This is a genomic window from Streptomyces sp. AV19 (assembly GCF_015999245.1).
Classification (GTDB): Bacteria; Actinomycetota; Actinomycetes; order Streptomycetales; family Streptomycetaceae; genus Streptomyces.
Genome location: NZ_JAEAMR010000010.1, coordinates 257,269 through 311,682 on the forward strand (window position 1 = coordinate 257,269; position 54,414 = coordinate 311,682).

Here is a 54,414-nt window from a genome sequence, read left to right on the forward strand (position 1 = left end):
GGCTCCGCCCCGGACCCCGTATCGCGGCTTCGCCGCTCGTCCTCAAGCGCCGGACAGGCTGAAGTGCGCGCCCGGGCACGAATCCAGCCCGTCTGGGGGCACCCCCTCTGGGGGAGTTTGAGGACAGCGCCCGAAGGGCGCTTCGGGGGTGCAGGGGGCGAAGCCCCCGCCTACCGCGCGGGGCGGTTTCGGGGGTCCAGGGGGCGCAGCCCCCGGTCAACGCGGCGAAGCCGCGTTACGGCCCCGGGGCCCGCCCCGGAAGAAACGGTGAAAGGGCGGGACCGGGGCACCCTCCCCGTCAGGCGACGACCGTCACGCGACGATCACCGTCACGCGACGATCAAATAGATCCCGTACCCAACGGCCGCCGCACACGCCGCGTAACACGCATACGCACCCGTCCGCACCAGAGCCGTGGCCCCGCCCTGGCCCCCGCCCCCGCCCCTGTTCCCGTTCCCGTTCCGGGACGACGTCCCCACGATCCCCAGCGTGAAGAGCCCCACCAGCGCCACCGTCATCACGACACTGACACCGAAGACCTGGCCGAGCGCGGCCCAATTGATGTTCATCGCGGAAGAGATCCTCAGCTGGTCGCGGCCACGGCGGGCTCAGGGGTTACGGAGGGGGCGGCCGGGGCGGCCGGGGCCGAGGACGGACCCGCCGGCGGCGGGGCGACGGCCTGCAGGGCCTGCGTGACGACACCGGCCGGCTCCTCCGCCACGGCCGCGGACGGTGCCGCGTCGTCGGGAACGACCGGCTTCCGCCGCGACGCCAGCCAGATCGCGCCACTCACGGCGAGACCGAGCACGGCGACGGCCGCGACGCCCCAGTCGCCCTGCTCGGCGAGCAGCGCCGCGCCACCGGCGACCAGACCCGCCGCGGGCAGCGTCAGGCACCAGGCGATGACCATGCGGCCGGCCGTGGACCAGCGCACCACGCCGCCCTTGCGGCCGAGCCCGGCGCCCATGATCGAGCCGGAGCAGACCTGCGTGGTGGAGAGCGCGAAGCCGATGTGCGAGGAGGCGAGGATCACCGTCGCGGCACCGGTCTGGGCGGCGAAGCCCTGCGCGGGGCGGATGTCGGTGAGTCCCTTGCCGAGGGTCTGGATGATGCGCCAGCCGCCCAGGTACGTACCGAGGGCGATCGCGAGACCGGCCGAGACGACGACCCACAGCGGCGGGTCGGAGTGCGGGGCGACGACGCCGCCGGTGACCAGGGCGAGTGTGATCACGCCCATGGTCTTCTGCGCGTCGTTGGTGCCGTGGGCCAGCGAGACGAGCGCGGCCGAGGCGATCTGGCCGGCGCGGTAGCCGCCCGCCGTCTCGGACTCGTCGCGGCCGCGGGCCAGCCGGTAGGTGAGCCGGGTCGCGAGGGTCGCGGCGATGCCGGCCACGACCGGCGCCGCCACCGCCGGGATCAGGACCTTCATGACGACGGCGTCACCGTGGACGCCGCCCGTGCCGACCGAGACCAGCGTCGCGCCGATCAGGCCGCCGAAGAGGGCGTGCGAGGAACTGGAGGGCAGACCGGCCAGCCAGGTCAGCAGGTTCCAGACGATCGCGCCGACCAGACCGGCGAAAATCACCTCTGGTCTGATCCCGGCGGCCTCGTCGATGATGCCCCCGGAGATCGTCTTGGCGACCTCCACCGAGAGGAACGCGCCGACGAGGTTGAGCACCGCCGACATCGCCACCGCGACCTTGGGTCTGAGAGCCCCGGTGGAAATGGTGGTGGCCATCGCGTTGGCCGTGTCGTGGAAGCCGTTCGTAAAGTCGAACACCAAGGCCGTGACGATCACGATCCCGATGAGAAGCGTGATGTGTTCCATTCACCCAGGCAATCAGTCCGGTGGTCAGTTTCAAGTACGTCAGCAAGTACGTCAGTACGTGAGTACGCGGCGACCGTAGGGACTCAGGGTGAACGGAAGGTGAACGGGCGCGGGAGTCACGGTGACGCGAACCGGAGGCGGTGAAGCATGAACGGACCCGCGGATTCCGCGGCCGAGGCCCGGATCCGGGCGGAAGTGCTGGCCACGGCCCGGCGGACGGTCGCCGAGGGGCTGGTGGTGGGCACCTCGGGGAACGTCTCGGCCCGGCTCGGCGACATGATCCTTGTCACGCCCAGCGGCGTCCCGTACGACCGGCTCGGCCCGGAGGACCTGGTGGCCGTGGACCCGGACGGCACCCCGCTCCACCCCGCCGGGCCCGTGCCCACCAGCGAGCTGCCCCTGCACCCCGCCGTCTACCGGGCCACCGACGCCACGGCGATCGTGCACACCCACGCCGTCCACGCCACCGCCGTCTCCCTCCTCGTCGACGAGGTGCCGCCGGTCCACTACGTGGCCGCGACCCTGGGCGGCCCGGTCCGCGTCGCGCCGTACGCCCTCTACGGCAGCGACGCACTCGCCCGCCACGCCCTGGCCGCCCTCGACGGCCGCACCGGCTGCCTGCTGCGCAACCACGGCACGCTCACCCACGGGGCGAGCCTCGACGCGGCCTACGACCGCACCGCCCAGCTGGAGTGGATGTGCCGCGTCTGGCTCGCCGCCTCCGGCGTCCCGGGCCGCGCGCCCACCCTGCTGACCCCGGACCAGCTCGCAGAAGCGGCCGAAAAGCTCACCGGATACGGCCGGAAACCGTAAACAACCGGGCAGAAATACCCGCTCGCCCGTTCACGCCGACTGGCCCCGCCCCGCGCGGCCGCCGACACTTGAGGGATGCATCTGGTCAGGACGACGGCCTGGACAGCGGCGACCGCGATCGGAGCCGGGACGGCCGCGCTGGCGGCCGGGCGGTACGCGGGCACCGCCGCCCTGCGGACCGGGCCCGGCACACCGCTGCCCGGCGAACACCCCCTCACCGTGCACGCCACCGACGCCGGCACCGTCACCCTCGCCCGCACCCCCTCCTCCGTACGCCCCGGCACCCACGGGATCGCCGCGCCCGGCCTGCACGCGATCGTCGGGCCGCCCGTCGCCGACGTCTCGCACCCCCACGACCGCGTCGTCCGCCACCTCGTCCGGGTCGTCCACGGCGACCTGCGCGCGGGTGCCCGTGTCCACTTCACCCCGCAGGTCCACGCCGGGGACCCGCACGGGGCGCTGGGCATCGTCCACCGCGACGTGGACCTGCCCGGCGAGGACGGCACGCTGCCCGCCTGGTTCGTGCCGGGCGCCCGCGACACCTGCGTCGTCGCCGTGCACGGGCTGGGCACCACCCGCGAACACCCCATGGTCGTCCTGCCGTTCCTGCACCGCTCGCGGCTGCCCGTGCTCGTCCCCGCCCTGCGGGGCGACCCCGGCGCGCCCCGGCCCGCCGACGGCATCGGCCGGCTCGGCGCCGCCGAGCGGTACGACGTCGCCGCCGCCGTCGCGGAGGCCGTGCGGCGCGGGGCCCGGCGTGTGGTGCTGCTCGGCTGGTCCACCGGGGCCACCGCGGCGCTGCTCGCCGCCGCCGACCCGCACGTGGCCCCGCGCGTCGGCGGGCTCGTCCTCGACTCCCCGGTGCTCGACTGGGACGCCGCGCTGCACGCGCTCGCCGGGCGCCGGACGCCCGCCGCGCTGCGCCCGCTCGCGGTGCACTCGGCCCGCGCCCGCGCCGGCCTCGACCAGGGCGAACTCCGGGCGGCCGCCGACCCGGCACGGCTGACCGTGCCCACCCTCCTCGTCCACGCCCCGGACGACCCCGTGGCCCCCTGGCACCACTCCCGTGACCTCGCCGCGCGCCGCCCCGACCTCGTCACCCTGCGGACGGTCCGCGACGCCGGGCACTCCGCCCTGTGGAACGTCGACCCGGCGGGCTACGAGGAGGCCCTGCGGCGTTTCCTGACCCCTTTCATGTAGGGGCGCACGCGGGCCCGCACAGGTCGCCACCAGGGGTCATGGGTGGCTGCATGGTTGATTCCGATTGGGTTTTCGGAGCGTGAACGGCAAGACTGCTCCTGTGACGTCCCGTACTCCGCGCGACTCCCGGCTCAGACTCGTCCCCCGGCAGCCGATCGCCGCCGCCCGCAAGGCGGTCGCCGACCGAGGCTCCCGTCCGGCCCCCCGCCCGCCCGCAGGCATCCCGGGCCGGCCGGAACTCGCCCGGCAGGCGAGAGCCGGTCTCACCGGCGCCGTCCGCCTCGCCCGCTGGGCGGCCGAGGCGGAGACCCGCCCCGAGGAGCTCGGCCGGGCCGCCGACCGGGCCGCGGCCGCCCTGGGGGTGACGCCCGACCGGGTGCGCGCCGACTGGGACCGGGCGCGGCTGGCCGGCCTCCTCGAACTGCACGGCGGCACCGCCCGTCCCGGCTGGCGGCTGACCGCCTGGGACCGGGACGACAGCGCCGTGCTGCGCGGCTGGGTGGCCCTCTTCGACGCCTGGTCGATCGCCCGCCCCGAACCGGCCGGCACCGACGCGACCGTCGCCGCCGAGGTCGTCGAGGCCGCCCCCCAACTGCTGTCCGTCATGCACCTGTCCGCCGGCCCGGTGCCCGTCGCCGAGCTGCTCGACCTCCTCCGGCAGCGCGTGGCCGAGATCCGCGCCGAGCGCTGCGAGGTCCGCTACGAGGGCCGTGACGAGGGGCGCCCGGTGCCGGACCGCCCCACCCGCTGCCCCGAGGCGGTCGAACCGCTCGCCGGCCTGCTCGACTGGGCCCTGGACGGGCTCGCCTCGGTCGGCGCCCTCGTCGTGCGCGGCACCGGCCCGACGGCCGAGGCGGTGCTGACGCCGCTGGGGAACTGGGCGGTATGGGTCAAGCTCGAACAGATCTGCGTGGCCGCCCAGAGCCCCGCGGGCAACATCGAGCTCGCCGCCGAGGCCATGCTGCGCGGCTGCGCCGACCTCAGCCCCGGCCCGGCCCGCGCCGAGTACCGCGCCTGGCTCGCCGCCCGGCCGGTGCGCAGCGCGGTCGCCGAGCTCCTGGACGCGGCCCGGGGCGACGACGCGCTGGTGCGCGGCCTGGCCTTCGAGGCGCTGCGCGCCGTGGGCGCCCCCGCGGAACCCGCGGTGCGCGCCGCCGTCGACGAGCCGGCCGTCCGCCCGTACGCCCTGCTGTGGCTCGCCGAGCAGGAGGGGCACGACCCCGAGGAGGCGGCGGAGGTCCTCACCCGCGAGGAGGCGACCTGGCTGTGGGTGGACACCGCCGCGGCCGTCGCCGACCACGGGGAGAGCCGGCTGTTGGTGCGCCACCTCGACTCGGCGGTGCAGGGCACGGTGCCCGGGCTGCTGGAGGAGGTACGTGCGGTGGGGCACCCCCGCACCGTCCAGGTGCTGGTGGCCCTGGCCGCCGCGCACCCCGACCCGGCGCTCGCCAAGGCGGTCCGCCGCGCGGCCTTCCAGGTCCACCGCGGGGGCACCTGAGCCGGTGCGGGGCCCTGGGGGAGGTTGCCCCTGCCCCGTCCTTTCACCGTTTCTTCCGGGGAGACCCCGGACCCCATCCGCCCTTCGGGCGGAGTCCTCAAACGCCGGACGAGGACTCCGCCCGAAGGGCGGACGGGGTCCGGGGTCTCCCCGGGAAACGGTGAAAGGGCGGGGCGGGGGCGACTCAACCGCGGCCCACGGCCGCGACGATGACCGCCCCGCCCACCACCTCCCGCACCGCCCGCGCCACATCCAGCACCCGAAACCCCTCCGCGACCCCGATCCACACCCCCACCCCGTCCGCGTACGACGCGACGACGCCCGGCACGGGCAGGGAGCCGGGCAGCACCGGCACCTCCGGAGCCGACACCACCCGCACCGCCGAAACCACCCGCACGTCAACCCCCTCCACCACCAACCCCACCCGCCCCTCCGCAGCCCCGATCAGCGCCTCCCGCACCCGTCCCGCCACGACCGGCAGCGGCTCCCCGGACTCCGCCGCCAACTCCACGGAGATCCGCAACGGCCCGGCCGGCAGGGCGCCAGGGGGGACCGGGACCGGTCCGGAAACCGGCGCGGCGGGGCTCCGGTCGATGCGGAGGGCACCGAGGCGTACCCCCGGCGGCACCGGAGCCGCCCGCAGCACGCGCACCGCCGCGGCCTCCGCGATCCACGCCCCGTCCTCCGCGCCCCCCAGCGGCAGCAGCCTGCCGAGGGCGAGTTGCCGGCGGACCGCCCGTTCCAACGACGCGTCGTCCATAGCCGTCCTCCTGCCGCACACGCCGCGAAGTTCGCACCGACAGGGCCTATCGTGTCAACAGATCGGTGGCGCCATGTCCCTCCCGCGGAACATTCCCCTGGAAGCGAGGCGAACGACCCATGACCGACACGACGGGCGGCGGCCCGGACGGACCCGGCCCCGGGGCGGCGAAGGAGAAGGAGTACGTGCCTCCGGCCGAGCGCGGACGCACCACCATCGCCGACGGCGTCGTGGAGAAGATCGCCGGCCTGGCGGCCCGTGACGTGGTCGGCGTCCACGCGATGGGCAGCGGTTTCGCGCGCACGTTCGGCGCGGTGCGCGACCGGGTGCCGGGCGGCGGCGGTGGCAAGTCCTCGACGCGCGGGGTGAAGGCGGAGGTCGGCGAGGTCCAGACGGCGCTCGACCTGGAGATCGTCGTCGACTACGGCGTGGCGATCGCCGAGGTGGCCCGCGCCGTGCGGGAGAACGTCATCGCCGCGGTGGAGCGCATGACCGGCCTGGAGGTCGTCGAGGTGAACATCGCCGTCAGCGATGTGAAGCTGCCCGACGAGGAGGAGGAAGAGACGCCGCCGAGGATCCAGTGACCGGCCCGGGGACAGGGACGAGGAGCGCACGATGAGCATGGCCGTGATCGGCTTGATCGTCGGCATGGCGCTCGGATTCGCCGGGTACTTCGGCGGGTTCGGCGCCTTCCTGCTGGTGGCGGCGCTGGGTGCCGTCGGGTTCGTCGCGGGCCGGTTCCTCGACGGCGACCTGGAGCCGGGCGACTTCTTCCGCCCGCGCGACCGTGATCGTGACCGCGACGACCGGAGGCGGTAGGCGATGACCGTCGCGCGGGGAGGGCGGGCCGTGGAACCGGCCGGGCGCGGAGCCACCCGGATCGCCGACCGCGTCGTCGCGAAGATCGCCTCGCAGGCCGCCCGCGAGGCGCTGGCCGACGACGGGGGAGGGGGGCCGGACCGTACGGCCCCGCACGCGTCCGTGACCGTCCACGAGGAGACGGCGCGGGTCGACGTCTCCGTCGAGCTCGGCTACCCGGCGGACATCGCCGGGCGCTGCCGCGCCGTGCGGCGGCGGATCACCGAGCGCGTACGGGCCCTGGCGGGCATGGAGGTGCCGGAGGTCGTGGTCACCGTGGAGCGGCTGCACTCGCCGCACCTGCGCGGCGGCGGGGCGGAGCGGGTGCGGTGACCGGGCCCGGGGAGGACGGGGACGGCGGCCGCGCGGGCCGCTTCTGGTCGGCCCGCCGGGTGCCCGCCGCGCTGGCGGCGGTCGTCGTCCTGGCCGCGGCGGCGCTCCTCCTCTACGACGTGGCGGCGGTACGGGCCGGCCGCCGGGCCCTGGGCTGGCGGCGCCGGCTCGCCCGGGAACTCGCCGACCGGCCGCTGGACAACGGCTGGATCATCGCCGGCGCGGCGGTCGTGGTGCTGCTGGGGCTCTGGCTGATCGTCCTGGCCCTGTCGCCGGGCCGGCGGGGCGTGCTGCCGATGCGGCGCGACAGTCCCGACGTCCGGGCCGGCCTCGACCGGCGCGCGGCGGCGCTGGTGGTGCGGGACCGGGTGCTGAAGGTCTCCGGCGTGCAGTCCGTACGCGTCGACGTCGGCCGGCTGACGGTCCGGGCGCGTGCGCGGGCGCACTTCCGGGACCTGGACGAGGTGCGCGCGGACGTGGACGGCGCGCTGGCCGACGCCGTACGGGAGTTGGGGCTCGCCCGGCGGCCCGTCCTGTCGGTGCGCGTCCACCGGCCGCCGAGGCGGTGAGGGCGGTGCTGCGGCTTTTCAACCGTGTACTGCTGGGGCTGGCGGGGCTGTTGCTGGCGGGGCTCGGCGCGGCGGTGCTCGTCGGGGCGCTGGACCTGCCCCGGCACTGGGACTTCTCCCTGCCGTCCGCCTGGCCGTTCCAGGGGCCGGACGACGTCCTGCTCACGGCCGCGGACCGGCGGCGGTGGCGGGGCCGGGGCTGGTGGTGGCCGGTCGTGCTCGGCGCGCTGGCGGTGGTGCTGCTGCTCGCGGTGTGGTGGCTGGTGGCGCAGTTGCGCCGGCGGCGGGTGCGGGACATGGTGCTCGGCGGGGGCGAGCCCGACGATCCCGTCGTGATCGTGCGTGGGCACGCGCTGGAGGAGGCGCTGGCGGCGGAGGCGGGGGCCCTGGACGGGGTCGAGCGGGCGGGGGTGGTGCTGGTGGGACGGCGGAACGCGCCGCGGGCGCGGGTGGTTCTGGTGCTGGGTGCGGGGGCGGTGCCGGATGTGGTGCTGCGGCGTTTCCGGGCGGAGGTCCTGGGGGCGGCCCGGACCTCGGCCGGGCTGGCGCGGCTTCCGGCGGAGGTGCGGTTGCGGGCGGTGCGGCATCGCGCGGAGCGCGTGGGGTGAGTTTTTCTCCCCGCCCCGCCCTTTCACCGTTTCTTCCGGGGCTGCGCCCCCGGACCCCGCATCGCCCTTCGGGCGATGTCCTCAAACGCCGGACGGGCTGGCTTCGCGCCCGGGCGCGAAATTTCAGCCCGTCCGGCGTTTGAGGACGAACGCGGCGCAGCCGCGTTGCCCCGCGCGGAGCGCGCGAGAAGCTGGGGGCACCCCCTCTGGGGGAGAAAGGGCGGGGCGGGGCCGGGGCAAAACCCCTCAGACCCCGGCGGGGACCGCTTCCTCTTCCGCCGCCGCGGCCGCCGCCGCCGCGATCTGATCACGCCGCTCGCGCCGAACCAGAATCACCCAGCCGACCGGCACGAACGCCGAGAACAGCCACCACTGCACCGTGTACGCCATGTGATTGCCGATGCTGCTGTGATCCGGCTCGTCGATCGTCTGCGGCTGTCCCTCCGGCGCGGGCGAGACCAGCTCCAGGAAGCCGCCGAGCACCGGCCGGTGCAACTCCTTCGCCTGCCGCTCGCTGTTGATGATCATGATCATGCGGGGCGGCAGCCCCTTCGTGTCCCGGATGCCGCTGCCGGGATCCTCGTCGGCGCGCAGCCGCCCGGTGAGGTCGATCCGGCCCGAGGGCGGGGCGGGAACCTTCGGGTACTCGCGCTGGCCGGCGTCGGCCGGGATCCAGCCGCGGTTGACCAGGACCGCCCTGCCGTCGTCCAGGACGAACGGCGTGACGACCATAAAGCCGGACTTGCCGGAATTGTCGGTCCGCAGGCGGACCACGACCTCGCCCTTGGTGTCGTACGTCCCCTTGGCCGTGACCCGGCGCCAGACGTTCTCGTGGGCCACCTCGCGGCCGGGCGCCGTCAGGTCGGTGACGGGCACGGGGGCGTGTTCGAGGCTGCGGGCGATCTGGTCGTTGCGCGCCACCCGTTGCTCATGGCGATGCAGCTGCCAGAAGCCCAGTTTGATCATCACCGGGATGAGGACGATCCCCACGAGCGTGAGGATCACCCACTGCCGGGTCAGCAGGAAGCGGTACACGCCAGTGACGGTACCTGGTGCGGTTCGTCCCCCGGCGTCCGGGTCTGCCGGACCGGGCCGGACCGATCCGGCAGACCCGGCAGGCCCAGTAGACCCGTCAGGCCCCCTCCGCCGGCATCACATGCGAGAGCAACTGCACGAAGGCGGCCTCGTCGACGACCGGCGTCCCGTACTGCCGGGCCTTGACGGTCTTGGACGTGTGGGACCCCGGGTCGTTGGTGACCAGCAGGCTGGTCAGCCGCGAGATGCTCGTCGCCACGTGCAGTCCGGCCTCGGTCGCCCGGTCCTCCAGCAGCTCCCGGTCGATCGAGGTGTCGCCGGAGAACGCCACCCGCATGCCCTGGACGAGCTGTCCGCCCACCCGGTAGCGGCCGGGGTTGGGATACGGGCAGGCGGGCCGCTTGCGGCTCGGCCGCCACGTCGCGCCGCCGCGGTGCTGCCAGGACGGCTGGTAGCCCACGGTCGCCGACCGGACGGCCGCCGGGCCGTCGGACCACTCCGTCAGCGGCTGGCAGGCCAGCAGCGGCAGCCGCAGGTTCGCCTCCGCCGCCAGCGCCAGGCTCGGCCGGAACGCCTCCGCCAGCACCCGGGCGTCGTCCAGCGCGTGGTGCGCCTGCCGCTGCTCGACCCCGTAATGCGCGGCCAGGGACTCCAGCTTGTGGTTGGGCAGCGGCAGCCCGAGCTCCTTGGAGAGCGCGATCGTGCACAGCCGCCGGCGCACCGGCGCCTCGGAGCCGGCCCGCGCGTACTCCCGGGCGATCATCGACCAGTCGAACGCCGCGTTGTGCGCGACCAGCACCCGGCCGTCCAGCCGCTTCGCGAACTCCTCCGCGACGTCCTCGAACACCGGGGCGTCCGCGAGGACTTCGGAGGTCAGCCCGTGGATCCACACCGGGCCGGGATCGCGGCGGGGGTTGACCAGCGTGTACCACGAGTCCTCCACCCGGCCGCGGGCGTCCAGCTGGTACACGGCAGCCGACACTATCCGGTCGTCCCGGGCGAGCCCGGTGGTCTCCACGTCGACGACCGCGTATCCCTCGGGATACGCGGCCGGCCACGGGGTGGGCGATGCGGCTGCGATGCGGTCTTCGAGCATGGTCCAAGAGCTTACGGGCCCCCACTGACAGCGCTTCCCCGCCTCCCCCGCCGGACCCGGCCGGACCGGCGCCCGCCACGATCGGTACCCCAGGGTAACAACCCCTAGCCGTACGGCCGTCGGCGTGTTTATGGTGCCGTCATGCCGCACCTTCCGGATGTCGTGTTGTGGTCGGTCCCCGCCTTCACCGTGCTCACCGTGATCGAGGCGGTGAGCTACCGCCTCCATCCCGACGACGAGGCCGAGGGCTACGAGACCAAGGACGCGGCGACCAGCATCGGCATGGGCGTCGGCAGCGTGCTCTTCGACGCCCTGTGGAAGATCCCCATCGTCGCGGTCTACACCGCGATCCACGAACTCACACCGCTGCGCGTCCCGCTGCTGTGGTGGACGCTGCCCCTGATGCTGCTCGCCCAGGACTTCTTCTACTACTGGTCGCACCGCGGCCACCACGTGATCAGGATCCTGTGGGCCTGCCACGTCGTGCACCACTCCAGCCGGAAGTTCAACTTCACCACCGCGCTGCGCCAGCCGTGGACCACCTGGACCGTCTGGCCGTTCTACGTGCCGATGGTGGCGCTGGGGGTGCACCCGGCGGCCGTCGCCTTCTGCTCGGGCGCCAACCTCGTCTACCAGTTCTGGGTCCACACCGAACGGATCGGGAAGCTGCCCCGGCCCTTCGAGTACGTCCTCAACACCCCCTCGCACCACCGGGTGCACCACGCCTCCCAAGGCGGTTACCTGGACCGCAACTTCGGCGGGATCCTCATCGTCTGGGACCGGCTCTTCGGCTCGTTCGTCGCGGAGGGGGAACGGCCCGTCTACGGGTTGACGAAGAACATCCACACGTTCAACCCGCTGCGCGTCGCGACCCACGAGTACGCCGCGATCGCGCGCGACGTCCGGGCCGCCCGCACGTGGGGCGAGCGCGCCGGGCGGATCTTCCGCGGCCCGGGCTGGCAGCCGAAGGGGTCCGGGCCGGCGGGCTCCGGACGGGTCCGGGCCTCCGGGCCGGGGACGGCCGGGGCTCCCGGGCCCGGGCGGGCCGTGCCCGGTGCGCCGCCGGCACCCGGCCGTGCCGGAACCTCCGCCTCCGGCCGGGCCCAAGTCGCCTCGCCGGAGCGGGCGATGGGCCCCGAGCCCCGGCGGGCCGGGCGCTCGGGCTCCCGGCGGGCGGGGGCCTTCGGCCCGGAACCGGCCGAGGCCCGCAGGCCCCGGCGGGCCGGCCGGTGAAGGCGCTGCGCCGGCCCCGGCTCGCCCTGGCCGCCGGGGGCGTCCACCTCGGCGCCCTGCTCACCGGCGCCACACCCGTCGCGCGGGCCACCAAGCCGGTGCTGATGCCGCTGCTCGCCGAGTACGTCCTGGTCCGGGGCGGACCCCCGCTGCTGGCGGTCGCGCTGCTGCTCGGCTGCGCGGGGGACGTCCTGCTGCAGGCCGGCGGGGAAACGGCGTTCTTGCTGGGGATGGGCGCCTTCGCGGCCGGGCACCTGTGCTACCTCGGGCTGTTCGCCCGGTACGGCGGCGCGTCCGCGGACCGGCCGGACCGGCCCGGCGCGGCGGGTACTCCGGGCCGGTGGCGCCTGCCCGGCGTGCCGGATGCCGCCGGTCCGGCCGGCAAGCCGCACCTGCGCCCCGCCCTCGGCTACGCCGCCGCCTGGGCCGCGACGACCGCCCTGCTGTGGCCGGGCCTGCCCGGGCGGCTGCGGCCGCCCGTCGCGCTGTACGGCCTGCTGCTGACGGCGACGGCGTACGGCGCGCTGCGCACCGGTCGCCGGGGCGCGGCGGGCGGTGCGCTCTTCCTGCTCTCCGACACCCTCATCGCGTCCGGCCTCGCGAAGTGGCCGCAGGCCCCCGCACCCCAGTTCTGGATCATGCTGACCTATCTGGGGGCGCAGGCCCTGCTGGCGGACGCGGTGGTGCGGGCGGCGGCGGAGACGGAGGGCGCCGGGCGCCGGCCCGGTCCCCTCCGCCGATGGGCCGGACGTCAGCCGCGGGCCGCGGCCAGGGCGTCCACGATGCCGTAGCCGTAGTGGCTGTTGATGTTCTTGGTGCCGACGCAGGGGGCGTCGGCGGGAGCCTGCGCCGGGCAGCCCGGGTTCTTGGCCTGGGCCTTGAGGATCCACTGGATCTCCGCCGGGGTGGACTTCGGGTGGGTGCTCTTCAGCAGCGCCGCCACGCCCGCGACGTGCGGACCGGCCATCGAAGTGCCCTGCAGGAAGCCGTAGTCGCCGCCCGGGAGGGTGGAGAGGATGCGGCCGTCCTTGGCGGGGGCGTCCGGGATCTGGCGGGCGTCACCGCCGGGGGCCGCCACGTCGATGGCGCCGATGCCGTAGTTGGAGTAGTACGACTTCAGCGAGTTGACGCCGGTGGCGGAGACGGTGATGACACCGGGCAGCTGGGCCGGGACGTCCAGGCACTTGGCCGGGTCGATGTCGCGCGGGCCGGGCTTGGTGTCGTTGGGGCTCGACGCGTCGGTGATCTTCTTGGCCGCCAGGTCGAAGTTGGAGTTGCCGGCCGAGGCGACGTTGACGACGCCCTTGCGGTCGGCGTACCGCACCGCGCGGTTGACCGCGTCGGCGATGGCCTTCTGGTCGGCGTCGTCCGTGCAGTTGAACATCCACGGGTCGACGTAGTAGCTGTTGTTCGTCACCGATATGCCGTGGTCGGCGGCGAAGACGAAGGCGCAGACCACGCTCTCCGCGTAGAAGAAGCTGCCCTTGTCGGTGCTCACCTTGAGCGCGGCTATCTTCGCGCCCGGCGCCACACCGGCCACGCCCACGCCGTTGCGGGCCGCGGCTATGGTGCCGGCCACGTGCGTGCCGTGGTAGTCCGTCGCGGGGTTGAACGGCCGCCAGGCACCGGCGCTGGTGTCCGCCTTGCCGGTGACGCAGCTGGCCGACTGGGAGCGGGAGAAGTTCGGCGCGAGGTCGGGGTGGGTGTCGTCGACACCCGTGTCTATGACGCCGACGGTGACCTTGCGGCTGCCCGGGTTGACCTTCGCGGCCTTGTCGGCCTTGATGGCCGGCAGGTCCCACTGGAGGCTCTCCAGCGGCTCCTGGGCGTTCTTGCCGCCCTTGCCGGACTTGGCCGCCTTCGCCGCGGCCGCCGCGTACGACTTCGGCAGCTTGAGCTTCTGGGGCTTGCCCACGTCCGTGGTGGCCGCCGGGGTGAGGGGAGCGGTGCGGGTGGCGCCCGCGGACTGGACGCCCGGGACCGCGCGCAGCGTCCTGGCGAAGTCCGGGTTGGCCGAGTGCGCGACGATGACGCCGATCTTGTCGTACGACTCGACGATGCTGCCGCCGTTCTGCCGGACGGACTTCTTCACCGCGTCGAGCGTGCCGCGCTCGGTGGCCGTGTTGACCACGTACGACAGCAGCGGGCCGTCGGTCTTCACCGTGGGCTTCGCGGCCGGGGCGGCGGCCGAGGCGACGCCGGGCAGGAAGCCGAGGGAGGCGGTGAGCGCCAGGGCGGCGGGCACGGCCAGGAGGGCGTGCCGGCGTCTGGTGCGCAGATGAGCCATGGGAACTCCACATCATCCGGGCCGTCCGGAGCACCAGGCGCGCCCGGACGGGTACATGACGAGTGAAGCTAGCGCCGATCATGGCTGCGGAGCAATGAATTCCCCGAGCAACGGCGGAAACGGGGCGCTTTGTCCCTGCCCGGCACCGGAGTTCAGCCCCGGCCGGGGGTCCGCAGGGCCTCGATGCTCAGCGGCGGAAGCGGTACCCTCGGCCCGAACCAGCGGCCGGTGACCGGGATCGCCGCGGGCCGGTCCGTGTGCACGGCCGGCAGGGGCGCCGTCAACCTGATGATTCCGAACGGCCGTCGATCAGGGGACTGGCCGGGGGACTGCCGCTGAGGCGGCGGCTCGGTGCTCACGCCAGGTCAACGAGGCCGTCCCCGGCCGGTTTTGCCCCGCCCGGTCCACGCTCCGCCATTCAACGACCGCCCCCCTGTCGCATACTGCGGTGTCGCTCTACGATGCGTGATCCGGATCACAGCCTTCGGCTCGCGCCCGCACCCATCACCGTCAGGAGAGGCCGTGGACTCAGAAGAGGTCGCGGAGACCCCCACCACCGCAACAGACCAACGGCAGCCGGACGGGACGTCCCGGCCCGGCATCCCCGTGCAGCCCGACCGCTTCCTCGCGGTCCAGGCCAGCGCGGAGTTCGGCGAACTGCGCAGGGCCCACCGCTCCTTCGCCTTCCCCCTCACCGTCGCCTTCGTCGCCTGGTACCTGCTCTACGTGCTGCTGTCCAACTACGCGGGCGGCTTCATGGACACCGTCCTCGTCGGAAACGTCAACGTCGCCCTCGTGTTCGGCCTCGGCCAGTTCCTCACCACCTTCCTGATCGCCTGGTGGTACTCCCGGCACGCCGCGGCCCGCATCGACCCCCGGGCCGAGGCCGTCAAGGCCCGTATGGAGGCGGGCGAATGAGCACCCCCCTGACCGTCCTCGCCGCCGGAGGCGCCGGCGAGCACCGCACCCTGATCATCACGCTGTTCTCGGTCTTCGTCGCCATCACCCTGGGCATCACCGTCTGGGCCGGCCGGCAGACCAAGGGCGCCGACGACTTCTACGCCGGCGGCCGCTCCTTCTCCGGCTTCCAGAACGGCCTGGCCATCTCCGGCGACTACATGTCCGCCGCGTCCTTCCTCGGCATCGCCGGCGCCATCGCCCTCTTCGGCTACGACGGCTTCCTCTACTCCATCGGCTTCCTCGTCGCCTGGCTGGTCGCCCTGCTGCTGGTCGCCGAACCGCTGCGCAACTCCGGCCGGTTCACCATGGCCGACGTCCTCGCCCACCGCCTGGCGCAGCGCCCGGTGCGCACCGCCGCCGGCACCTCCACCATCGTCGTCTCGATCTTCTACCTGCTGGCCCAGATGGTCGGCGCGGGCGCGCTCGTCGCCCTGCTGCTGGGCGCCAGCGGCGAGGGGGCCCGGCGCTGGATCATCGTCCTGGTGGGCCTGGTGATGGTGCTGTACGTGACGATCGGCGGGATGAAGGGCACCACTTGGGTGCAGATCGTCAAGGCGGTCCTGCTCATCGCGGGCACCCTGCTGATCACGGTCCTGGTGCTCAACAAGTTCGACTGGAACCTCTCCCACCTGCTCGGCGCCGCCGCCGAGCGGAGCGGCAAGGGCCGGGCCTTCCTCGAACCCGGGCTCCAGTACGGCAAGGACGGCACCTCGAAGCTCAACTTCGTCTCGCTCGGCCTCGCGCTCGTCCTCGGCACGGCCGGACTGCCGCACATCCTCATCCGCTTCTACACCGTGCCCACCGCCAAGGCCGCCCGCACGTCGGTGAACTGGGCCATCGGCATCATCGGCGCCTTCTATCTGATGACCATCGCGCTGGGCTTCGGCGCCGCGGCCCTCGTCGGCTCCAAGGCCATCGTCGCCTCGAACGAGTCCGGCAACACCGCGGCGCCGCTGCTCGCCGAGGAGGTCGGCGGGGGCGCGGGCTCCACCGGCGGCGCCGTGCTGCTCGCGGTGATCTCCGCCGTCGCCTTCGCCACCATCCTCGCCGTGGTCGCCGGCCTCACCCTCGCCTCGTCCGCCTCCTTCGCGCACGACCTGTGGGCCAACGTCATCCGCAAGGGCGCGACCGGGGAGAAGGAGGAGATCCTCACCGCCAAGATCGCCGCCGTGGTCATCGGCGGGATCTCCATCGTGCTGGGCATCTTCGCCCACCGGCTCAACGCGGCCGCCCTGGTGGCGCTGGCCTTCGCCGTCGCCGCCTCGGCCAATCTGCCGACGATCCTCTACAGCCTCTTCTGGAAGCGCTTCACCACCCGGGGCGCCCTGTGGTCGATCTACGGCGGACTCGTCTCCTCCGTCACCCTGGTGATCTTCTCACCGGTCGTCTCGGGCAACCCCAAGGCGCTCTTCCCCGGCATGAGCTTCGACTGGTTCCCCCTCGGCAACCCCGGCCTCGTCTCCATCCCGCTCGGCTTCCTGCTCGGCTGGCTCGGCTCGCTGCTCACGCGGGAGGCGGCGGACCCGAAGAAGTACGCCGAACTGGAGGTCCGTTCGCTCACCGGCTACGGCGCGCACTGACCGTCGCCCCACCGTCCCCCGGGGCGTCAACGAACTGTTGATGCCCCGGGGGATCGCGTACGCTGCGGACCATCGGCACCAACGGTCACCGCGGGAGGGGCAGCGCCGTGCTCATCGACACCTACGGCCGCATCGCCAGGGACTTGAGGGTTTCCCTCACCGACCGCTGCAACCTCCGCTGCACCTACTGCATGCCCGAAGAGGGCCTCCAGTGGCTCGCCCGGCAGGAGTTGCTCACCGACGACGAGATCGTCCGCCTGGTGCGGATCGCCGTCACCCGGCTCGGCATCACCGAGGTCCGCTTCACCGGCGGCGAGCCGCTGCTGCGCCCCGGGCTGGTCTCCGTCGTCGAGCGGTGCGCGGCCCTCGAACCGCGCCCCCGGATGTCCCTCACCACCAACGGCATCGGCCTGGCCCGCACCGCGACCGCCCTGCGGGAGGCCGGCCTCGACCGGGTCAACGTCTCCCTCGACACCCTGCGCCCCGACGTCTTCCAGCGACTCACCCGGCGCAAGCGCCACCAGGACGTCCTCGACGGACTCGCCGCCGCCCGGGCCGCCGGCCTCGACCCCGTCAAGGTCAACACCGTCCTGATGCCCGGCCTCAACGACGACGAGGCCCCCGACCTGCTCGCCTGGGCGGTCGAGAACGGGTACGAGCTGCGCTTCATCGAGCAGATGCCGCTGGACGCCCAGCACGGCTGGCGCCGCGAGGAGATGATCACCGCCGGGGACATCCTGGCGAGCCTGCGCACCCGCTTCGCGCTCACCCCCGAGGAGAGCCGCGGCTCCGCCCCCGCCGAGCGCTGGCTCGTGGACGGCGGCCCGGCCCGGGTCGGCGTCATCGCCTCCGTCACCCGCCCGTTCTGCTCCGCCTGCGACCGCACCCGGCTCACCGCCGACGGGCAGGTGCGCACCTGCCTGTTCGCCACCGAGGAAACGGATCTGCGCGGGGCGCTGCGCTCGGGCGCCGACGACGAGGAGATCGCCGGGCGGTGGCGGCGGGCGATGTGGGGCAAGAAGGCGGGCTCGGGCCTCGACGACCCGGCGTTCCTCCAGCCGCGCCGCCCGATGTCCGCGATAGGCGGCTGAGGAGCGCCAAGCGCTCCGCTCGAAGTCCGGTACGTCATCCGCGGGTGCGTCGTGGCCGGTCGCGCGGTTCCCCGCTCAGCTCCGTGCCTCCCACTCCTCCAGCGTCACCACGTCCTTGAGGAAACCGCGCACGCCCAGGAACTGCGACAGGTGCTCGCGGTGCTCCTCGCACGCGAGCCAGGTCTTGCGGCGCTCGGGGGTGTGCAGCTTGGGGTTGTTCCACGCCAGCACCCAGACGGCGGGGGCGCGGCAGCCCTTGGCCGAGCAGATGGGGGCGGTGGACGCGTCGGGGGAGCCGGGGAAGCCGGGGAAGTTCACCCGTCAACTCTACGTGCCGGTACGGCGCGTCCGTACGCGGGCACGACGACGCCGGGCAGCCACGGGGGGAGCCGCCCGGCGTCGATCATTCGCTCCGACGGGGGATGCGGAGCGCCTACGAAGTATGTCACGGAGAGCCCCGTCGAGGGCACCTAAAGACATGATTCATTTGAGGTTTTGCTGAGCTTCGACCCGGCGTTCCGGAACCCAAGCCTCAACTCTGGTCGCCCTGTTGGGTCCCGCGGACGCTCTCACCGGCGGAGTCCGCCGCTCCGCCGGGGCCGGTGGGGAGCGCCGGCCGGGTGGGCCCGGGGACGAACGTCTGGGGCAGCGAAGGGACGTTCTCCCGGCCCGCGTTGGCGATCACCACCGCGACGTAGGGGAGCAACATGCCCAGGACGAGGGTGCCGAGCGCGATGTGGCGCTCCACGTTCCACAGCACCACCGTCAGGATGACCGCGAGCGTACGGATCCCCATCGAGATGACGTAGCGGCGCTCGCGCCCGCGCACGTCCTCCTTCAGGCCCTGCCGGGCTCCGGTGATCCGGAAGGTCTCCGTCTGGCCGCGCTTCCGTATCACGTGCACCACCTGATCGCTTCTGCTGGTCGGGTCGGGATGTACTCAACGTTACGCCGCGCGGTCCGGCAAGACGAGGGCGGGGAGGCTCGACGTGCGGGGCGGGCCGGGCGGGCCGACACTGCTGCCATGAACTGGTTGTGGGCCATCATCGTCGGTCTGGTCCTGGGCCTGATCGCCAAGGCGATCCTCCCGGGAAAGCAACGGATCCCGCTCCTGCTGACGATCATCTGCGGCATGATCGGGGCGGTGCTGGGGAACTGGGGGGCGTCGGGGCTGGGGGTCCGGCACACGCACGGCGTGGACTGGATCCGGCATGTACTGCAGCTGGTCGGCGCGATCGTGGTGGTGGCGCTGGGCGACCGGGTGTGGGTGGCGGTACGCGGCGGCCGTGACCGCGGGGATTGATCCCCGCCCCGCCCTTCACCGTTTCCGCAGGGGCGCAGCCCCTGCATCCCCGAAGCGCCCTTCGGGCGCTGTCCTCAAACTCCCCCGGACAGGCTGAATGATCAGCCCGTCCGGGGGCACCCCTTCTGGGGGAGTTTGAGGACGAGCGGCGAAGCCGCGATGCGGGGTCCGGGGCGGAGCCCCGGTGGGGGGGTGCAGGGGGCGAAGCCCCCGCTCACCGCGCGGAGCGCGGTGCCGGGCCCCGGGGCCCGCCCCGGAAGAAGCGGTGAAAGGGCGGGACCGGGGCCAAAACCCCCGGCTACAGCCCCCGCAGCTCCGCCACCCGACGCCCCGCCTTGAGGTAGACGGCACCCGCGTCGGAACCCAGACCCGCCCCCGACAGCAGCTCCGGGACGACCTCCCCGAGCGGCCGGATCGCGTCCGCCTCCGCGAGCACGATCGCCTCCTGCCCGTCACCCGTCTCGACGATCAGCCGCAGGCCGTTCTGCTTCGCCACCCGCCGCGCCGCCGACGCGCTCGGCTGGAAGCCCAGCACCTTGCTGAGCACGCCGGTCACCGTCTCGGCCCCGTGCTCGGCGACCTCGACCACCGGCAGCGCCTCGACGTCCGTGAAGCTCTTCTTCGAGAACTGCGCGACGAAGCCCGCACGGGCGGCCATCGCCGCCTCGACGCCGTAGAGCACGGCCACGACCTCACCGGCGAGGACCTTCTTGAGGTCCATCGGGTGCAGCGAGCGCGACTCGATCCGGGACAGCGCGAGGGAGATCTCCTCGTCCGTCCACTCCGTCCACGCCTTGAGGTACGGCTCCATGAGCCGGTCCGGCACGGACATGATCTTGCCGAAGACGTCGTCGGCGGTGGCGTTCAGCCCGACGTAGTTGCCCTTGGACTTGGACATCTTCGCGCCGGTGCCGTCCGTGCCCTCGATGAGCGGCATGGTGACCACCAGCTGCGGCCGCTGCCCGCGCAGCTCCATCAGCTTGCGGCCCATCTGCAGGTTGAGCAGCTGGTCGGCGCCGCCCAGCTCCACGTCGCAGTCCAGGGCCACGGAGTCCAGGCCCTGGGCGACCGGGTAGAGCAGCTCGGACATGGTCAGGCCGGAGCCCGAGGCCAGCCGGCTGCGGAAGTCCTCGCGCTGCAGCAGCTGCGAGACCGGCACCTGGGAGAGCAGGGACAGCAGCTCCGGGAAGGTGAACGGGGACAGCCACTCGCTGTTCTGGACGAAGCGGACCGCGTCGAAGTCGAAGAACGGCCGCACCTGCTCGCGGTAGCCGGCCAGGTTCTTCTCGATGTCGGCGTCGGTCAGCGGCGGCCGCTCGGCCGTACGGCCCGTCGGGTCGCCGATCTTGGCCGTGAAGTCGCCGATCAGCAGCGTGACGTCGTGGCCCATCCGCTGGAAGCGGCTGAGGACGATCATCGGGACGGTGTGACCGAGGTGGACGTCGGCCGCCGTCGGGTCGATGCCCAGCTTGATGTGCAGGCCCTTGCCCGTGGCCCGGAGCTCCCCGATCCGCTCGGCCAGCTTCTCGCGGCCCGGCAGCACCTCCACGGCACGGCCCGCGATCAGGGCGGCCTGCTCGTCCGGCGAGAGGTCCGTCAGGTCCAGATAGCGCCGCGCCTTGGTCTCGGTGAGCAACTGCTCCACGGTCGAGTCGAGGGAGAGGTCCTGCGCGAGGAGCTCGCTGGCGCGGGCGACGGATTCGCCGAGGCGTGTCATGGCGTTCCTGAGATCGTTGCGGACGGTTGGACGGGACGAGCCCGTCGGGCCAGTCTATTCGGACGGCCCGCCGCCGCCCCGTCCCGTCCTTCCGGCCCCCTTCAGACCCCCTTGCTCACCGAACTCATGTTGAAGTCCGGGATCCGCAGCGACGGCATCGCCGTCCGGCCGAAGTTCTTGCCGATGTCCCGGCCCAGGGTGCGCTCGGTGCGCCCCGCCTCCACGGCCCGGGAGAGCAGGCCGACCGGTGACTCGTTGAAGCGGAAGTTGGTGACCTCGCCCACCACCTCGCCGTCCCGCACCAGGAAGACCCCGTCCCGGGTCAGGCCCGTCACCAGCAGCGTCGCGGGGTCCACCTCGCGGATGTACCAGAGCGAGGTCAGCAGCAGCTCGGGCCCGTCGTGCCCGCTCGCCGCGATCATCTCCGGCAGGGAGCGGGTGCCGCCCGCGTCCAGGACCAGGTTGCCCGGGTACGGGGCGACCGGGAGCCCGGTCAGCGCGGCGCTGTGCCGGGTGGTGAGCAGCCGCTCCAGCACGCCGTCACGGATCCAGTCGGTGGCGCCCAGCGGCAGCCCGTTGTCGAACACCGAGATCCCGTCGCCGGAGCCGCCCGTCAGGACGAACGGGGCGCACTCCAGGCCCGGGGCGGCGGGGTCGCTGCGCAGCGTCAGCGGCAGCGCCGCCAGCTTCTCGCCCACCCGGGTCCCGCCGCCGGCCCGGGAGAAGACGGTGCGGCCCTCCGCCGCGCCGCGGGCGTCGGCCCGCAGCTGCTGGTGGACCATCAGGTCCGCCACGGCCGACGGCGGCAGCAGCGTCGGATGCCGCCCGGCCGGGACCTCGACGCGGCGCCGGGACCAGCCCAGCCGCTCGGCGAGGGAGGCGTCCAGGGCGAGCGGGTCCACGTCCGCGAAGTCCCGGGTGGGCACCGCCGTCCACACCGAGCCGGTGCCGTCGGCCGCCTTGGCGTTCAGCTCGACGCTGCCGGCGGGCTGGTCGTGCCGCAGCCGCAGCCCGGCGGAGGTGCCCAGGTAGCTGGTGACGGTCTCGTGCTGGGCGAAGCCGTACAGCTCCCGGCCGGCCGCGCGGGCCCGCGCGAAGGACTCGCCCAGGGCGGGGGCGAAGGCGTCGAAGACGGCCGCGGTCGTCCCGTCGGGCCCGTCGGTGAAGCCGGGGGAGTGCGGCACGTCCGTCACCGGCGGCGCGGCGTCCTCGGCCGGGCCCGCCGCGCGCGCGGCCCGCTCCGCGGCCCGCACCAGCTCCTCCAGACCGTCGGCGGTGACCCCGGAGCGCGAGACGACGCCCGCGGCGGTGCCGCTGCCGCCGTCCACGGTGGCGATCACGGTGACGGCGCGGCCGCGCGTGACGCCGTTGGTGGTGGGCGCGTTGCGCGCCCAGCGCAGGTTGGCGGTGGAGCGCTCGCCGACGATCACCGTGCAGCCGTCGGCCCGGGAGAGCGCCAGGGCCCGCTCGACGATCTCGTGCGAACTGATCTGACGATCCGTCACTTTCCCGCCTCCTGCGCCGTGTTCAGGATGTTCACGCCCCGGAAGAGGGCCGTGGGGCAGCCGTGCGAGACGGCCGCGATCTGGCCCGGCTGGGCCTTGCCGCAGTTGAAGGCCCCTCCTAGGACGTAAGTCTGGGGTCCGCCAATCCCCTCCATGGAGCCCCAGAAATCAGGGGTCGTTCCCTGATAGGCAACATCCCGGAGCTGCCCGCAAAGGCGGCCCTTCCGGATCGCGTATGCCCTCTGCTGTGTGAACTGGAAGTTGTAGCGCTGCTGATCGATCGACCACGACCGGTTGCCGACCACGTAGATCCCGCGGTCCACGCCCGCGATCAGCTCCTCCGTCGAGGGCCCGTCCGGTGCCGGGCGCAGCGAGACGTTCGCCATCCGCTGCACCGGCATGCGCGAGGGGGAGTCCGCGTACGAGCAGCCGTTGGAGCGCCCCAGCCCGTGCAGCCGGGCGATCCGCCGGTCGAGCTGGTAGCCGGTGAGGATCCCGTCCTCGATCAGGTTCCAGGACTGGGCGGCCACGCCCTCGTCGTCGTAGCCGATGGTCGCCAGGCCGTGTTCGGCCGTCCGGTCGCCGGTGACGTTCATCAGCGGCGAGCCGTACCGCAGCGTGCCCAGCCCGTCGGGGGTGGCGAACGAGGTGCCCGCGTAGGCCGCCTCGTAGCCCAGCGCCCGGTCGAGCTCGGTGGCGTGGCCGATCGACTCGTGGATGGTCAGCCACAGGTTGGACGCGTCCACGACCAGGTCGTACGCGCCGGCCCGCACGCTCGGCGCGCGCAGCTTCGCCGCCAGCAGCTCCGGCATCTCCGCCAGTTCGGCGTCCCAGTCCCAGCCGGTGCCCGTCAGGTACTCCCAGCCGCGGCCCACCGGCGGGGCCAGGGTGCGCATGGACTCGAAGGAGCCCCCGGGGCCGTCCACGGCCACCGCCGTCAGCTGGGGGTGCACCCGCACGCGCTGCTGCGTGGTCGTCGTGCCCGCGGTGTCCGCGTAGAACTTGTTCTCATGCACCGTCACCAGCGACGCGTCCACGTGGCTCACGCCCTTGGCGGCCAGCAGCCGGTCACTGAAGTCGGCCAGGAGCGCGGTCTTCTCCTCGTCCGGCACGGAGAAGGGATCCACCTCGTAGGAGGAGACCCAGGTGCGCTCGCCGTGGACGGGCTCGTCGGCCAGCTCCACCCTCCCCCAGCTGCCGCCGGGGGTACCCCCATCGGCCGAACCCGCCGCGGCGTTCACCTTCGCCGCCAGTTTGGCCATGGCCACCGCCTGCCCGGCCACGCGCGCGGCGGCGTCCATACTCCGCTCGGTGCCGGAGGCGAAGCCCCAGGCCCCGTCGTGCACCACCCGCACCCCGTACCCGAGGTCGGTGCTGTCCGCCGAGCCCGCGGGGCGGGAGTCGCGCAGCCGCCATCCGGCGGTGCGCACCCGCTCGAAGCGGAAGTCGGCGTGCTCGGCGCCCAGCGCGCGGGCGCGCGCCAGTGCGGCGTCGGCCAGGGGACGCAAGGGGAGCGCGAGGAATGACGCGTCGATGGAATGCGGCACGGAACCTCCCGAAGGTCGTCGCCGTGCATCATGCCCACGCGGCGGCCCCCGGTGACCGGAGATTCTGTAGAGATCCCACAGTGACCGGCACCCGTCCCCTGTCAGTGCCCGATTGTCTCTCCGGCGACCTCTACCGATACGTTCATGTAGTCCAGCTCCGTCCATGTCCATGGATTCGGATCCACTAACGGAAGGGTGATCCTTTGAGCCGCTCGGTTCTCGTCACCGGAGGAAACCGGGGCATCGGCCTCGCCATCGCGCGCGCCTTCGCCGACGCGGGCGACAAGGTCGCCATCACCTACCGGTCGGGCGAGCCGCCGGCGGGCTTCCTCGCGGTCAAGTGCGACATCACGGACCCGGAGCAGGTCGAGCAGGCCTACAAGGAGATCGAGGAGAAGCAGGGCGCGGTCGAGGTGCTGGTGGCCAACGCCGGCGTCACCCGCGACCAGCTGCTGCTGCGCATGTCCGAGGAGGACTTCACCTCGGTCGTGGAGACCAACCTCACCGGCACCTTCCGGGTCGTCAAGCGCGCCTCGAAGGGCATGCTCCGCGCCCGCAAGGGCCGCGTCGTGCTGATCTCCTCCGTGGTCGGCCTGCTGGGCTCGGCGGGGCAGGCGAACTACGCCGCCTCCAAGGCCGGCCTGGTGGGCTTCGCCCGCTCCCTCGCCCGCGAGCTGGGCTCCCGCAACATCACCGTCAACGTCGTCGCACCCGGCTTCGTGGACACCGACATGACGGCCGTGCTCAGCGACGAGCAGCGCGCCGGCATCGTCGCCAACGTCCCGCTGGGCCGTTACGCGCAGCCCGAGGAGATCGCCGCCTCGGTCCGCTTCCTCGCCTCGGACGAGGCCGCATACATCACCGGAGCCGTCGTTCCCGTCGACGGCGGATTGGGCATGGGTCACTGATCACCATGAGTGGAATCCTCGCAGGCAAGCGCATCCTGGTCACGGGTGTCCTGACCGAGCAGTCGATCGCCTTCCAGGCCGCCAAGGTGGCCCAGAACGAGGGCGCCGAGGTCATCCTGACCGGGTTCGGCCGGCTCTCCCTGGTCGAGCGCATCGCCAAGCGGCTGCCGAAGCCCGCTCCGGTGATCGAGCTGGACGTCACCAACCAGGAGCAGCTGGACGGCATCGCCGACAAGGTGCGCGAGCACCTCGGCGAGGGCGTGGCCCTCGACGGCATCGTGCACTCCATCGCCTTCGGCCCGCAGGGCGCCTTCAACTTCCTGGAGGCCACGTGGGAGGACGTCTCCACGGCCGTCCACGTCTCGGCGTACTCCTACAAGGCGCTCGCCACCGCTCTGCTGCCGGTGATGCGCGAGGGCTCCTCCATCGTCGGCCTCACCTTCGACGCCCAGTTCGCCTGGCCGAAGTACGACTGGATGGGCGTGGCCAAGGCCGCCCTGGAGGGCACCAACCGCTACCTCGCCCGTGACCTGGGCCCCAAGGGCATCCGCTGCAACCTGGTCTCGGCCGGCCCGATCCGCTCGATGGCCGCCAAGTCCATCCCGGGCTTCGAGGAGCTGGCGGACGTGTGGAACCGCCGCGCGCCCATCGGCTGGGACCTCGCCGACCCGGAGCCGGCCGGCCGCGGCGTCGTCGGCATGCTGTCGGACTTCTTCCCCCGCACCACCGGCGAGATCGTGCACGTCGACGGCGGCGTGCACATGATGGGTGCCTGACGCCCGGCACGTCGTGAACCGCCGAGGGCGGCGGCCGGTCCCCGGGGACCGGCCGCCGCCCTCGTGTCGTCCTCGGGCCGTTCGAGTCGAGAAACCGGCCGCCCGCCCGCACACTGGTGGAGCAACGTCCCCTCGGACGACCGGGGGAGGAGGTACGGCCGTGATACGCGCTTCCGGTCTCCGCCGGACCACCGCACTGCTGCTGACCGCCGCGGCCCTCGCCGGGCCCTCCGCGCCCGGCCCGCTCGCCGCCCACCCGCGCGCCCCGTCCGCCCGCCCGGCGCCGCGTCCCGTCCCGCCGCCCGGCGCCGAGTGCCACACCCGCGTCCGCGGCTCGCACGCCACGGCCGACTGCTTCAACGGCAACGCCACCCCCGACCAGGTGCAGCTCCACCTGCGCTGCGCCCGCTGGTGGGACCCCGCGATGGACACCGCCCCCGTCACCGTCGGCCCCACCCGGCACGTCACCCTCGCCCAGCGCTGCTGGCTGACCGTGCGGGACGCCTGGGTCAGTCACGAGCCGGGCTGATCCGTCCCCCCGCTCACATACGGGTGCTCGCTCGCCTCCAGGGCCGCCGCGACCGCGTCCCCCGCGCGGATCGCCGCGACCAGCCGGGCGTGGTCGGTCAGCACCCGGGGGTGCGAGCCGGCCCCCACGCCCGCGCGCAGGAACTCCCGGACGACCGAGCCGAGATCCGCGTAGAGCACGGCCAGCACCTCGTTGTGCGCGGCGGCCACGACCGCGGTGTGGAACGCCGCGTCGGCCTCGACGAACCGCTCCAGCAGGCCCGAGTGCCACTCCCGCTCGCGCCGCTCCAGCAGCTCCTCCAGCCGTCGCAGGTCCTCCTCGGTGCGCCGTCGCGCCGCCAGGGCCGCGGCCTTGGTCTCCAGCGCGCTGCGCAGCTCCGCCACGTGCAGCGGGTCGGCGCCGGCGAAGCGGCGGTTCATCACGCCGGCCAGCTCACTGGTGGCGGCGACGTAGGTGCCCGAGCCCTGCCGGATGGTGAGCAGGCCGTTGTGCGCGAGGGCGCGGACGGCCTCCCGGACGGTGTTGCGGGCGACGCCCAGCCGCTCGACGAGCTCCGGCTCGGTCGGGATGCGGGAGCCGACCGGCCAGACGCCGGAGGTGATCTGCCGGCGCAGCCCGTCGATCACCTGGTCCACGAGCGGGGCCCTGCGGGGCGAGGTCAGAGACATGGCGACTCCATTCATCCCATGATTCTATGATGGGCGGCATGACGCGTGCGAGGGGCGGGACGGGTACGACGGGTGCGGCGGACGGGCGGACGACGGCGGCGGGGTGGGCGGCCCGCGTACCGGCCCGGTGGTGGGCGGCCGCGGGCCTCGTCCTGGCCGCCCTCAACCTGCGGCCCGCGGTCACCAGTCTGGGCTCGCTGATGGAGGAGGTCCGGCAGGGCCTCGGCATGAGCGGCACCGTCGCCGGGCTGCTCACCTCCGTCCCCTCCCTGTGCTTCGCGCTGCTGGGCCCGGCCGCGCCGCGGCTGGCCCGGCGCTTCGGCCCGGCGGCCGTGGTCTGCGGCGGGCTCGCCGCGATCGCCGCGGGCCTGGCCCTGCGGCCGTTCGCGGGCGGCACCGCCGGGTTCCTGCTGCTGAGCGCGCTCGCCCTGGCCGGCATAGCGGTGGGCAACGTCCTGATGCCCGTGGTCGTCAAGCGCTGGTTCCCCGACCGGGTCGGCCCGATGACCGGCCTGTACTCCATGGCCCTCACCGGCGGCTCGGCGATCGCCGCGGCCTCCACCGTGCCGGTCACGGGCGCGCTGGGAGGCGGCTGGCGGCCGGGGCTGGCGGTCTGGTCGCTGCTCGCCCTCGCGGCGGGGACGGCGTGGTGGTACCTCGCCCGGCGGCCGGACGGGCGGGACGGGCCCGCCGCCGTCCTCCCGGAGCCGGCCGCGCCCGTCCCGTCCATCCGCCGCAGCCCCACGGCCTGGGCCCTCGCCGTCTTCTTCGGGCTCCAGTCCACCGGCGCGTACATCACCATGGGCTGGATGCCACAGATCTTCCGCGACGCGGGGGTCGGGGCGGGGACCGCGGGACTGCTGGCGGCGGTGACCATGCTGATGGGCGTCCCCTTCTCGCTGCTGCTGCCCGGCATCGCGGCCCGGGTGCGCAACCAGGGCTTCGTCGCCCTGGCCCTCATCGCCTGCGGCCTCGCCGGGTACGCCGGGCTGTGGCTCGCCCCGGCCGGCGGCTGCTGGGCCTGGGCGGTGCTCCTCGGCATCGCCAACAGCTCCTTCCCGCTGGCCCTGACGATGATCGGCATGCGGGCGCGGACCGGCGCGGGCGTGGTGCGACTGTCCGCCTTCGCCCAGAGCGTCGGCTATCTCCTCTCCATCCCCGGGCCGTTGCTGGTGGGCCGGCTCTACCAGGCCACCGGTGGCTGGGAGCTGCCCATCGCGCTGCTGGCGGCGCTGACGGTGCCACAGGCGGTGGCCGGGCTGCTGGCGGGCCGGGACCGCAGCATCGAGGACGAGACCTGACCCCGGTGCGGGGGCCGGCGGACGGACTGGGACACTGGGGGCATGCCCGTCATGGACACCAACCCCGACCCCAAGAACGGTCAGAAGGCGTTTCTGACCATCCTCGGCGCGATGCTCGGCATCACCGTCGTCATCGGAATCATCGCCACCTTCGCCTCGGGCTGACCCCCTTGGTCCTTCGGGACGGTGGTGCTGTCACCACCGTCCCCTAGGGGGCCCGCCTCCGGGGCGATTGGGGGGTTCACCGGATGGGAGGGGAGGCCCCCGCTCCGTAGGTTCGTAGTGCACCGCGACGCGACGCGGTGCGCAGGACCGGACCGTACGGAGGCGCCCCCATGCCCGCCCGCAGGCACGACCCCACGCGTTCCGCGCAGACCCGTCTGCCATGGTGGGCCGTGGTGCTGCCCGTGCTCGCCTTCGTGGCCCTGTTCGTCCTGCTCGCCGCCCCGGCCCCGGCTCCGGCGGCGGAGGGCGCCGCGGACGGGCCGGGTCCGCCGGCCCGGATCGTCCTGCTCGTCGGCCACTGGGCGTCGCTCTTGTGAGGTCCTTCCCCCGGGGAGTGCAAGCCTCCCAACACCCCGCGCCTCGCGGTCGGTTTCGTGCGAAGCTGGACCGCATGAGCGCCGAAACGACCCGCAGGATCGTCCTCTTCCGCCACGCCAAGGCCGACTGGCCCGACGTCGACGACCACGAGCGTCCGCTCGCCGAGCGCGGCCGCAAGGACGCTCCGGTCGCCGGACGCTGGCTCGCCGGATCCGGCGTCACCCCCGACCTGGCCCTGTGCTCGACCGCCGCCCGCACCCGCGAGACCTGGAAGCTCGCGGCGCCCGAGCTGGTCCAGCGACCGCGCACCGTGTACGAGGAACGGCTCTACGAGGCGTCGCTGGGCGAGCTGATCGCCGTGCTCAACGAGGTGTCGGACGAGGTGTCCGACCTGCTGGTGATCGGCCACAACCCCGGGATGCACGCGCTGGCGGACGCGCTGTCCGGGGAGGCGGACGGAGACCTGCTGCCGCGGATGAACCGGTCCGGGTTCCCGACGGCGGGGATCGCGGTGATCACGTTCAGCGGGTCGTGGAAGGGCGTGGAGCACGGGGTGGGGCGGCTGGCGGCGTTCTGGGCGCCGCACGCGTAGGGGTTGGGCTGGGGGAGGGTCGTCTCCCCGCCCCGCCCTTTTCCCGGAGCTCGTAAGTGGGGGTTCTGAGCATAGGGGCCGGTCAGAGCATGCGGAAGCCCCCGTCTGGCACGTGGCTGAACGGGGGCTGTCGATGGCTGATCAGTGGCAGAACGAGCCCTCAACGGCCTTCACGACCTTGTCCGCCTGGTCATCGCTGAGTGCCACGTCCCCGCCTTGGAAGCGCTGCTTCGCGTTCCCACGGATGGTCGCCGAGTCCTTCCCTTGTGTGATGTCGAGACAGACGTCACGGGCCCGGCTGATGGCCTTCGCTTCCTTCGTGACGAGCCCGGGATGCACCTCGCGGAGCGCTGCGACGAGCCGGGCCGTCTGGGCTGTGTCGGGGCTCGGTATGCCGCTCGTTGTCGCGGGGGCAGTCGTCTGTCCGTCGGCGGTGGCCGGGGCCGACGCGGACGTCTTCGGCTGGGCTGTTGCGGTGTCGGTCTTGTCGTCGTCGTCCTGGAAGAGCGAGATGATGCCGCCTAAGACGAGCACTCCCGCCCCGACACCGAGCCACGTCTTTGCTTTCTTCTCCATGGTCCCTCCCCTGGTGACGGCCCCCGTGGTGATCTCTGTTTGCCTACCACGGGGCAGGTGTAGGCGTCATGGATTCGGTGGAACCGGCGCTCAGTGCTCGTCGCCCGGGGCCATGTCGAAGCCGCCGGCGCGCAGTGCGTCTATGAGCCTCATGGCCTGGTCGTTGCTCGGGTCGTCGCGGAGTGCGTTGGCGGCGTCGATGACGGCCCGCTGAACGTCCGGGGGTTGGTCCCGCCATTGCGCGGAGAGTTGGTCCAGGCGTGCTGTGTCGCTGGGGGTCGGGGTGGGGACGTTGTGGTCGTCGTCGCTCACTGTGTCTCCCGTGCGGTGCGGTATCCGTGGAGCCACCAGCCTGCCGCAGAGAGGTCCGGGACGTGGGCGGAGACGGTGCTTGCGCGGGGACTCGGGCCGGGGCCTACGACCCAGCCGGAGCCGTCGTAGGGCTCCTCCACCCAGCCGTGGGCGTAGTCGGTAGGGGGCGCGTCTCGTGGCCACAGTCGTCCCGATCCTGGTGCGGCGGGGTCCATGACGACCGCGTACGGTCCTGCTGTGGTTTGCATGCCTGGTACGCCAGCAGAGGGCCCCGCCCGGCGGGGTGCCGAACGGGGCTCGTCTCGCTCTTTCAGGTGGGGTCAGTCGCCGTACTCCTCGGCGCACAAGTCGCAGTGCCCCTTGGCCTGTTCGTTGTCTCGGTGCTCCATGCACATCGCGTGGACGGTGTAGTCACCGGGTCCCGCGTCGGGGTCGTCGGTCTGGCACTCCTGCCGCGCGGTCTCTGCTTCTTCGGGGCTGTAGAGCGCGGCTTCGATGCACTCGCCGTCGTAGAACACGCCGTACTCGGTCACTGCTTCGCTCCCTTCGCGGGACCGGTAGCGCACTGGTCGCACCCGTCCTTGGCCCGTGCCCGGTCTCGGTGCCGCGCACAGAGGACGTGGACCGTGTAGTGCCCCGGCGACGAGTCCGGCGTCAGGTTGGTGTACTCCTCGCGGAGCTTGTTCGCCTCGGTCCGGCTGTAGATGCGTGCCTGTATGCAGGCACCGAGGTGGAACACTCCGTACTCCGGCGGGGAAAACGGAGCTGGTTCGGTGGGCGTCCCGGGTTCCATGCCGGGCCACCAGATCGGCGCCGTGGGGACGCTGTTGCTGCCGGGGCAGGGCTCGTACGAGCCGGTGAACTCCCGTCGGCCCGTGCGGGAGTTGTGCGCCCACACTTCGCGGGCGTGGTTACGGATCAGCCGGTCCCGTGCCCTGATGAGTTCCCCGGTGCCGCAGGTCTGACAGATGTCCCGACCGGCGTAGTAGGGGCCGCGCGGTCCACTTCTCCCCATCAGTCGTCACACCCTTCGGGGTGCTGGCGGGCGGGCGGAACGTCGTCGGCGCCGGGGCGGTGGTGCTCGGGGTTGGGTGCGTGCTCCGGGCAGGCGTAGAGACCGACAGCCGAGGCACTGGCCCTTTCGATGCACCCCACTTCGACGGGCGCGACGGTCTTGGTTCCGCAGACGTGGCAGCGCGCGGCGGGGCGGACGGCCGGAGCGTCCACCGGGATCCAGTCGGCGAGGCTCATGCGGGCACCCCCGCCCGGCGGGCGCACGCGAGCTGTTCGAAGTGGTCGCCCTTGTACCTCTGCGGGTAATCGACGCCGATCGCCTCGAACCTCACCGCCCAGCGGTGCTCCCGCTGTTCCAGGGTCAACCCTTCGTCTTCTTCGGCGTGGAAGATGGCGCGGACCTGGGCGGAGGAGGGGCCGCGCCACGGCTTCCGCCACACGGAGATCGAGACGGGGACGGTGACGGTGACCGGGGCGGTCTCGGCGGGGGCGGTCGGCGTCGTCGTCTTGGTGGTGCGGTGCTCGCCGTGGGCGGGCAGCAGCAGCCGGAGCGCCCAGCGGAGGGCGCGGAGGATACGATCACGCATGCGTCGTTCAGCTCCTTGGAAGCTGGAGGGCGAAGCCCCGGCGGACCGATACCAGCGGTCTTCCGGGGCGCTTCACTTTCGGAGAGTAGTCCTTTACGTCAAGCGACGTAAGAGCTTGTAAAGGCACGTCAACTCACTTGGCTTGATGTGTACGCCTACGGGGCGGGCCGGTACGGTCTGGGCTGTGGAGTACGAGCCAGACGCAGAGATCATCCGTGACGCACCAGAGGCGCCCTTTCAGCAGCTCACGGGCATTCTTCGTGCGCGGATTCAGCGCGGGGACTGGAAGCCGCGTCGGCCGATCCTGTCGGAGACCCGTCTGTGCGAGGAGTACGGGCTTTCCCGGCCGACCGTCCGCCGGGCGATTGCTGCCCTGGTCGCCGAGGGGGTGCTGTTCGTCGTCCCGCAGCGCGGAACCTACGTCGCCGACCGGAGCGCGTCCGCCGGCGAGGGGTGAGCCGTCGCTCCGGATAGGCTGGTGACGACCCCGGTCTGCTGACTGCCGACACCATCGGGCACCGACCGTTGTCGGGAGGTCTGTGGGTACAGGCCGGGGCCCGGACACGACGGAGGAAACCCCGCCCACAGAACGGCGAATGGGGCGCGCTCGCGAACGCCTAAAAGATCAGTCGCCGAGAGTGGCTGTCACGGCAGACGGGCCGGGGAAGTCCGCTGGCAGCGCATCCATGAGCAGTTCATCCACGGGCCGACCGAGCCAATAGCCGGACTCGCGCAACCGTCCGGACGGGCGGAACCCCGCCTTTTCGTAGGCAGCGATTCCGGCACGGTTGGGCTCCAATACCTTGAGCCACACCATGCGCAGGTGCGCAACGTGGAACGCCCAATCCAGGGTCAACCGGGCCGCTTCCGCCGCGTACCCCTTCCGCCGTTCATTCGGGGCGAGCACGATGACGAACTCGGCCGTACGCACGTAGGTGTTGACCTGCAAGACCGTCATCCCTACGGCCGCTTTGTCCTTGAGTCGCACTACCTCAAACTGTTGATAGCGCTCATTCGCGCGCTGCCGCTCGTATCCAGCGGCGCGTACCTCCCATGCCTGGGCCCACTGGTTGCCGTATCCGAGGATGGTCCCGAGATCGTTTTCCCACTTGTGGTACTCGGGCAGCATGTCTTGGCGGGGCATTCCTAGGGCAAGGCTCTCGCCGGTCAGGAGGATGTGCGGGTCACTCACGGTCGTACTCCTTGTCAGCCCTTGCCGGGCCTGGTCCGTCTGGTGTGTAGGTGGGGGCGTACAGAGCGGTGTCCGCCGGTTCTTCGACTGGTTCCCCTTCCGGGTCGGCAATCCAGGCGTGCAGCCGTATCGGGTCGGTGGCCACGCCATGGCGCCATTCGGCCCGGCGCCGGGCCATCGTCAGCAAGAGCGCGGCAGCCGTTGAGTCCTCCAAGCACGCCCAGCGCATCGGCAAGGCCCGTGCAGCCCAGCGAACCGCGCGCACAGCGTAGCGAGACTGATACACGGTTGCCGGCGGCAAGTCACGCCCCACACAGGCCAGCCGTACGAGTCGGGAGAACCGGCCACGACGAGGGCCGATCAACCATGCCGCAGCGGTGAAGAGCACGACCGGCACGGCACCGACGCGCCACCGCATCGGGACGGGCGCGGGGGCCGGTAGGGTCGCCGGCGCTTCGACGGTTCCCCACGAAAGGGCAGCGTCTCGGAGCCGTACGACCGTCGCACCCATGTTCGCGGCAGCGTCCGAAGCGGGGCGCAGCTCGGTGTGTCCTGTGTCGTAGTCGATGAGCACACAGGCATGGGTGGTGAGCGCAGCCACCGTATTCTTACGGCTCACCGCACACCCGCCGGGGCTGGTGCGCGCTCTTCCCACTCAGTGCCGGGAGCGCGCTCGACTGCCTCTAGCCATGCCTCGGAAGCGAGGGCAGCAAGCAGCGGTGGCCAAACGGTCTGTGCGCCGAGCGCTGCGGCGTGAATCGTCGCGCGCAGCGGGGCGGGATTGATGAGTCCAAGGGAGGCCAGGCGCCCGTCAGCGAGTCTGAGCACGCGCCGCAGGTTGACACGCAGCCCGTGGTGGAAGTCCCCGACGAACACCCCCTTGGCGGCCCGCTTGCGGTGCGCCTCGGGCATTAGATCGGCGAACGTGTCGGCAAGCAGCGGCTTGTACCGGTGCGCCGAGTACCGCTGTTCAACGGGTGCAGAGATCACAGCGTCAAGGACTGCCCCGTCAAAGTACGGGTTGTGCAGCGCCAGGCCGAACGCGTCCGCGAGCTGGATTTCCGCGTACGCCGACCGTGCCGCGTTCCGGAGGGACGCGACGAAAGCCGTGTCCGGATCGGTGCCTGTGGGGGTGTTCACGTTCGGTACGGAGACGTTGAGCCACGGAGGGCGGGGCCGTACCGAACGGCCGATGTGCGCCGCGTTGCCACGGAGGGCAGCAGCGATCAGCGGGCGCGGACTCTGCCGACGCAACCGCGCCCAGTCCATGGCGTCCCCGAGCATCCGCAACCAGTGCCCACGGCGCGCGAGACTCGCAAGGTGGGTCGGGGTAGGCAGGAAGAGGTTGTCTCCGCCGTCACCGGTCAGGTGGCAGACGGAACCCGCGGCAGCCATCATCCGTAGCTGTTCCGAGAACATCGACCACACGGAAGTTGACGGAGCCGGCGCGTCTGTTACGGGCAATGCGAAATCGGTTGCGGTGAACGGCAGATGGTGCACACCGAGCGGGAAGAACGTATGGCGCAGGCCAGGCACGTTCAGTGCTCGGGCGTACTCCATATCTCCGCCGTTTGTGACACCCGTCGGGTGCAGCGTCACGCCAGTGATCGGCCCGTACTGTGCAGCGAGCACCGCCACGGTGGTTGAGTCCATGCCCGCTAGGTCCGTGGTCGCGGGCGCCCCTCCCACCCGCACGCGGACCCCCTCGCCGAGCGCGTGCCGGAGCGCTGCCGAAACCTCGTCGGGGGTTCGTTTCGCCGGCTTCCACCACGGGGCCAGCGACGTTCCGCCCTCGGCGTCGAGCGTCAGCAGGTGTCCGGCGGGCACGGGTGTCACGCCCGACCACGCGCTACGGCCCGGAGCCGGCGTGTGCTTGTCGCGCAGGTACGCAGCAAGCCATTCGGGGTCCACGCTCCCGCCGACCAGCGGGGAGAGCGCGAGCGCGCTGGACCCCCACACCACACCGCCGGGGGTGTTCACCGTATAGAGGGGGGAGGCCCCTGCCGTGTCGGCGAGCACTTCCACAAAGCCTCGTACGCCCGTGCGCACCACCGTGTGCGAACCGGCCCACGAGCTGGCTACCGTCGCCAGATCGGGGCACGATAAGGCACGGGCAAGATCGTGTTCCGAAGCGGAGCACGGGCCGAGAACGGCGATCCGCGCGTTGCCGAGTTCCACGGTTCGTACGTGCTTCGCTTCCCAGACGCCAAAGACCCACAGCGTCGGATCACTCCAGATCAAGCGCGTGCCCACGGGGATCGCAGTGGGTCGGCTGCCTGGTGCGCATCCGCCGTACCAACGCGCTTTACGTTCTTCCACCTCGTCACCTCTTCCACCGCCAGGAATCGGAACGGCCCCCGTGGGGATTTCTCCTGCCGGGGGCCGCCACTACTTCGATCAGTCGTACGGGTCCTGCTTCGACTCGGTGCTGTCCTTGTCGCTACCGCGCGTCAGCGTGGCAGCGTCGCCCAGGACGATGACCGACGGAACGGCAAGGGGATCAGCGTCCTTTGCCGTGTCCGCTGCGGTGTGCTGCTGCGACATGCGTCGTTCCTCCTCTCCACATCAGACGGGGCAAGATGACCCCTTGCACGGTGGAAGGTCCCAACGTCGCGCACAAGGGGAAGACCAGTCAGGGCGTACGGATGCGGCCGGGCGGGGGTGGTTCCCGTCCCGCCGAGGGTTCGTCGTCACCCGGCGGGGCGGAGTCTTGGGCCCTTCCGGCTCCCCGTGTAGTCGGAAGGGGTGCCCGGCCGGCCACGCAGGGGGCGACGACCGGCCGGGCTCTAGGGGGTGATCGGTACTTTGCGGACGAGCATCCACTCACCGTCGTCATCCACGACCACATCACCGGCCTTGACCTCGTAGCCGACCCCGGTCCCCTGGTGCCCCGGGGATGCCTGAGACGCAATCAAGACTCCGTGGTCGTCCCCGAGGTGGTCTGTCAACCTCCGCAGGCCGGTAGCGGCTGCCCTGCCGTCTCCGAGGAACAGGGCTGTCGCGATGACCTCGGCACGTGCGCGGCACACGTGGCAGCCCTGAACGAGTGGAGGGAAGGCCACAAGACGCCCGCTCTCCGGCTCGTCCCTGGGCTCGTCGCTCGTCCGGGTGGTCACCGCGCCCCCGGGTGCTGCCGCTCGTGGTGCTTGACGAACCCGTCGGCGAACTTGTCGGCCGACCCCCTGTCACCCCGCTTCCATGCCGCCCGCCGTGCGCTGTCGAGACGGACGCAGATGGCGCAGCCCTTGACCGGGGCCGGCATGGCCGGGGGTCCGCTGCTGTGCGGCAGAGGGATCACGGCTCCTCCCTCGTCGGGAGTCCGATGGCCCGCCGGTCGTCGTCCGTCGCATCGCGCAACCGGTGCTTGGGGCAGGTCCACTCCTGGCCGTCCGCGCCGTGCAGCCGCATCCTGACCCTACGATCAAGGTCTTCAACGACCGTTCCCACCTGGCCCGTCTCGACGTCCCTCATCAACCTACCCTGCCTATACGCCACTTGTTCGAGGCCCTTCTCGACTCCACTTCGGCAACTCTCCTGTGCACTACGAGAGTTGCCCGTGAAGCCGCACCGCAGCAATGCTTCTACTGTGTCAGTGACCTACTGACACAAAAGATGATCAAGACGCGTGAGAGGGGGGACCATGGCTCGTCGCAACGCGGGTTCGGGGTCGGTCGCCACAGCACCCGAAACCTTCGGGGAGTTACTCAAGCACTACCGAGAGGCGGCCGGACTCACACAAGCACGTCTTGCCAAAAGGCTATTGTGTGAACGTTCAGTGCTTGCCCGTATCGAAGCGGGCAAGCGTCCACCATCAGAGGACGTTGTAAGAGCGTGTGATCGTGAACTCGGCACCGGTGGAGCCCTTCTGAAGCTCTGGCGCCGCATCGACTGGTACCCCGATGTGGAGCACCCCGATTGGTTTAATCGTCGGGCTGAGATGGACGCCGAAGCTGAGTCGCTACATGAGTATCAGAATCAGGTCATGCCGGGATTGCTGCAAACCGAGGACTATGCGCGCGCCTTGTTCTCACACCGAGGAGCTGAGACCGACCTAGACGTCGTAGAGAGACTTGTCCGCGCCCGATTAAGTAGACAACAGCGGTTCCTCCGCTCTGGTGGGCCGTTGCTGGTCGTCGTGCTGGATGAGAGCACAATCCGCAACGTGGTGGAGAGCCATAGGGTCATGCACGGACAGTGCTCCCACCTGTTGACTGTGGGAAAACGTCCCAACGTTCGCATTCAGGTGGCCCCTTCATGGGATGGAAGCCTCATACGCCCCAAAGCTTCCATGTCCATTATCAAGCTCCCCGATGGGCATGAATGGGTCTACACGGAGTCCCTGGATCGTGGGCACTTCAGTGATGATCCGGCAGTCGTCGCCCGCCATGTCCGCACCTATGATGTGCTCAGAGCTGACTGTCTGTCGGCTACAGAGTCGGCTGCGTTCATCAGTGAGGCAATGGAGAGGTACGGGCGAGATGAAGACCGAAGTGGGCGCGGCTCGTTGGACCAAGAGCAGCTACAGCGACCGAGACGGCGGCAACTGTATCGAAGTCGCCCGCGAATTCCCCGGCAGCATCCCCGTCCGTGACAGCAAGCGCCCACATGGCCCGACGTTGAGCATTCCCGCCGAGGCGTTCGCTCACTTCACAATGACCCTCCGTCGAGGAACCCTGAACGACTGACGGAAAGCCAACCGTCCCGACCGACCGGGCCCCGCTCACCAACTCCTCGGTGGGCGGGGCTTCGTCGTGCGTTCACGCCGCCAGGAGCGCCGGACCGTCCGCGCCGGTCCCCGGGAAGACGCGGCCGAACTCACAGGCCAACGTCACCTCATCAACGGGCTCCCACGACCCGCAGTCGTACATGGTCCACTCCACAGAGGCGACCCAGAGGTTCGTCCGGCGGTCGCGCGCCCAGAGACGGAACCGGCTGTGCCGGCGCTTCTTCATCAGGTTTGCGATCACGATCCCCTCTGATGCGAGCACCGCGCGAACGTCGTCGCACGAGCGGACGATGGGCGCCCCGAGGATCTGACTCAGGTCCCGGCAGGGCGCCCAGCGGCCCATTTCGTCAGCGGGCATAGGTACTTCGACGGTCGTCTCAATACGGCTACGGCACTCCTGGCTGTGAGCGTTCATGAGCTCACAGTAGTACGCACGTTCGAATAATCAAGACTTTTTTGGCTGGAACTACCCGCCCTCTTGGCGCGTCATCTGCTAGACACCCTTTTCCGCGTTTCGACGCTTCGGGCGTAACCGGACAGCAGGGGCAGCACCAGGCCGACCGGGCGAACCACCGTGGCGACCGTCCGGCCCGCGGCGTCTCGAACATGGATATCCACGAGGCCCCCGCAACCGATCCGGCTGACCACGACCGCGCCACCGTCGCGGGTCGGGATCACCACGTCTGCGCCCCCGCGAGGTACAGGGTGCAGAAACGTTTCTGCGCCTTACAGCGAGCCTCGTGCACCTGCTTCGGCGTGATGCCCATGTCCGTGGCCAGCTCCGCGTCCGACCCGTGCTCGCCGTAGTCCCACACCGGCGTGATGCCGTAGTCCGCCTTGAGGATGTGGCGCTGCCGTTCACTCAACAGCCCCAAGGCGTGGTGGACTTGCTCCCGGATGGCCCGGCGGCGGGCCGGCTCATAGTCGGTGGCGTCGAGCAGTTCGGTGGGTAGGCCGGTCTGGCTGGCGACGACGTCTCCGAGCGTGATTTCGTCGCCGTACAGGTCGTGATTCAGGGGCCGGTCAAGGGAGTCCACGCCGAGCCAGGACAGCAGTGCGGCGTAGGCGTGCGCGGGGCTCATCTTCCTCGGGCCCATTTCTTCGGTGCTCGCAGCGCGGGCGGCGTCGTACGGGTCGCCCTTCGCGAGGACGAGCGCCTTTTCAAAGTCCTTTGCTGCGGCGGGGGTTACTCCGGGGCGGGTCGCCTTCCAGCGCTGGTCCCGCATCGTGGAGTGCAACTCACGGTCTATGTAGGCCATGAATTGGGCGCCGGTTTCACCGTCGAACTTTCCGAGGTATTCCCACACGGTGATTCGGCCGGCTTGCGCCAGGTCCTCGGCCAAGTTGTAATCAGTGCTGCTCGCGTAGGTGGCGTAGTCACGGGCCCGCTGCATGATGAGTGATTCCGTCTCGGCTATTACTGCGCTCACTGCGCTGATTTCGTTCCGCTTGGCAGCTGCAAGTATGTCCGCAGACAAGTGCGTCATTGAGCATCGCTCCGTTATCCGGGTGGCTTTGCTCCTTGTGGGGAGCAGGGCTTGCCCGGAACGGGGCGTGCGCAGATCAAGAAATGCGCGTCAGTCGCTCGTGCGTGCGTCTGGAATGGGGCATGAAAATGCCCCGTCCCGGGACGCAGGGACGGGGCTTGCGCACGCCTTATCTCTGCGTGCTGCTGAAATTAAGAAATTGGCCGATCTCGACATATGGGGCGGAAGGGTGGCCAGGTAACCTATACAGACGCAAAAAGACCGACTTCGCTACCGATTCGCGACCAGAACGACAGGGTTTGCTCTCTTTCCTGCGAGTCTTGTGATCAAAATGTGAAGGGGTGGTGTACAACCTTTTCGCTGGTTGCGCTGTGATTTAGTAGTCCGCACCGTAGAGCGAACCCCACGACTGGCCGCCGATTTCTGCTTCCGCTTCGATCGGGACGCCGTATAGGGGGAAAGACATGAAGCGCTCAAACTCTCGCGCAATCTCCTCGGCTTCCCGCTTCGGCGCCGACGCCAAAATCTCATCGTGGATAGGCAAGCGGCAGAATTCGAGCAATCCGGCCGACTCGATTTGCAGCATGGCTTGCCCGAGGACGTCTCTGGCCACGCTTTGACACGCATAATTCGTTACAGCGAATGTCCGGTCTCGATCCAGCGGGAGCCGGCGCCCGGTCGCCGAAATGAAAACCATGCGGTTCTGAAAAGCCTGCCGTTGCCAGCGGGAAGAGGCCTGTTTGATCTCGGGAAAAACCCTGTCGTACGCTGCTACGGCTTGCGCGATTTCCGCCTCACTTGCACCCGTCTGTCTTGCGAGCGTGCGGCTTCCTCCGCCGTAGACCTTTCCGAATCCGGCGCCCTTGAATACCTTCCGGTCTCGCTTAGTAGCGGCGGGGCCTTTGACCAGCCGGGCGGTGTACATGTGAATATCAAATTTCTCGCCACCGCTGAGAAATCCGGCCTTCATGCGCTTGACGTCCGCGAGTGCCGCGAGGACGCGCATTTCGATCGCTTGGAAATCCGTGGAGATCACCACGTGGCCGGGCTCGGCGAGGATCGCGCGCCGGATCACGTGGTCTCCGGACGGAAGCTGTTGCAGCGGGGGCCCGGAGACGGACATGCGGCCGGTACGCGCCTGTAGAGAGTTGATGCTCGCGTGGATGCGTCCGGCGGTGTCGAGCTGCGTCACGAATTGCGCGGCGTAGTCCTCGCCCCACTTCTTCGCACGCTTGGCCCGAAGCACCGCGTTCGCCAAGGGATTTGGCTCGCGCGCCCCGATGCGTTGCCAGTCCCGGTCAAGGTCGGCAAGGGGCAGCAACACCGCCTTATCGACCTTGAGCGCTCCCGCGTCGGTGCGCTCCGTCAGGGTCTCGCCCATGCCGGTCAGGGCCTCGGAGACCTGCGCCACGCTCCCGATCTTCGACACCCCGTACCGTGCGGCAACGGCGCTGTAGTGCGCGGCTTCCTCGGCGAGTCGGCGCGCGAGCGGCGCGGCGTACTCCTGGTCCACGAGTAGGCCGGTCCGCTGCATCACCGCGCAGAGCCGCGCTATCTCGTGCTCGTAGGTGACGAGTTCGTCGCGGACGCCGAGGCGGGACAGCTCGGCGCGGAGGATCGGCGCCAGACGCGCGGTGAGGATGACGTCAAGTCCGGCGTAGAGAAGGAACGTTGGGTTCGAGAGGGGAATGTTCGCCCAGCCGGTTTCCTTCGTCAGCCCCAGGCTGCGGAAAACCGTCGTGAGCCCCGCTTGGGTGTCCGGTGCCGAAGGGTCAATCCAGCGCGCCGACAAGGGCTTGAGGCCCGTCCCGATTCCTCCTTCGGAGGGCTGCCGCGGGTCTATCAGCGCCGCGAGGATCCGGGTATCCGTCGTCCACGGAGCGAGATCTTCTAGGGGTATTCCCGCGCACTGGTTGAGGACGAGCCAGTCATAGGCGGCGTTGTGGATCAGTATCTGCCGGGTGCGCCGGATCGCGTCCCGCGCGTAGGAATCGAAATGCCCTCCTCTTTCCCACAGGATCACCCATGCATCGTGCGCGTCGCCGAACTGCACGGTCCGGAGTCGAAAACCAGGGCTGTAAATATCAAGCCCCGTCGTTTCTGTGTCCAGCGCGATGGGCCCGCGCTCCCGCGCTTGATAGAACCAGTCCCAGAACATCCCCAGGTCGTCTGCGTCCTCGGGCACGTGCACGGTGACGATGTCGCCGGCTATCGTGTGCCGGAATTCCTGCATGCCTCCCCCTAAACAAAAAGCGGGCCGCCCACCTGGTTGTAGGTGAACGGCCCGCGTGCGTGCTGCTGTTAGTTGCCGAATATGCCGGGGCCAGTGTCCTCGGGCTGCTCGTCGGCGAGCCGGAGCCCGACCAGGGCGATTCCCCTCTCTGTCTTTCGGCGAGTTGCCCCACGCTCTTCCATCGCGTAGTAAAAGGCGCGGCGAGTCCAGCGCTCGCGAGCGGGCAGGTTCTCCGCCTCGCACCACTCCAAGTAACTGTTGAACGCCTCGGTGCCATTGATCACTTGGGATTCCTCAGCGCGCTCCAGGACGCCGGGAAAGAAACCCGCCAACGGATCGCTTGTCTCACGGTATTCCTTGCTGGCTCCGGTGATGAGTGGCGGGTCTTGCAGCCCTCGCGCATACCATTCGATGGCGCCACGGACGGCCCACGCGGCAATGCCCTCGGCCTCGGCGAGCAGCTTCCGGTCTAGGTCCGGGTCGCGTTCCTCGGGTGCGAACCAGCGCGTGAAGGGAATCAATTTCACACGGCGCCAAAGTCCCTCATCCTGTGACTTAAATTTCGGCTTGTGGTTGGTCGCGAGCAGCAGCAAGAACGACGGTTTGAACTCAAAAAACTCTTGACGTAGGAATCGCGCGGTGATGACGTCCTTGCCGGTCACCTGTTTGAGGATGGATTCCGCCATGGGCTTGCCGGCCTCGCCCTCGGATGCCATGACGAGGCGTGCACCGCGCAAGGCTGCTAGATCGTTCGGGATGCCACCTCCTTTACGTTCCTCGAACGTACTGAAAGGTGTGGTCGTGGTTATCTGTCGGAAGACGGATGTAAGGCCATCAACGAAGACCGATTTACCGTTAGCTCCCTTTCCCCAAAGCACTGAAAATGCCTGTTCATTCGTGTGTCCGGTTATGCCGTACCCGACGAGTCGCTGCATGTAAGCAGGCATCTCCGGCATGCCCGGGAAAACCTCGTCAAGGAAGGCAATCCATCGGGGGCATTGGGCTTCCGGGTGGTAGTCGATATCGAGTCGGTAGGTGAGTAGGTCGTCCTGGTCGTGCGGGCGCAGGTGGCCGGTGCGTAGATTGACCGTGCCGTTCCTGAAATTCAGGAGGTCCGGCCGGTTGTCGAAGTCGCTTGCTCGGATGCTGACGTTCGGTACGGACCGAAGTTCCGTCATCAGGGCATCGATTCTCGATGTCATCGTGAACCCTCGCGCCTCTTTGGTCAGGCCGGCGAGGACGAGCGCGGCGCCCATGCGGTGTATTTCCTGTCGAACGCGCATGTCTGAGCGAACCCAGACGGAGCCGTCCCAGGTGTAGAACCCGAGGCCCGGGGCGTATCGGATTCGGCCCCCGCACCACGCAACCAGGGCATGCGCGTTCATGGCGTCGGACTCGCCGAGCTGCGCGACGAGCCGCGAGAGGATGTCCGCCGCCTCGGCCCCCTGGTCGCGCGTGACGGTGTCGGCGCCGGTGCGCTCCGCGAGTTCGGCATTGCGCGCTGCCGACTCCTCCTCCGCCCCGGAACGGAACGGTCGGGCAGCCTTCACTGCGCGGTGCAGAGCAGGGGCGAACGCCTCGGGATCCCGCTCGCGCCAGGCGGTCAAGTCGCTGGCGGTCGCGGGCAGTTCAAGCCGATGCGCCGTGATCCCGTGCGCTGCGAGACCTGCCGCGAGCCTCGATGTGAAACCCCGGCCGGCACGGTCGTTGTCCCCGACGATCACGACGTGCCGCCCGCGCATTCCCTCGGCGAGTTCGGCCACCAACTCGGGCGAGCCGGCGAGTGCGGCCCCGCGGACGAACACGACGTCGTACCCGGTGGCGACGGCAGTCAGTCCGTCGCTCGGGCCTTCCGTCACCAGGACCGTGCCGTAACCGCCACCGCCCCGCAGCACGCCGAACGCCGACCAGCGGTGCCCGTCCGGGTTGGCCAGGGACAGCCACCGGGCAGGGCACTGTCCGGACAGGTCTCTGCCCTGTAGTCCGCAGGCGACTCCGTCCCAGCCGACGAGCGGCACCGTGAGCCGGGGGTGCGCCTGGTACAGCCGAGAGAGATAGGGGAAGCCGTCGCCCTGGTGGCCGGCGTCCACACCGATCCGGAGATCAGCGGCCGTCGCAAGGTCGAGACCGAACCGGTTGGCAAGGTATTGGCGGGCGTGCTCGGCCTGGTCGTCGTCGTAGTCGCCGAGGGCGAGGGACGTGCGGTCGATGTACGCCGCGAGGGCAGCGACCTGTCCGGCGGGGACGAGCTGCGGGCGCTCAGCGCTCACGGTCGGCCCCGGTCCCTCGACGTCGAACAGGTCCGACCAGCTCAGCCCCGCAGCCTTGATCACGTCGGCGGTCTCGCAGCCGGCGCGGCAGGTGATCCGGATCTTGTTGTCCTCGCCTCGCCAGATGCGGAGGGACGGTCGGCCGTCGTCGTGGGCGGGGCACCGGGCCAGTAGTCCGCCGTCCGGCTGATCCTGGACGTCCCCGAAACGCGAGAGGAGATCAGCAAACTGCACGCCCGACCACCCCCATGCCCATGGCGCTCCGGTAGTCGTCCAGCAAGTCAGCAAAGGCGCATAGCGTCGTGGTGAAGTACCACCGAGCGGTGTCGAGCCCCCGCACTGTCGGCACCCAGCCGTACAGCCCGGCGCAGTCATCAGCGGGCATCCCGAGTCCCTGCCGCATGTGGGTCCAGGTCCTCACGGAGACGTGCACCCGACCCGCAGCAACCGGCGCACCACGGGTCTTGTGGACGACCGCACCGAACGGGAAACCGGCGTGGTCGGCTTCAATTTGGGCCTGGTGCAGCCACGTTGGAACGGCAGGCGACCGTACATCCTTGCATTCCAGGACGAACGGCGGGGCGTGCACGTCGCCCACGTCCCGCGCCCCTTCCTGCGCGGCCCGGCGGACTGTCATCCCGTCGAATGGGTCCCGGGGCCGGCCGTCGTCGCCGACGAGCCCGAGGGCGCGATTCAGGTAGTCCCGCACTGCGGATTCCCACGCGGTACCTCTCCTCTTGTTGGGGTTAGCCACGGCCCCACCACCAGTGGAGGACCGTGAGCGTGACCGTGAGCAAGAGCAGCAGCGCGCCGAAAACGCCCCCGATGATGAGCGCGGCAGTCATCCGTCCGCCCCCTGCCGAATGCGGGCTCCGTTCCCCATGGCATGCGCTGCTGCCGCGAGATACCGCAGCCAGTCCTGCCGCGACTCCCACCCCGGCCGGAGCCAGAGCACGTCACCACGGCCCAGTGCCCGGACGTCCCCGAGGGCTGGCGCGGTGGTTCTGGTGATCTCTCGTTCCATTCCTCCCCCTCAAACACAAAGGGGCCGGAGAGGCACCACCACGGGCACCCCTCCGGCCAGTTCTGCTGCTATTAGGCGTCCCGCTCGCCGGTCACATCCGGGATGACCAAACGGACGTGTTCAGCACTAATCCACTCCCGCCTGAGCGTGCGCCGCTTCGCGAATCCCGACTCAGTTCCCGTCGGACGGACACGGAGCATCCCGCGAAGTCGCCCATCCACCAGCCGCGTTGTAACCCGGTCCACGATTGCATCGGCCATCCTGACCCTGTTGCCCTGCCGTGCGGCGTAGGCGATCAGGTCTCCCCGATACAGCTCCTCGCCACCATAATCGGTGACAACTCCCCTTTTCCCCATGGGTGGTTACTCCCCCTCTTTGTAGTTCATCAAGTGCATGTAGGCCGTGAAAGCCTGTTGCGACACAACCCCGTTACCCGCTGCCTTAAGCTGACGCGCCCGGTTGAGGCCCGGGATATGCGTGATCCAGCCCCGAGGTAGCCCCATCAACCACTCGGCGAACACCGAGGCGAGCCGCCGACCACCGCGCGGACCGAATTCCACCGGGATCGGCGCCGGCGACCCCATCAACGTCTCCCAACGGCGCACGGCCGGGGCGTAGTCGGCCCACCAATCCGATGGGGAGTGGTAGACCCCCGGCGGTGTCTCCTCCGCCGTATCCGGGTCCACTGGGAGGAGGAACGACACCTCATCATCGAGATTCGGACCGTGCCCACCGGCCTTCCTCTTATCCGGGTGCTGTGGAGCGCCATTCGAACCAAGGTTTGCAGTTGGCGTCTTGAACAGCTTCGCGGCCCGGTCCTTGGTGAATAACCTCGCTACAGCGGTAACAAGGTCGTCACCTCCTGCGCCTTCACGCCCCGCCTTTGCGAAATCCGGCCCCCGCATTGCGTCGGACGCTGTGGGGGTTGGCAGGAGCGGCAGCGAACTGGAAACAGGAAGCTCAATAACCGGTGGCGCGAGCCGTTCCCGCTCGGACATGGTTCCGTCATTGACTATCCCGTGTCTCGGCCACGCCGCCGTGTACTTCCGCGCCCTCCCGCCCTCCCTGATCGGGTACTTGAGCCATGTACCCGTGGTCTTGTCGATAACTGCCTTAATGTCGTGCGTGATTCGTCGTGGTGGGATCCGGTACACCTTCCAGTAGATGCGCGTACGCCACATGTGCTTGCTGCGGAACGACACCGTTCCCGAGGACTTGCAGCCGGCGCGATCTGCTCAGTCCTTCTACGCCAGTCACCCAACGGTCCGGCAACCCCATGAGCCACTCAACAAAGGAGGCGTTGAGCCGAAGCATCCCCCGATCGGTCAGGGCAACGGGCGGGGGCGACGGCCGCCGCAATACCCGTTCCCACCGCCGGATAGCAGGTAGGTAGCTTCCCCACCATGCCCCGGGGGAACTCAGCGAACGGTGAACCCGTGTCGGCAAGTTGTCGGCCGACGCTTTTCGGGTGAGCGGCTGCACGCCTTTCCACATGCTTGCCGTTGGCGTGGGCAGTAGGTGAACTACTGTCCCCGGCAAGGCGTAGTCGCCCTTACTGCCCCGCTGATTTGGTGACCCCTTCGGGCCGTCAGACCTTTTCGGCGTTGGGAACAGCGGGTGTTGCGATGGCGAACCACCTGTCTCGGTGGTGGGCGGCTCCCACGGCGGACGCTCGTAGGCAACACCAGCGCAGGTCATACCCGATCTGGGCCAAGTCCGCAGCGACGACGTCCAGCCCCCGCGAGCGGATCGCGGAGACGTTTTCCAGGAATGCGAGTCGTGGTCGTAGAACGCGAATGGCTTCGGCAACGTTCTGCCAGATCCCCGACCGCTCACCCTGAATCCCCACCCGCTTCCCCGCGTTTGAAATATCCTGACACGGGAATCCAGCGGTGATGATGTCCACCTCTCCCGCGATGGTGGACCAATCAATCTGTGTAATGTCGCCGAGATTTGGCGCGTTCGGATACCGGCGCGCGAGGATCAGCGACGTGTACGGGTCGATCTCCGCGACGTAGCGGATCCTCTCCCCGGTCAGGGCCTCAACGGCCCGCCCGATCCCTCCGTAGCCGGCGCAGAGTTCGAGTATCGGTATGCGATCACCCCCGTGAAATGCGGAGGCTCCGGGGGCGTTCCCGGAGCCGTTCCGCGGGTTAGTCCTTCGGCTCCGCGATGGCGTCCGACCACGACTTGAGGACGCGAATCGTGGGCTTGCGGTAGCTGACCTCTCGCCCCTGCTTCGTGGTGTACTCCACAAGCTCAAGCTCCAGCGAACACAGAGCTTCCCCACCGACCTTATCGAGAGAGTTCCTGACCTCGTGCAGGACCTCAGCCAACTTCCAAGAGCCCGTCTGGAGACGGAAAACGCCGAGGTCATAATCCTCAGCAATGCGGAGCTTCACACTAATGGACGGGGACGGCCCCCGCTTTGCCTTGGCAGCGGTCTTTCGCTCCTCCAGCAGCGTCGGACAGCCGCAGGGCTTCCCCTTATCTTCCTCGGGCGACAGGAACTCGACTCCGTCGCAGTGATGAATGAGCGTCGAACCATTCCAAAGCTTCAGATCGTCGTCAATCGCGTCTGCGCCAGAGAGAACGACCTTGACCCGATCCGTCGCAGTGAGAATTTCGATGTAGTTCTCCGACGTCGAATCAGTCTCAACCGGAGTGCCGCCCATGAGCTGAGCAACAGCAGCAGCCACCTCCGGATCCCCGGTCGTCACCCGCCATTCCGGAAGAGGAACCGGTACATTGTTCTCCGACTTGCCCCCATGAAAACGGCCGACGGTGTCATCGGCGAACTGCGGGCGCGGCATCGCGTCCGGGTCGGTCTCGAAAATGCGAAGTGCCATAAAATGACCCCCTGTTGAAGTATAAACAAACCGCTCTGCAGGACGGTTCTCAAGCTGCGCGGCGCTGCGTCCCAGTGATGAGCCGGCGCACACTCTCAGCGATCGGGCGACCGAAAACGGTCTTGCTGATCTCACGGTCCCACTGGAACACGTGACGGAGCGTCAGAAAGAGGTTGAAGACTTCCTCATCGATCCGGACGGGCTTGAATACCCAGCCATCCGGCGTGATGTGAAGTACCGCCGCCCCATCAATCTCCGGCATCGGCTCGGAGGTGCCATCGGGCGAAATTACGCGGTCCGCATGGGCGTATGCGGCAAGCTGTAGAGCGACGTCCGGATACGCGCTCCTAGACGTCTTCCAGTCCACTACCAGCGTGCGCCATTCGCCGTTCTCGTGGTCGGGCTTTCCGTCCTCGCCGAGTCGCACACGGACGATGGCGTCAAAGCTGCCCGCGTATCCGTGCTCGTCCGACCACGCGACGTCTTCTGCGCGTACCAGCTCGGGGCGGACAGCAGTGAGGAACTCAGCGAAGCCCAACCGGTAAGGCTCCAAGTCGGGGTGAACACGGCCGATTTCCTCAAGACGGATCATCCGCTCGAAGAGGTCGTGGGCGTCGCTGCCAACCTTCGCTCGAAGCTTGGTGTAACGGGTGTGCGCATTCCGCAGGTAATCCACGGCGCCAGCCGTATCCCGCTCAGCGATGGCGCGTACAGCATCCAAATTCTCGACGGCCGTCTCGGCGGTCATGCGAGCCGCCCAGAACGTCAGGTAGGGCTTCGGGAGCATGCTCACGACGCTCGTGACCCCGGGCACCTTTTCGGCCGTCTCAGGGCTGATGTAGAAGCGCGAGCCCCCGCGCTTGATGGTCCGGACAGGTCCGGGCATAGGTCCCCCTCAGATGGGTTGTTGAGGGGTGGCGGGGTGACAGTTCTTAGAGTGTTTTTTGAATCACAAAGAAAAACCTAAGAGATAAGAGGGAAGACCCGTCTTTTGCCACCCCGCCACCCGCTGGTTCAGCGCGGCATGACGAGCGCGTCAGCCTGCCGGTACAGATCCGCGAGGCTGCTCGCGTTGGTGATCGTCACGTCCGACGGATAGTCGGCAAGCGCGGTCTCCGAGACGTGGGCCCGCTCGGCGTCCCCGCTGGCCCCGTGTCCTCCGGGGCGCACGACGCGGACGAGCAGGAACCCTCGACGCCTCAGCGCATCCGCCTCGTTCTCGTGCCGGACGTCCGTGACGACCAGGGGCAAGTCCCACCGGTCGGCCGTCGGCACCTTGTCCAGGACGAGCCGCACCCAGTAGTCCCGATCATGCACGCGCACGGCCTCGCCGAGGCGCTGCAAGGTCCGGCGGACCTCGGGCCTTGTCTTCGCTTCCTCCCACCCGTGCCGACGGACGACGTCGGAGAGACGGATGGGCAGCGCGCCGAGGGGCGTCGGCTCCGCGCCCACCATCGGATCGATGTCCAGCGCCATGTAGCGGAGGGGGTCGGCGAACGCGAGCCGCGCGAACCCGTGCCGGGCGACGAGCCGTTGCCCGATCGAGTCCTTACCGGCCCGCGCCTGCCCCAGGAGGGCGACGTGCCGGTAGGTCACCGCAGGGCCTCGCCCTGGTGCTCGTTGATCCCGGCAGCTGCACGGACTCGTGCATTCGCCGTGCGCTGCACTGCCTCACCGACGCCCAGCAGCGCGGCGACCAGAGTAAGGATGAGCTCGTCAGGAAGACCGTGTACGAAGTAGGCGACCAAGTAGACGACCGCGACGGCGATCGTATATATGCGGGAGGCGTGCTCCTGTACGAAGACGATCACTTGCCCGCCTTCCAGTACACGCCACGAACCCGGGCCGCAGTGATCACGGCGGGGCGGGCATCGTTGCCGGGGGCGGAGCCGTACGTCACCTCAAAGCGCGCAGCCTCGCCGTCCACGATGCTGCCCGCGTGGGTGAAGTCCACGAAGGACGAACCGGAAGTCGTGATCCTCTCCACGATCGGCCCGTCCCAGCGGGAGCCGTCGCGGCGCTGGTGGTACCACCGGCCCTGAACCGTCGCGCCGGCCGGGGCATCCACGGTGAGGTAGACCGTCGCCGAGTAGGCGCCCGCGTTCTTCACCAGGTCCACGCCATTGACGTCCACGGTCGTCCACTGGTCGCGGGGGAGCTTGCGCTCAGAGCCGTTGAACTCGCCGAGAGTGTTGGGCATTTCGTCGTCTCCAATCTGGTCGGGGGTGGGGGCAGTCTTGCCGTTGGCGCGGGCGACGATCCCGGGGAAAACGACGTCCCGGAACTGCTGCGCACGCTTGCTACCGGGGCAGTCGGTCCCGCCATCGCTCCACTGCGGGAACATCCGGTGAACCCCGTAACCGGGGTCGTCCCACGAGCGGCAGATGCGGAGCGGAATTCCGTGGTGCTGGTGCATCCACACGCCGATACGAATCAGCGTCGCGACCTGTTCCGGCGTCCAAGGGTCGGTTGCCTCGTCGTCCGAGGCCGTTTCGACGCTCACCGCGCCCGTACCGTCGCTCCGCCTGTTGGCGTACATGTTCGCGTCGGCGCGGGTCTCGGTGCCGATGAACTGTGCGCACGACCCGTCGTAGCCAACGGCGAAATGACTTTCATAGTTGGTGCTGTCGCGCCAGTATTCGTAGACGCGCCGAGGTGTCCACGCAGCAGCAACGCTGTGGAAAATAAGCTGCGTTGGACGGATTGCAGGCTGGTCGTCTGACTCCGGCTGCAACTCCATCTTCTCAACGTCGGCGAACCAGGCCATAGGGTTACTCCTGTCTGTGGGCATAAAAAATCCCCGCCGGTAGGTCCCGAACGGGGCTTCTGGTTGGGTGGTTACGCCTTTCCGGAGCTTTCTACGATGGCCACCACGGCGCCGATGATGGCCGTGATCACTGATATAGGGAGTGCGTATCTCCAGCGCTCAAGCGCGCGCAAACGCTCCTCATGGTCAGCCAATTCGGCGCGGGCACCCTCGTTTTCCTGGCCCATCGTCCGCATCTCAGTGCGCAGGGCGACAACTTCGTCGTAGATTTCCCGCGCGCCGATGCGGACGCCTAGGGGCTCGTCTTCCTCTCCCATGTTCCTCCTCTACGGGTCCTTGGCATTCGGGTCTACCGGGGGATCGGGGTGCAATCCCTCGTCTCGCGGTGCCCCGTTGTAGCTCGTCCCGCGGAGCGTCAGGATCTGTTTCACGGCTCCGCTGCTGTCCGCCGAGGTGCGGATGCCGATGACCCACGCCAGGGTGTCCAGTGCGGCCCCGGTGCTATCGCGGACGCGGACGACGTCGCCTAGTTCAATCCGTGGGTCGGCGAGGATTTCGACGTCGGAGAGCAGGGGGACCGGGTAGGCGCCGGCGTCACGAAGGGAGTCCGCGACTGCCTGTGCGGATCTGTTGTCCTGGATCCAGCCGTCCGGGTCGTGCTCGTACTGCTGCACGCCGTATGACTGCTGGCTGCTGGAGTCTTCGGCGACGGCTTGGCGTTCTGCGGGTGCCTCTCCGCTGTCCAGGCCCGGCCCGGTGATGAACAGGGACAGGCCGGTGGTGATTGCGCGTAGCCACACCGGCGCAGTTCCCTTGTTTCTCATGTCGAGGACTAGCCGCCCGCCTTCGCGGAACGTGCGTACCTCTACCACTCCGGCGGCAAAGGGAGCGTTGTCCTTGTCCGCCAGGGTGAACCTGATGGTGTCGGGAAGCACCTCGCTATACGTCACGGGTGGTGGGACGTCGAATTCCTCGGGGCCGACGGTCCAGACGAGTGCCTGTCCTGATCGGGGGGCGATTTTGATGGTGTTGGTCGCTACCTTGTCGTTGCTTCGGGTGGTTTTTAGTTGGGACCAGTCCGCCCATTTCACGGAGCAGTAGTTGCGGCAGGCGTCGATTTCCTCCGTGACGGTGAGGGCCGCTAGTTCTCGTTCTGCGGTGACCGTGGCGTGTGCAGAATCTGGGGTGTTGGCCCAGCGCCGCCGGGACCTCCACCTGAATATTCCGTCCGCCCCGAACTCGGCGGTCGAGAACGTGGCTCGGGCTATTTTGGTGATGACGTCCCAGGCGCTTCCCGATACTGCGGGGATCACCCGCAGGGGGATGTCCGGTGCGTCGAGGTCTGCTGCCTTTTCCCACATCCCTTTCTGAGTCAGGGCGGCCCCGGTTGGCTGGGCGCTGAGCTGTGAGACCTGTACGGCTTCGGCCCGTAGCCCACGGATGCCCACCCGCACGGCAAAGAGCGAACTTGCGGGGACTGCGGTGCCCTTGCCGGGGAGCCAGTCGTGAAAGTACGTGCTACCGGACGGTGCTGTCACCACGGGGCGGTAGACCGGGACGCCGTTTCCCTCGAAGGTGAGCCACAGCGATACATGCCAGGTGCCGCGCTGTTTGGGTATATCCGGTTCTTGCCAAACCAGGCCGGCGTTTTTGGTCGGGTCGGGGTCGCGTCCCGTTGCCACGGTAATGGAGCCGGCCGCGAGGTCGAGGACGAATCCGGTGTGCATGGTTTTCATGCTGTCATCGACCCATTCCAGACTACATTCCAGCGTTCGCGTCCCTGTGCCGGTGTCGTTCACCCAGGCTTCGTAGAAGAGGCCCGGAACGTCGGACCGGGTGACGGCGCGCACCATGGGGTCGTAGACGGCGTAGGTTCCGGACGTGGATCCCTGTACGGCGATTTCGTGCGGGGCGTTCGTGGTGACCCAGCGGGACCAGTCGCCGGAGAGGGATTTGAGGTAGCCGATGTTGGCGGCGGCCCCTCCGTGCATCGAGGCGTAGAGGATGCAGCCGTCCCGTGGGGGCGGTGCGGTGTGGATCCCGGCCCGGCGCAGTAGGTGGTCCACGCACCAGCTCGGCGAGGCGACCCAGTTGGTTGCCGGGCCGTAGGGCGTTGCCGAGTTGAGTCCTCCGGCCGGCCGGGGAAGTTCCGCTGCCATCCGCAGGCGCTCGGCGCCGTCCAGGGCCGTGATCTTGACCGTGTCGGTCCCGGACTGGGCGCTGCGGGAGCGGACGGTGCCCCGGAAGGCGGGGATGGTGCTGCCGCCGATGCCCCATGCGTGGGTCACCGATTGGCGGGGCCGTACCACGTCGCCGGTCGTCCGCGGTGCCCATGGTCCGTAGAGGGCGGAGGCGGTCGTCCCGCCGGTGCCGCCCAGGGAGAGTTCGAGCTGCGCGGAGGACGAGCCGCTGAACGCCCGCATGGCCTCGGGCATGTCGGTGCCGTAGCTGCGGTCAAGGGCCCATGACTGGACCTGGGGTGTCATGTCGCGTCCGCCGAGTCTGGTGGTGTGCGCGACGGCCCGTTCCCCGGTCGCGAGGGCGCCAGGCAGTGCGGCGTCACCCGGTTGCACTGGCCACCTCCACCAACTCCAGGGTGATATCCCGGTAGGTCGGGTTGGGGCTCGTCGCGGCATGGGTGTAGCCGGTCACGCTGTACTGCGGGGCGCCCTCGCCGTACGGGCGGTCGCCGGCGAGCAGCGCCGCCGAGGTGTCGCCGACGGTGAGGATCGACTCGCCGACGGGCCATGCACCCTTCGCGTTGAAGCGCGCCGCTACTCGTACGAATGCCGCACCTGCGGGTGCTACCGCGACCAATGGGCGATTCTTGTTGCCGAGAAGGCCAGTGAGGAAGTCGCCTGTTCGGTTGTGCCAGTACAGACCCAGCCCAGCGAAATCCGCGCCAGCAGCGAGAAGTCCCGGAGCCCACCAGGTGAGCGTCATCCCGGGGGTGACCGGGACCCATGGCCACCCGAGGCCCCGCCAGTTGAGGTCCGTCGTGCCGTTTGCGGGCGGGGCGTCCACGGACACCGTGACGGGGTCGGACGGGGATGCGCCCCCGTAGACCGTGATCTCCTGCGGGTTCGCCGACCACGACGACCGGGACCCGGTCCCCGCCGCCTGCGCCCCGGTGAGCAAGTTCCGCGCCAAAGGATCAATGAGCGCGACGGGCCCGGGGCCGTCCAGTCGGCGCACCAGGCGGTCAAGGAACTCGTGGTCCTCGCGGTCCAGGGTGGTCCACTGGAGTTTGAGCCGGCGGGGCTGGGCGGGTGCCGACCAGGTGGTGACGGTGCCGGACAGCGAGCGGAACTCGGTGACGGTCAGGTCGGGTGACCGGTCGAAGCTCACGGCCCGGTCATCGATCTCCCGGAGTGCTCCGGGGTGTCCGATCCAAAGGCCCAACGTTTCACCTCCGGGCTAGGGTGCGGTTTCCCTGCGCGACCGCGCGGGCGATTTCTGTCTCTCCGATGCGCAGGACGATGTCCCGTCCGGCGTAGTCCCGCAGGGCGTTGATCAGTTCGGCTGTCGAGGCGGGGCCTGTGCCGCCCGGGGGCGGGGTGCTGATCTCCGGTCCGGTCCCGGCGATGGCAGGCAACCCCGCTGTAACTCCGGCGAGTTGGCGCCGGAGTCCGGGAAGGCGGTCTTCGATCCCGGTCATGAAGCCGTCGAGGACCATGCGGCCGGCGGGGACCAGGATGGTGCGGTCCCGGGCCGGCGGGCCCTTCCAGTCGGGCAGCAGGTTCGTGACTTCGCTCAGCTTGTTCTTGAGCTTGCCGAACATGGACTTGATGCCGTCGATGAAGCCCTGGATCAGGTCTCGTCCGGCGTTGATCAGGACGCCGCCGAGGTTCCCGAGCCAGTTGCGGATATTGCCGGGCAGGTCCCTGAACCAGCGGCCCACGCTGTCGAGACCGGAGGAGATTTTGCCGCCGAAGTCCCGCATGGCGTCGGCCGCCGACCGTCCGATGCCCGCGCCCCAGTCCGCGACGGCCCGCCAGGCACGGGAGACCATGTCGGTGAAGTAGCCGACCACCTTCCCCGCGACGTCCGACACCAGCGTCATCACGCCGCGCACCACGTCGCCGATGAAGCGGAAGACGCCGGACACGAGATCCTTGAGGGCCTGCCAGGCGGCGGAGAAGTCCCCGCGCACCACCGCGGACACCAGGTTGATGGCGGGGATGACCACGTTCCGCAGCAGGGACGCGAGGACGTCGGCGAACAGGGACGCCAGTTGGC

The 54,414-nt window shown here is 70.2% G+C and carries 63 protein-coding genes and 1 pseudogene (1 of these 64 only partly in view); 24 read left to right on the top strand and 40 right to left on the bottom strand.

Going from position 1 to position 54,414, the window contains the following annotated elements; translation table 11 throughout:
* Nucleotides 1-329 precede the first annotated feature (329 nt).
* Together I5Q34_RS19510 and I5Q34_RS19515 are read right to left on the bottom strand one after the other, a co-directional pair.
* Nucleotides 330-569: a hypothetical protein gene (locus I5Q34_RS19510; RefSeq protein ID WP_199893607.1), complete on the bottom strand. Its 240-nt coding sequence runs from the start codon at nt 567-569 to the stop codon at nt 330-332.
* A gap of 14 nt (nt 570-583) precedes the next feature.
* Nucleotides 584-1,828: an inorganic phosphate transporter gene (locus tag I5Q34_RS19515; RefSeq protein ID WP_199893608.1), complete on the bottom strand. Its 1,245-nt coding sequence runs from the start codon at nt 1,826-1,828 to the stop codon at nt 584-586.
* 147 nt (nt 1,829-1,975) lie between these two features.
* Between I5Q34_RS19515 and I5Q34_RS19520 the strand changes: the two genes are divergently transcribed.
* The 3 genes from I5Q34_RS19520 to I5Q34_RS19530 all read left to right on the top strand — a co-directional run bounded on the left by I5Q34_RS19520 (nt 1,976) and on the right by I5Q34_RS19530 (nt 5,339).
* Nucleotides 1,976-2,641 (top strand): class II aldolase/adducin family protein, encoded by a 666-nt coding sequence (locus I5Q34_RS19520; RefSeq protein ID WP_199893609.1) that lies wholly within the window; start codon nt 1,976-1,978, stop codon nt 2,639-2,641.
* A 75-nt stretch (nt 2,642-2,716) separates the two neighbouring features.
* Complete coding sequence (locus tag I5Q34_RS19525) at nt 2,717-3,841, top strand: alpha/beta hydrolase (protein WP_199893610.1); 1,125 nt, start codon at nt 2,717-2,719, stop codon at nt 3,839-3,841.
* Between the two features lie 100 nt (nt 3,842-3,941).
* A complete protein-coding gene (locus I5Q34_RS19530) occupies nt 3,942-5,339 on the top strand; it encodes a hypothetical protein (RefSeq protein ID WP_199893611.1) in 1,398 nt (465 codons plus the stop codon).
* Nucleotides 5,340-5,523: 184 nt separating this feature from the next.
* On the opposite strand, the gene I5Q34_RS19535 is transcribed toward I5Q34_RS19530, so the two are convergent.
* A complete protein-coding gene (locus I5Q34_RS19535; protein WP_199893612.1) occupies nt 5,524-6,099 on the bottom strand; it encodes a hypothetical protein in 576 nt (191 codons plus the stop codon).
* A gap of 119 nt (nt 6,100-6,218) precedes the next feature.
* Here I5Q34_RS19535 and I5Q34_RS19540 point away from each other — a divergent pair, with 119 nt between their 5' ends.
* From I5Q34_RS19540 to amaP, 5 genes are read left to right on the top strand one after another with little or no spacing between them, the layout of a single operon-like run.
* Nucleotides 6,219-6,683: an Asp23/Gls24 family envelope stress response protein gene (locus tag I5Q34_RS19540; RefSeq protein ID WP_199893613.1), complete on the top strand. Its 465-nt coding sequence runs from the start codon at nt 6,219-6,221 to the stop codon at nt 6,681-6,683.
* A 31-nt stretch (nt 6,684-6,714) separates the two neighbouring features.
* A complete protein-coding gene (locus I5Q34_RS19545) occupies nt 6,715-6,918 on the top strand; it encodes a hypothetical protein (protein WP_199893614.1) in 204 nt (67 codons plus the stop codon).
* 3 nt (nt 6,919-6,921) lie between these two features.
* The gene (locus I5Q34_RS19550) at nt 6,922-7,290 is read left to right on the top strand and encodes an Asp23/Gls24 family envelope stress response protein (protein ID WP_199893615.1); all 369 of its coding nucleotides are present in this window, start codon (nt 6,922-6,924) and stop codon (nt 7,288-7,290) included.
* Nucleotides 7,287-7,859: a DUF6286 domain-containing protein gene (locus I5Q34_RS19555; RefSeq protein ID WP_199893616.1), complete on the top strand. Its 573-nt coding sequence runs from the start codon at nt 7,287-7,289 to the stop codon at nt 7,857-7,859. The genes I5Q34_RS19550 and I5Q34_RS19555 overlap by 4 nt, the downstream gene beginning before the upstream one ends.
* Nucleotides 7,856-8,467, top strand: coding sequence for an alkaline shock response membrane anchor protein AmaP (gene amaP / locus I5Q34_RS19560; protein ID WP_199893617.1), 612 nt, complete (start codon nt 7,856-7,858; stop codon nt 8,465-8,467). The genes I5Q34_RS19555 and amaP overlap by 4 nt, the downstream gene beginning before the upstream one ends.
* Before the next feature lie 246 nt (nt 8,468-8,713).
* Here amaP and I5Q34_RS19565 read toward each other — a convergent pair whose 3' ends face one another.
* Nucleotides 8,714-9,502, bottom strand: coding sequence for an SURF1 family protein (locus I5Q34_RS19565; protein ID WP_199893618.1), 789 nt, complete (start codon nt 9,500-9,502; stop codon nt 8,714-8,716).
* A gap of 97 nt (nt 9,503-9,599) precedes the next feature.
* Entirely contained in the window at nt 9,600-10,598 is a 999-nt protein-coding gene (locus tag I5Q34_RS19570) for a DEDDh family exonuclease (RefSeq protein WP_199893619.1), read from the bottom strand.
* Between the two features lie 141 nt (nt 10,599-10,739).
* On the opposite strand from I5Q34_RS19570, the gene I5Q34_RS19575 reads away from it, so the two are divergent.
* Complete coding sequence (locus I5Q34_RS19575; protein ID WP_234429153.1) at nt 10,740-11,831, top strand: sterol desaturase family protein; 1,092 nt, start codon at nt 10,740-10,742, stop codon at nt 11,829-11,831.
* Nucleotides 11,828-12,622: a lysoplasmalogenase gene (locus tag I5Q34_RS19580; RefSeq protein ID WP_374193043.1), complete on the top strand. Its 795-nt coding sequence runs from the start codon at nt 11,828-11,830 to the stop codon at nt 12,620-12,622. The genes I5Q34_RS19575 and I5Q34_RS19580 overlap by 4 nt, the downstream gene beginning before the upstream one ends.
* Here the strand turns inward: I5Q34_RS19580 and I5Q34_RS19585 are convergent.
* Complete coding sequence (locus tag I5Q34_RS19585; RefSeq protein ID WP_199893620.1) at nt 12,583-14,118, bottom strand: S8 family serine peptidase; 1,536 nt, start codon at nt 14,116-14,118, stop codon at nt 12,583-12,585. The two genes, I5Q34_RS19580 and I5Q34_RS19585, sit on opposite strands and share 40 nt — an antisense overlap.
* Before the next feature lie 600 nt (nt 14,119-14,718).
* Here I5Q34_RS19585 and I5Q34_RS19590 point away from each other — a divergent pair.
* From I5Q34_RS19590 to moaA, 3 genes are all read left to right on the top strand, one after another.
* Nucleotides 14,719-15,036 (top strand): DUF485 domain-containing protein, encoded by a 318-nt coding sequence (locus I5Q34_RS19590; protein WP_277965499.1) that lies wholly within the window; start codon nt 14,719-14,721, stop codon nt 15,034-15,036.
* Nucleotides 15,033-16,658: a cation acetate symporter gene (locus I5Q34_RS19595; RefSeq protein WP_199893622.1), complete on the top strand. Its 1,626-nt coding sequence runs from the start codon at nt 15,033-15,035 to the stop codon at nt 16,656-16,658. Before I5Q34_RS19590 ends, I5Q34_RS19595 begins: the two co-directional genes overlap by 4 nt.
* A 107-nt stretch (nt 16,659-16,765) precedes the next feature.
* Nucleotides 16,766-17,749, top strand: coding sequence for a GTP 3',8-cyclase MoaA (gene moaA / locus I5Q34_RS19600; RefSeq protein ID WP_199893623.1), 984 nt, complete (start codon nt 16,766-16,768; stop codon nt 17,747-17,749).
* Between the two features lie 75 nt (nt 17,750-17,824).
* On the opposite strand, the gene I5Q34_RS19605 is transcribed toward moaA, so the two are convergent.
* The gene (locus tag I5Q34_RS19605; protein ID WP_199893624.1) at nt 17,825-18,067 is read right to left on the bottom strand and encodes a hypothetical protein; all 243 of its coding nucleotides are present in this window, start codon (nt 18,065-18,067) and stop codon (nt 17,825-17,827) included.
* Between the two features lie 214 nt (nt 18,068-18,281).
* A complete protein-coding gene (locus tag I5Q34_RS19610; protein WP_374193044.1) occupies nt 18,282-18,656 on the bottom strand; it encodes a DUF3099 domain-containing protein in 375 nt (124 codons plus the stop codon).
* Nucleotides 18,657-18,773: 117 nt separating this feature from the next.
* Here I5Q34_RS19610 and I5Q34_RS19615 point away from each other — a divergent pair, with 117 nt between their 5' ends.
* Nucleotides 18,774-19,052, top strand: coding sequence for a GlsB/YeaQ/YmgE family stress response membrane protein (locus I5Q34_RS19615; RefSeq protein ID WP_199893625.1), 279 nt, complete (start codon nt 18,774-18,776; stop codon nt 19,050-19,052).
* 298 nt (nt 19,053-19,350) lie between these two features.
* Here the strand turns inward: I5Q34_RS19615 and tyrS are convergent, their stop codons facing one another.
* The 3 genes from tyrS to I5Q34_RS19630 all read right to left on the bottom strand — a co-directional run bounded on the left by tyrS (nt 19,351) and on the right by I5Q34_RS19630 (nt 23,821).
* Complete coding sequence (gene tyrS / locus I5Q34_RS19620; protein WP_199893626.1) at nt 19,351-20,769, bottom strand: tyrosine--tRNA ligase; 1,419 nt, start codon at nt 20,767-20,769, stop codon at nt 19,351-19,353.
* Nucleotides 20,770-20,870: 101 nt separating this feature from the next.
* Complete coding sequence (locus tag I5Q34_RS19625; RefSeq protein WP_199893627.1) at nt 20,871-22,274, bottom strand: metallopeptidase TldD-related protein; 1,404 nt, start codon at nt 22,272-22,274, stop codon at nt 20,871-20,873.
* Nucleotides 22,271-23,821, bottom strand: coding sequence for a TldD/PmbA family protein (locus tag I5Q34_RS19630; RefSeq protein ID WP_199893628.1), 1,551 nt, complete (start codon nt 23,819-23,821; stop codon nt 22,271-22,273). The genes I5Q34_RS19625 and I5Q34_RS19630 overlap by 4 nt, the downstream gene beginning before the upstream one ends.
* Nucleotides 23,822-24,024: 203 nt before the next feature.
* Here I5Q34_RS19630 and fabG point away from each other — a divergent pair, with 203 nt between their 5' ends.
* The 3 genes from fabG (at nt 24,025) to I5Q34_RS19645 (ending at nt 26,034) form a co-directional block, all read left to right on the top strand.
* A complete protein-coding gene (gene fabG, locus I5Q34_RS19635; protein ID WP_199893629.1) occupies nt 24,025-24,729 on the top strand; it encodes a 3-oxoacyl-[acyl-carrier-protein] reductase in 705 nt (234 codons plus the stop codon).
* A gap of 5 nt (nt 24,730-24,734) precedes the next feature.
* The gene (fabI, locus tag I5Q34_RS19640; RefSeq protein ID WP_199893630.1) at nt 24,735-25,505 is read left to right on the top strand and encodes an enoyl-ACP reductase FabI; all 771 of its coding nucleotides are present in this window, start codon (nt 24,735-24,737) and stop codon (nt 25,503-25,505) included.
* A 160-nt stretch (nt 25,506-25,665) separates the two neighbouring features.
* Complete coding sequence (locus tag I5Q34_RS19645) at nt 25,666-26,034, top strand: hypothetical protein (protein WP_277965358.1); 369 nt, start codon at nt 25,666-25,668, stop codon at nt 26,032-26,034.
* Here I5Q34_RS19645 and I5Q34_RS19650 read toward each other — a convergent pair.
* Nucleotides 26,019-26,702 (bottom strand): FadR/GntR family transcriptional regulator, encoded by a 684-nt coding sequence (locus tag I5Q34_RS19650; protein WP_199893631.1) that lies wholly within the window; start codon nt 26,700-26,702, stop codon nt 26,019-26,021. The genes I5Q34_RS19645 and I5Q34_RS19650 overlap by 16 nt on opposite strands.
* Nucleotides 26,703-26,740: 38 nt before the next feature.
* Between I5Q34_RS19650 and I5Q34_RS19655 the strand changes: the two genes are divergently transcribed.
* The 4 genes from I5Q34_RS19655 (at nt 26,741) to I5Q34_RS19665 (ending at nt 29,138) form a co-directional block, all read left to right on the top strand.
* Entirely contained in the window at nt 26,741-28,003 is a 1,263-nt protein-coding gene (locus I5Q34_RS19655) for an MFS transporter (RefSeq protein WP_234429154.1), read from the top strand.
* A gap of 42 nt (nt 28,004-28,045) precedes the next feature.
* Nucleotides 28,046-28,168 carry an SGM_5486 family transporter-associated protein gene (locus tag I5Q34_RS35555; protein WP_267911984.1) on the top strand — a complete coding sequence of 41 codons (123 nt, stop codon included), beginning with the start codon at nt 28,046-28,048 and terminating at the stop codon, nt 28,166-28,168.
* Nucleotides 28,169-28,338: 170 nt separating this feature from the next.
* The gene (locus I5Q34_RS19660; RefSeq protein WP_199894344.1) at nt 28,339-28,545 is read left to right on the top strand and encodes a hypothetical protein; all 207 of its coding nucleotides are present in this window, start codon (nt 28,339-28,341) and stop codon (nt 28,543-28,545) included.
* Nucleotides 28,546-28,619: 74 nt separating this feature from the next.
* Nucleotides 28,620-29,138 carry a histidine phosphatase family protein gene (locus tag I5Q34_RS19665; RefSeq protein WP_199893633.1) on the top strand — a complete coding sequence of 173 codons (519 nt, stop codon included), beginning with the start codon at nt 28,620-28,622 and terminating at the stop codon, nt 29,136-29,138.
* Nucleotides 29,139-29,279: 141 nt separating this feature from the next.
* Here the strand turns inward: I5Q34_RS19665 and I5Q34_RS19670 are convergent, their stop codons facing one another.
* The 6 genes from I5Q34_RS19670 to I5Q34_RS19695 all read right to left on the bottom strand — a co-directional run bounded on the left by I5Q34_RS19670 (nt 29,280) and on the right by I5Q34_RS19695 (nt 31,627).
* Nucleotides 29,280-29,714, bottom strand: a complete 435-nt coding sequence (locus I5Q34_RS19670; RefSeq protein WP_199893634.1) for a hypothetical protein — start codon at nt 29,712-29,714, stop codon at nt 29,280-29,282.
* Between the two features lie 90 nt (nt 29,715-29,804).
* Complete coding sequence (locus tag I5Q34_RS19675) at nt 29,805-30,026, bottom strand: hypothetical protein (protein ID WP_199893635.1); 222 nt, start codon at nt 30,024-30,026, stop codon at nt 29,805-29,807.
* 320 nt (nt 30,027-30,346) lie between these two features.
* Entirely contained in the window at nt 30,347-30,559 is a 213-nt protein-coding gene (locus I5Q34_RS19680) for a hypothetical protein (protein WP_199893636.1), read from the bottom strand.
* A complete protein-coding gene (locus tag I5Q34_RS19685) occupies nt 30,556-31,041 on the bottom strand; it encodes a hypothetical protein (RefSeq protein ID WP_199893637.1) in 486 nt (161 codons plus the stop codon). Before I5Q34_RS19685 ends, I5Q34_RS19680 begins: the two co-directional genes overlap by 4 nt.
* A complete protein-coding gene (locus tag I5Q34_RS19690) occupies nt 31,041-31,277 on the bottom strand; it encodes a hypothetical protein (protein WP_199893638.1) in 237 nt (78 codons plus the stop codon). Before I5Q34_RS19690 ends, I5Q34_RS19685 begins: the two co-directional genes overlap by 1 nt.
* The gene (locus I5Q34_RS19695) at nt 31,274-31,627 is read right to left on the bottom strand and encodes a hypothetical protein (protein ID WP_199893639.1); all 354 of its coding nucleotides are present in this window, start codon (nt 31,625-31,627) and stop codon (nt 31,274-31,276) included. The genes I5Q34_RS19690 and I5Q34_RS19695 overlap by 4 nt, the downstream gene beginning before the upstream one ends.
* A 184-nt stretch (nt 31,628-31,811) precedes the next feature.
* On the opposite strand from I5Q34_RS19695, the gene I5Q34_RS19700 reads away from it, so the two are divergent.
* Nucleotides 31,812-32,084 (top strand): winged helix-turn-helix domain-containing protein, encoded by a 273-nt coding sequence (locus I5Q34_RS19700; RefSeq protein ID WP_199893640.1) that lies wholly within the window; start codon nt 31,812-31,814, stop codon nt 32,082-32,084.
* A 168-nt stretch (nt 32,085-32,252) separates the two neighbouring features.
* On the opposite strand, the gene I5Q34_RS19705 is transcribed toward I5Q34_RS19700, so the two are convergent.
* The 6 genes from I5Q34_RS19705 to I5Q34_RS19730 form a co-directional block, all read right to left on the bottom strand.
* Nucleotides 32,253-32,819 (bottom strand): GNAT family N-acetyltransferase, encoded by a 567-nt coding sequence (locus I5Q34_RS19705; protein ID WP_199893641.1) that lies wholly within the window; start codon nt 32,817-32,819, stop codon nt 32,253-32,255.
* Nucleotides 32,812-33,330, bottom strand: coding sequence for a lasso peptide biosynthesis B2 protein (locus tag I5Q34_RS19710; RefSeq protein WP_307811722.1), 519 nt, complete (start codon nt 33,328-33,330; stop codon nt 32,812-32,814). Before I5Q34_RS19710 ends, I5Q34_RS19705 begins: the two co-directional genes overlap by 8 nt.
* Nucleotides 33,331-33,434: 104 nt before the next feature.
* Entirely contained in the window at nt 33,435-35,138 is a 1,704-nt protein-coding gene (locus I5Q34_RS19715) for an albusnodin/ikarugamycin family macrolactam cyclase (RefSeq protein WP_199893643.1), read from the bottom strand.
* A 78-nt stretch (nt 35,139-35,216) separates the two neighbouring features.
* Complete coding sequence (locus tag I5Q34_RS19720; RefSeq protein WP_199893644.1) at nt 35,217-35,363, bottom strand: albusnodin family lasso peptide; 147 nt, start codon at nt 35,361-35,363, stop codon at nt 35,217-35,219.
* Between the two features lie 568 nt (nt 35,364-35,931).
* Nucleotides 35,932-36,117: a hypothetical protein gene (locus I5Q34_RS19725; RefSeq protein WP_199893645.1), complete on the bottom strand. Its 186-nt coding sequence runs from the start codon at nt 36,115-36,117 to the stop codon at nt 35,932-35,934.
* A complete protein-coding gene (locus tag I5Q34_RS19730) occupies nt 36,114-36,290 on the bottom strand; it encodes a hypothetical protein (RefSeq protein WP_199893646.1) in 177 nt (58 codons plus the stop codon). The genes I5Q34_RS19725 and I5Q34_RS19730 overlap by 4 nt, the downstream gene beginning before the upstream one ends.
* 169 nt (nt 36,291-36,459) lie before the next feature.
* Between I5Q34_RS19730 and I5Q34_RS19735 the strand changes: the two are divergent.
* Both I5Q34_RS19735 and I5Q34_RS35815 read left to right on the top strand, forming a co-directional pair.
* Nucleotides 36,460-37,263: pseudogene (locus I5Q34_RS19735) on the top strand (Scr1 family TA system antitoxin-like transcriptional regulator); the annotation flags it as partial.
* Nucleotides 37,264-37,297: 34 nt separating this feature from the next.
* Nucleotides 37,298-37,504, top strand: coding sequence for a DUF397 domain-containing protein (locus tag I5Q34_RS35815; RefSeq protein ID WP_307811698.1), 207 nt, complete (start codon nt 37,298-37,300; stop codon nt 37,502-37,504).
* Nucleotides 37,505-37,576: 72 nt separating this feature from the next.
* Here the strand turns inward: I5Q34_RS35815 and I5Q34_RS19740 are convergent, their stop codons facing one another.
* The 16 genes from I5Q34_RS19740 to I5Q34_RS19815 all read right to left on the bottom strand — a co-directional run.
* Entirely contained in the window at nt 37,577-37,960 is a 384-nt protein-coding gene (locus I5Q34_RS19740) for a hypothetical protein (protein ID WP_199893648.1), read from the bottom strand.
* 259 nt (nt 37,961-38,219) lie between these two features.
* Nucleotides 38,220-38,975, bottom strand: a complete 756-nt coding sequence (locus I5Q34_RS19745; protein ID WP_199893649.1) for a sigma-70 family RNA polymerase sigma factor — start codon at nt 38,973-38,975, stop codon at nt 38,220-38,222.
* A gap of 433 nt (nt 38,976-39,408) precedes the next feature.
* Entirely contained in the window at nt 39,409-41,265 is a 1,857-nt protein-coding gene (locus I5Q34_RS19750; protein WP_199893650.1) for a DNA polymerase, read from the bottom strand.
* Nucleotides 41,266-41,333: 68 nt separating this feature from the next.
* Entirely contained in the window at nt 41,334-43,769 is a 2,436-nt protein-coding gene (locus I5Q34_RS19755; protein ID WP_199893651.1) for a phage/plasmid primase, P4 family, read from the bottom strand.
* Complete coding sequence (locus tag I5Q34_RS35820; protein ID WP_199893652.1) at nt 43,756-44,244, bottom strand: hypothetical protein; 489 nt, start codon at nt 44,242-44,244, stop codon at nt 43,756-43,758. Before I5Q34_RS35820 ends, I5Q34_RS19755 begins: the two co-directional genes overlap by 14 nt.
* A gap of 677 nt (nt 44,245-44,921) precedes the next feature.
* The gene (locus I5Q34_RS34855; RefSeq protein WP_234429157.1) at nt 44,922-45,761 is read right to left on the bottom strand and encodes a hypothetical protein; all 840 of its coding nucleotides are present in this window, start codon (nt 45,759-45,761) and stop codon (nt 44,922-44,924) included.
* A gap of 386 nt (nt 45,762-46,147) precedes the next feature.
* Nucleotides 46,148-46,822, bottom strand: coding sequence for a DNA cytosine methyltransferase (locus tag I5Q34_RS19770; RefSeq protein ID WP_234429158.1), 675 nt, complete (start codon nt 46,820-46,822; stop codon nt 46,148-46,150).
* Nucleotides 46,713-47,408: a hypothetical protein gene (locus I5Q34_RS19775; protein ID WP_199893653.1), complete on the bottom strand. Its 696-nt coding sequence runs from the start codon at nt 47,406-47,408 to the stop codon at nt 46,713-46,715. The genes I5Q34_RS19770 and I5Q34_RS19775 overlap by 110 nt, the downstream gene beginning before the upstream one ends.
* A 49-nt stretch (nt 47,409-47,457) precedes the next feature.
* Nucleotides 47,458-48,294: a hypothetical protein gene (locus I5Q34_RS19780; protein WP_199893654.1), complete on the bottom strand. Its 837-nt coding sequence runs from the start codon at nt 48,292-48,294 to the stop codon at nt 47,458-47,460.
* Between the two features lie 128 nt (nt 48,295-48,422).
* Nucleotides 48,423-49,004: a hypothetical protein gene (locus I5Q34_RS19785; protein WP_199893655.1), complete on the bottom strand. Its 582-nt coding sequence runs from the start codon at nt 49,002-49,004 to the stop codon at nt 48,423-48,425.
* Nucleotides 49,001-49,219, bottom strand: a complete 219-nt coding sequence (locus I5Q34_RS19790; protein WP_199893656.1) for a hypothetical protein — start codon at nt 49,217-49,219, stop codon at nt 49,001-49,003. The genes I5Q34_RS19785 and I5Q34_RS19790 overlap by 4 nt, the downstream gene beginning before the upstream one ends.
* Nucleotides 49,216-50,175: an N-acetylmuramoyl-L-alanine amidase gene (locus I5Q34_RS19795; protein ID WP_199893657.1), complete on the bottom strand. Its 960-nt coding sequence runs from the start codon at nt 50,173-50,175 to the stop codon at nt 49,216-49,218. The genes I5Q34_RS19790 and I5Q34_RS19795 overlap by 4 nt, the downstream gene beginning before the upstream one ends.
* A gap of 71 nt (nt 50,176-50,246) precedes the next feature.
* Nucleotides 50,247-50,492 carry a hypothetical protein gene (locus tag I5Q34_RS19800; protein ID WP_199893658.1) on the bottom strand — a complete coding sequence of 82 codons (246 nt, stop codon included), beginning with the start codon at nt 50,490-50,492 and terminating at the stop codon, nt 50,247-50,249.
* Nucleotides 50,493-50,501: 9 nt separating this feature from the next.
* Nucleotides 50,502-52,661, bottom strand: a complete 2,160-nt coding sequence (locus I5Q34_RS19805; protein ID WP_199893659.1) for a hypothetical protein — start codon at nt 52,659-52,661, stop codon at nt 50,502-50,504.
* A gap of 73 nt (nt 52,662-52,734) precedes the next feature.
* On the bottom strand, nt 52,735-53,523 hold the full coding sequence (locus tag I5Q34_RS19810; RefSeq protein WP_199893660.1) for a hypothetical protein: 789 nt from the start codon (nt 53,521-53,523) through the stop codon (nt 52,735-52,737).
* A gap of 58 nt (nt 53,524-53,581) precedes the next feature.
* Nucleotides 53,582-54,414, bottom strand: partial view of a hypothetical protein gene (locus I5Q34_RS19815; protein WP_199893661.1) — the final stretch only. The gene runs 2,203 nt beyond the window's last position; only the last 833 of its 3,036 coding nucleotides appear in the window; its start codon lies beyond the right edge, outside the window — the gene reads right to left on this strand; its stop codon occupies nt 53,582-53,584.

Excerpts from the sequence above, each read along its gene's own strand:
- I5Q34_RS19775 (WP_199893653.1), bottom strand. The coding sequence starts at position 47,408 with ATGGCACTTCGCATTTTCGAGACCGACCCGGACGCGATGCCGCGCCCG.
- I5Q34_RS19690 (WP_199893638.1), bottom strand. The coding sequence starts at position 31,277 with ATGAGCCTCGCCGACTGGATCCCGGTGGACGCTCCGGCCGTCCGCCCC.
- I5Q34_RS19615 (WP_199893625.1), top strand. The coding sequence starts at position 18,774 with ATGAACTGGTTGTGGGCCATCATCGTCGGTCTGGTCCTGGGCCTGATC.
- I5Q34_RS19805 (WP_199893659.1), bottom strand. The coding sequence starts at position 52,661 with ATGACACCCCAGGTCCAGTCATGGGCCCTTGACCGCAGCTACGGCACC.
- I5Q34_RS19800 (WP_199893658.1), bottom strand. The coding sequence starts at position 50,492 with ATGGGAGAGGAAGACGAGCCCCTAGGCGTCCGCATCGGCGCGCGGGAA.
- I5Q34_RS19510 (WP_199893607.1), bottom strand. The coding sequence starts at position 569 with ATGAACATCAATTGGGCCGCGCTCGGCCAGGTCTTCGGTGTCAGTGTC.
- I5Q34_RS19575 (WP_234429153.1), top strand. The coding sequence starts at position 10,740 with ATGCCGCACCTTCCGGATGTCGTGTTGTGGTCGGTCCCCGCCTTCACC.
- I5Q34_RS19520 (WP_199893609.1), top strand. The coding sequence starts at position 1,976 with ATGAACGGACCCGCGGATTCCGCGGCCGAGGCCCGGATCCGGGCGGAA.
- I5Q34_RS19660 (WP_199894344.1), top strand. The coding sequence starts at position 28,339 with ATGCCCGCCCGCAGGCACGACCCCACGCGTTCCGCGCAGACCCGTCTG.
- I5Q34_RS19730 (WP_199893646.1), bottom strand. The coding sequence starts at position 36,290 with ATGAGGGACGTCGAGACGGGCCAGGTGGGAACGGTCGTTGAAGACCTT.
- I5Q34_RS19545 (WP_199893614.1), top strand. The coding sequence starts at position 6,715 with ATGAGCATGGCCGTGATCGGCTTGATCGTCGGCATGGCGCTCGGATTC.
- I5Q34_RS19710 (WP_307811722.1), bottom strand. The coding sequence starts at position 33,330 with ATGGGTGCGACGGTCGTACGGCTCCGAGACGCTGCCCTTTCGTGGGGA.
- I5Q34_RS19515 (WP_199893608.1), bottom strand. The coding sequence starts at position 1,828 with ATGGAACACATCACGCTTCTCATCGGGATCGTGATCGTCACGGCCTTG.
- I5Q34_RS19570 (WP_199893619.1), bottom strand. The coding sequence starts at position 10,598 with ATGCTCGAAGACCGCATCGCAGCCGCATCGCCCACCCCGTGGCCGGCC.
- I5Q34_RS19795 (WP_199893657.1), bottom strand. The coding sequence starts at position 50,175 with ATGGCCTGGTTCGCCGACGTTGAGAAGATGGAGTTGCAGCCGGAGTCA.
- I5Q34_RS19780 (WP_199893654.1), bottom strand. The coding sequence starts at position 48,294 with ATGCCCGGACCTGTCCGGACCATCAAGCGCGGGGGCTCGCGCTTCTAC.
- I5Q34_RS19550 (WP_199893615.1), top strand. The coding sequence starts at position 6,922 with ATGACCGTCGCGCGGGGAGGGCGGGCCGTGGAACCGGCCGGGCGCGGA.
- I5Q34_RS19670 (WP_199893634.1), bottom strand. The coding sequence starts at position 29,714 with ATGGAGAAGAAAGCAAAGACGTGGCTCGGTGTCGGGGCGGGAGTGCTC.
- I5Q34_RS19750 (WP_199893650.1), bottom strand. The coding sequence starts at position 41,265 with ATGCAGGAATTCCGGCACACGATAGCCGGCGACATCGTCACCGTGCAC.
- tyrS (WP_199893626.1), bottom strand. The coding sequence starts at position 20,769 with ATGACACGCCTCGGCGAATCCGTCGCCCGCGCCAGCGAGCTCCTCGCG.
- I5Q34_RS19595 (WP_199893622.1), top strand. The coding sequence starts at position 15,033 with ATGAGCACCCCCCTGACCGTCCTCGCCGCCGGAGGCGCCGGCGAGCAC.
- I5Q34_RS19665 (WP_199893633.1), top strand. The coding sequence starts at position 28,620 with ATGAGCGCCGAAACGACCCGCAGGATCGTCCTCTTCCGCCACGCCAAG.
- I5Q34_RS19655 (WP_234429154.1), top strand. The coding sequence starts at position 26,741 with ATGACGCGTGCGAGGGGCGGGACGGGTACGACGGGTGCGGCGGACGGG.
- I5Q34_RS35555 (WP_267911984.1), top strand. The coding sequence starts at position 28,046 with ATGCCCGTCATGGACACCAACCCCGACCCCAAGAACGGTCAGAAGGCG.
- I5Q34_RS19685 (WP_199893637.1), bottom strand. The coding sequence starts at position 31,041 with ATGGGGAGAAGTGGACCGCGCGGCCCCTACTACGCCGGTCGGGACATC.
- I5Q34_RS19540 (WP_199893613.1), top strand. The coding sequence starts at position 6,219 with ATGACCGACACGACGGGCGGCGGCCCGGACGGACCCGGCCCCGGGGCG.
- I5Q34_RS19695 (WP_199893639.1), bottom strand. The coding sequence starts at position 31,627 with ATGCGTGATCGTATCCTCCGCGCCCTCCGCTGGGCGCTCCGGCTGCTG.
- I5Q34_RS19585 (WP_199893620.1), bottom strand. The coding sequence starts at position 14,118 with ATGGCTCATCTGCGCACCAGACGCCGGCACGCCCTCCTGGCCGTGCCC.
- I5Q34_RS35815 (WP_307811698.1), top strand. The coding sequence starts at position 37,298 with ATGAAGACCGAAGTGGGCGCGGCTCGTTGGACCAAGAGCAGCTACAGC.
- I5Q34_RS19535 (WP_199893612.1), bottom strand. The coding sequence starts at position 6,099 with ATGGACGACGCGTCGTTGGAACGGGCGGTCCGCCGGCAACTCGCCCTC.
- I5Q34_RS19650 (WP_199893631.1), bottom strand. The coding sequence starts at position 26,702 with ATGTCTCTGACCTCGCCCCGCAGGGCCCCGCTCGTGGACCAGGTGATC.
- I5Q34_RS19525 (WP_199893610.1), top strand. The coding sequence starts at position 2,717 with ATGCATCTGGTCAGGACGACGGCCTGGACAGCGGCGACCGCGATCGGA.
- fabI (WP_199893630.1), top strand. The coding sequence starts at position 24,735 with ATGAGTGGAATCCTCGCAGGCAAGCGCATCCTGGTCACGGGTGTCCTG.
- I5Q34_RS19720 (WP_199893644.1), bottom strand. The coding sequence starts at position 35,363 with ATGTCGCAGCAGCACACCGCAGCGGACACGGCAAAGGACGCTGATCCC.
- I5Q34_RS19740 (WP_199893648.1), bottom strand. The coding sequence starts at position 37,960 with ATGAACGCTCACAGCCAGGAGTGCCGTAGCCGTATTGAGACGACCGTC.